At 58.5% G+C, this 57319-nt stretch carries 54 protein-coding genes and 7 tRNA genes (2 of these 61 cut by a window edge); 26 read left to right on the top strand and 35 right to left on the bottom strand.

Going from position 1 to position 57319, the window contains the following annotated elements:
* The 5 genes from ruvB to MHY22_RS01095 all read right to left on the bottom strand — a co-directional run.
* A protein-coding gene (gene ruvB / locus MHY22_RS01115) for a Holliday junction branch migration DNA helicase RuvB (RefSeq protein ID WP_239277612.1) crosses the window boundary here: on the bottom strand, positions 1-127 show its 5' end (the start). It extends 953 nt beyond the left edge of the window; 127 of the gene's 1080 nt are visible here — the first part of the coding sequence; the start codon lies at positions 125-127; its stop codon lies beyond the left edge, outside the window.
* Positions 128-149: 22 nt separating this feature from the next.
* The gene (ruvA, locus tag MHY22_RS01110) at positions 150-767 is read right to left on the bottom strand and encodes a Holliday junction branch migration protein RuvA (protein WP_239277610.1); all 618 of its coding nucleotides are present in this window, start codon (positions 765-767) and stop codon (positions 150-152) included.
* Between the two features lie 34 nt (positions 768-801).
* Positions 802-1368: a crossover junction endodeoxyribonuclease RuvC gene (ruvC, locus tag MHY22_RS01105; protein ID WP_239277608.1), complete on the bottom strand. Its 567-nt coding sequence runs from the start codon at positions 1366-1368 to the stop codon at positions 802-804.
* A gap of 179 nt (positions 1369-1547) precedes the next feature.
* Complete coding sequence (locus MHY22_RS01100) at positions 1548-2303, bottom strand: YebC/PmpR family DNA-binding transcriptional regulator (protein WP_005324988.1); 756 nt, start codon at positions 2301-2303, stop codon at positions 1548-1550.
* A gap of 93 nt (positions 2304-2396) precedes the next feature.
* Positions 2397-3269, bottom strand: coding sequence for an acyl-CoA thioesterase II (locus tag MHY22_RS01095; RefSeq protein WP_239277607.1), 873 nt, complete (start codon positions 3267-3269; stop codon positions 2397-2399).
* 181 nt (positions 3270-3450) lie between these two features.
* On the opposite strand from MHY22_RS01095, the gene MHY22_RS01090 reads away from it, so the two are divergent.
* Entirely contained in the window at positions 3451-4788 is a 1338-nt protein-coding gene (locus MHY22_RS01090; RefSeq protein ID WP_239277605.1) for a DUF2029 domain-containing protein, read from the top strand.
* A gap of 21 nt (positions 4789-4809) precedes the next feature.
* On the opposite strand, the gene MHY22_RS01085 is transcribed toward MHY22_RS01090, so the two are convergent.
* The 15 genes from MHY22_RS01085 to MHY22_RS01015 all read right to left on the bottom strand — a co-directional run bounded on the left by MHY22_RS01085 (position 4810) and on the right by MHY22_RS01015 (position 13997).
* On the bottom strand, positions 4810-5271 hold the full coding sequence (locus tag MHY22_RS01085; protein ID WP_239277604.1) for a hypothetical protein: 462 nt from the start codon (positions 5269-5271) through the stop codon (positions 4810-4812).
* A complete protein-coding gene (locus MHY22_RS01080; RefSeq protein WP_239277603.1) occupies positions 5271-6374 on the bottom strand; it encodes a glycosyltransferase family 4 protein in 1104 nt (367 codons plus the stop codon). The genes MHY22_RS01085 and MHY22_RS01080 overlap by 1 nt, the downstream gene beginning before the upstream one ends.
* The gene (locus tag MHY22_RS01075; RefSeq protein ID WP_239277601.1) at positions 6374-7318 is read right to left on the bottom strand and encodes a phosphatidylinositol mannoside acyltransferase; all 945 of its coding nucleotides are present in this window, start codon (positions 7316-7318) and stop codon (positions 6374-6376) included. Before MHY22_RS01075 ends, MHY22_RS01080 begins: the two co-directional genes overlap by 1 nt.
* A gap of 39 nt (positions 7319-7357) precedes the next feature.
* Positions 7358-7963, bottom strand: a complete 606-nt coding sequence (gene pgsA / locus MHY22_RS01070; protein ID WP_239277599.1) for a phosphatidylinositol phosphate synthase — start codon at positions 7961-7963, stop codon at positions 7358-7360.
* Positions 7956-8555, bottom strand: a complete 600-nt coding sequence (locus MHY22_RS01065; protein WP_370658820.1) for an HIT domain-containing protein — start codon at positions 8553-8555, stop codon at positions 7956-7958. Before MHY22_RS01065 ends, pgsA begins: the two co-directional genes overlap by 8 nt.
* Positions 8542-10605 carry a threonine--tRNA ligase gene (thrS, locus tag MHY22_RS01060; RefSeq protein ID WP_049378271.1) on the bottom strand — a complete coding sequence of 688 codons (2064 nt, stop codon included), beginning with the start codon at positions 10603-10605 and terminating at the stop codon, positions 8542-8544. The genes MHY22_RS01065 and thrS overlap by 14 nt, the downstream gene beginning before the upstream one ends.
* A 77-nt stretch (positions 10606-10682) precedes the next feature.
* Positions 10683-11909: a Dyp-type peroxidase gene (locus MHY22_RS01055; protein ID WP_239277597.1), complete on the bottom strand. Its 1227-nt coding sequence runs from the start codon at positions 11907-11909 to the stop codon at positions 10683-10685.
* Between the two features lie 2 nt (positions 11910-11911).
* On the bottom strand, positions 11912-12508 hold the full coding sequence (locus MHY22_RS01050) for a copper chaperone PCu(A)C (RefSeq protein ID WP_239277587.1): 597 nt from the start codon (positions 12506-12508) through the stop codon (positions 11912-11914).
* Entirely contained in the window at positions 12508-13074 is a 567-nt protein-coding gene (locus MHY22_RS01045; RefSeq protein WP_239277585.1) for a copper resistance protein CopC, read from the bottom strand. The genes MHY22_RS01050 and MHY22_RS01045 overlap by 1 nt, the downstream gene beginning before the upstream one ends.
* Before the next feature lie 294 nt (positions 13075-13368).
* A tRNA-Gly gene (locus tag MHY22_RS01040) sits at positions 13369-13444 on the bottom strand.
* A gap of 44 nt (positions 13445-13488) precedes the next feature.
* A tRNA-Val gene (locus MHY22_RS01035) sits at positions 13489-13560 on the bottom strand.
* 27 nt (positions 13561-13587) lie between these two features.
* Positions 13588-13658: transfer RNA gene (locus MHY22_RS01030), tRNA-Cys, on the bottom strand.
* 30 nt (positions 13659-13688) lie between these two features.
* A tRNA-Gly gene (locus tag MHY22_RS01025) sits at positions 13689-13764 on the bottom strand.
* 38 nt (positions 13765-13802) lie between these two features.
* Positions 13803-13874: transfer RNA gene (locus tag MHY22_RS01020), tRNA-Val, on the bottom strand.
* A gap of 47 nt (positions 13875-13921) precedes the next feature.
* Positions 13922-13997 (bottom strand) — tRNA-Gly (locus MHY22_RS01015).
* Between the two features lie 245 nt (positions 13998-14242).
* Here MHY22_RS01015 and MHY22_RS01010 point away from each other — a divergent pair.
* The 5 genes from MHY22_RS01010 to msrB all read left to right on the top strand — a co-directional run bounded on the left by MHY22_RS01010 (position 14243) and on the right by msrB (position 17651).
* Positions 14243-14314, top strand: a tRNA-Val gene (locus MHY22_RS01010).
* A gap of 73 nt (positions 14315-14387) precedes the next feature.
* Positions 14388-15290, top strand: a complete 903-nt coding sequence (locus MHY22_RS01005) for a DMT family transporter (RefSeq protein WP_239277759.1) — start codon at positions 14388-14390, stop codon at positions 15288-15290.
* Positions 15291-15362: 72 nt separating this feature from the next.
* Positions 15363-16049: a pyrimidine reductase family protein gene (locus MHY22_RS01000; RefSeq protein ID WP_239277582.1), complete on the top strand. Its 687-nt coding sequence runs from the start codon at positions 15363-15365 to the stop codon at positions 16047-16049.
* A gap of 18 nt (positions 16050-16067) precedes the next feature.
* Positions 16068-17219, top strand: a complete 1152-nt coding sequence (locus tag MHY22_RS00995) for a glycosyltransferase family 87 protein (protein ID WP_239277580.1) — start codon at positions 16068-16070, stop codon at positions 17217-17219.
* Between the two features lie 9 nt (positions 17220-17228).
* Positions 17229-17651: a peptide-methionine (R)-S-oxide reductase MsrB gene (gene msrB, locus MHY22_RS00990; RefSeq protein ID WP_005328550.1), complete on the top strand. Its 423-nt coding sequence runs from the start codon at positions 17229-17231 to the stop codon at positions 17649-17651.
* A gap of 110 nt (positions 17652-17761) precedes the next feature.
* On the opposite strand, the gene hemQ is transcribed toward msrB, so the two are convergent.
* Positions 17762-18463, bottom strand: a complete 702-nt coding sequence (gene hemQ, locus MHY22_RS00985) for a hydrogen peroxide-dependent heme synthase (RefSeq protein WP_239277578.1) — start codon at positions 18461-18463, stop codon at positions 17762-17764.
* Positions 18464-18609: 146 nt separating this feature from the next.
* On the opposite strand from hemQ, the gene MHY22_RS00980 reads away from it, so the two are divergent.
* Both MHY22_RS00980 and MHY22_RS00975 read left to right on the top strand, forming a co-directional pair.
* Positions 18610-19269, top strand: coding sequence for a DUF3000 domain-containing protein (locus MHY22_RS00980; protein WP_370658819.1), 660 nt, complete (start codon positions 18610-18612; stop codon positions 19267-19269).
* A gap of 1 nt (position 19270) precedes the next feature.
* Positions 19271-20533: an HRDC domain-containing protein gene (locus MHY22_RS00975; protein WP_239277577.1), complete on the top strand. Its 1263-nt coding sequence runs from the start codon at positions 19271-19273 to the stop codon at positions 20531-20533.
* Positions 20534-20541: 8 nt separating this feature from the next.
* Here MHY22_RS00975 and dxs read toward each other — a convergent pair whose 3' ends face one another.
* From dxs to dut, 5 genes are all read right to left on the bottom strand, one after another.
* Positions 20542-22467, bottom strand: coding sequence for a 1-deoxy-D-xylulose-5-phosphate synthase (gene dxs, locus MHY22_RS00970; RefSeq protein ID WP_239277575.1), 1926 nt, complete (start codon positions 22465-22467; stop codon positions 20542-20544).
* 138 nt (positions 22468-22605) lie between these two features.
* A complete protein-coding gene (locus tag MHY22_RS00965; RefSeq protein ID WP_239277573.1) occupies positions 22606-23829 on the bottom strand; it encodes a class I SAM-dependent RNA methyltransferase in 1224 nt (407 codons plus the stop codon).
* Positions 23822-24544, bottom strand: coding sequence for a DUF3159 domain-containing protein (locus MHY22_RS00960; protein ID WP_239277572.1), 723 nt, complete (start codon positions 24542-24544; stop codon positions 23822-23824). Before MHY22_RS00960 ends, MHY22_RS00965 begins: the two co-directional genes overlap by 8 nt.
* A gap of 17 nt (positions 24545-24561) precedes the next feature.
* Complete coding sequence (locus tag MHY22_RS00955; RefSeq protein ID WP_239277571.1) at positions 24562-25509, bottom strand: DUF3710 domain-containing protein; 948 nt, start codon at positions 25507-25509, stop codon at positions 24562-24564.
* A 48-nt stretch (positions 25510-25557) separates the two neighbouring features.
* Positions 25558-26031: a dUTP diphosphatase gene (dut, locus tag MHY22_RS00950; protein WP_239277569.1), complete on the bottom strand. Its 474-nt coding sequence runs from the start codon at positions 26029-26031 to the stop codon at positions 25558-25560.
* Between the two features lie 64 nt (positions 26032-26095).
* Between dut and MHY22_RS00945 the strand changes: the two genes are divergently transcribed.
* Positions 26096-26632, top strand: coding sequence for a DUF3093 domain-containing protein (locus MHY22_RS00945; protein ID WP_370658818.1), 537 nt, complete (start codon positions 26096-26098; stop codon positions 26630-26632).
* Between the two features lie 112 nt (positions 26633-26744).
* Here MHY22_RS00945 and MHY22_RS00940 read toward each other — a convergent pair whose 3' ends face one another.
* Positions 26745-27035 carry a DUF4193 domain-containing protein gene (locus MHY22_RS00940; RefSeq protein WP_005325023.1) on the bottom strand — a complete coding sequence of 97 codons (291 nt, stop codon included), beginning with the start codon at positions 27033-27035 and terminating at the stop codon, positions 26745-26747.
* A 112-nt stretch (positions 27036-27147) separates the two neighbouring features.
* On the bottom strand, positions 27148-28035 hold the full coding sequence (locus tag MHY22_RS00935) for an inositol monophosphatase family protein (RefSeq protein ID WP_239277567.1): 888 nt from the start codon (positions 28033-28035) through the stop codon (positions 27148-27150).
* On the opposite strand from MHY22_RS00935, the gene ppgK reads away from it, so the two are divergent.
* Both ppgK and MHY22_RS00925 read left to right on the top strand, forming a co-directional pair.
* Positions 28034-28792: a polyphosphate--glucose phosphotransferase gene (ppgK, locus tag MHY22_RS00930; RefSeq protein WP_239277565.1), complete on the top strand. Its 759-nt coding sequence runs from the start codon at positions 28034-28036 to the stop codon at positions 28790-28792. The two genes, MHY22_RS00935 and ppgK, sit on opposite strands and share 2 nt — an antisense overlap.
* Before the next feature lie 200 nt (positions 28793-28992).
* Complete coding sequence (locus MHY22_RS00925; protein WP_239277563.1) at positions 28993-30465, top strand: RNA polymerase sigma factor; 1473 nt, start codon at positions 28993-28995, stop codon at positions 30463-30465.
* 90 nt (positions 30466-30555) lie between these two features.
* Here the strand turns inward: MHY22_RS00925 and MHY22_RS00920 are convergent, their stop codons facing one another.
* Positions 30556-32322 carry a DEAD/DEAH box helicase gene (locus tag MHY22_RS00920; RefSeq protein ID WP_225746858.1) on the bottom strand — a complete coding sequence of 589 codons (1767 nt, stop codon included), beginning with the start codon at positions 32320-32322 and terminating at the stop codon, positions 30556-30558.
* Positions 32319-32570, bottom strand: coding sequence for a DUF3039 domain-containing protein (locus tag MHY22_RS00915; protein ID WP_005325062.1), 252 nt, complete (start codon positions 32568-32570; stop codon positions 32319-32321). Before MHY22_RS00915 ends, MHY22_RS00920 begins: the two co-directional genes overlap by 4 nt.
* Positions 32571-32707: 137 nt before the next feature.
* On the opposite strand from MHY22_RS00915, the gene MHY22_RS00910 reads away from it, so the two are divergent.
* The 9 genes from MHY22_RS00910 (at position 32708) to galE (ending at position 42372) form a co-directional block, all read left to right on the top strand.
* On the top strand, positions 32708-33082 hold the full coding sequence (locus MHY22_RS00910; RefSeq protein ID WP_239277562.1) for a DUF3099 domain-containing protein: 375 nt from the start codon (positions 32708-32710) through the stop codon (positions 33080-33082).
* A 15-nt stretch (positions 33083-33097) separates the two neighbouring features.
* The gene (locus MHY22_RS00905) at positions 33098-34669 is read left to right on the top strand and encodes a class I SAM-dependent methyltransferase (RefSeq protein ID WP_239277561.1); all 1572 of its coding nucleotides are present in this window, start codon (positions 33098-33100) and stop codon (positions 34667-34669) included.
* A 42-nt stretch (positions 34670-34711) separates the two neighbouring features.
* Positions 34712-35155: a D-aminoacyl-tRNA deacylase gene (gene dtd, locus MHY22_RS00900; protein WP_239277560.1), complete on the top strand. Its 444-nt coding sequence runs from the start codon at positions 34712-34714 to the stop codon at positions 35153-35155.
* 358 nt (positions 35156-35513) lie between these two features.
* The gene (locus MHY22_RS00895; protein ID WP_239277558.1) at positions 35514-36929 is read left to right on the top strand and encodes an HAAAP family serine/threonine permease; all 1416 of its coding nucleotides are present in this window, start codon (positions 35514-35516) and stop codon (positions 36927-36929) included.
* 46 nt (positions 36930-36975) lie between these two features.
* The gene (locus tag MHY22_RS00890; RefSeq protein WP_239277557.1) at positions 36976-38349 is read left to right on the top strand and encodes an L-serine ammonia-lyase; all 1374 of its coding nucleotides are present in this window, start codon (positions 36976-36978) and stop codon (positions 38347-38349) included.
* Positions 38350-38494: 145 nt separating this feature from the next.
* Positions 38495-39286, top strand: coding sequence for a transcriptional regulator (locus MHY22_RS00885; RefSeq protein WP_370658817.1), 792 nt, complete (start codon positions 38495-38497; stop codon positions 39284-39286).
* 182 nt (positions 39287-39468) lie between these two features.
* Positions 39469-40482 carry a sigma-70 family RNA polymerase sigma factor gene (locus tag MHY22_RS00880; protein WP_005325073.1) on the top strand — a complete coding sequence of 338 codons (1014 nt, stop codon included), beginning with the start codon at positions 39469-39471 and terminating at the stop codon, positions 40480-40482.
* 222 nt (positions 40483-40704) lie between these two features.
* A complete protein-coding gene (locus MHY22_RS00875) occupies positions 40705-41382 on the top strand; it encodes a metal-dependent transcriptional regulator (protein WP_239277554.1) in 678 nt (225 codons plus the stop codon).
* Between the two features lie 3 nt (positions 41383-41385).
* A complete protein-coding gene (gene galE, locus MHY22_RS00870) occupies positions 41386-42372 on the top strand; it encodes a UDP-glucose 4-epimerase GalE (protein WP_239277553.1) in 987 nt (328 codons plus the stop codon).
* Positions 42373-42384: 12 nt separating this feature from the next.
* Here galE and MHY22_RS00865 read toward each other — a convergent pair whose 3' ends face one another.
* On the bottom strand, positions 42385-43470 hold the full coding sequence (locus tag MHY22_RS00865; RefSeq protein WP_239277552.1) for a DUF4192 domain-containing protein: 1086 nt from the start codon (positions 43468-43470) through the stop codon (positions 42385-42387).
* A 242-nt stretch (positions 43471-43712) separates the two neighbouring features.
* On the opposite strand from MHY22_RS00865, the gene MHY22_RS00860 reads away from it, so the two are divergent.
* Complete coding sequence (locus tag MHY22_RS00860; protein ID WP_150850344.1) at positions 43713-44777, top strand: PAC2 family protein; 1065 nt, start codon at positions 43713-43715, stop codon at positions 44775-44777.
* A gap of 34 nt (positions 44778-44811) precedes the next feature.
* Positions 44812-47355 (top strand): DUF3516 domain-containing protein, encoded by a 2544-nt coding sequence (locus tag MHY22_RS00855; protein ID WP_239277551.1) that lies wholly within the window; start codon positions 44812-44814, stop codon positions 47353-47355.
* Positions 47356-47443: 88 nt separating this feature from the next.
* Here the strand turns inward: MHY22_RS00855 and MHY22_RS00850 are convergent, their stop codons facing one another.
* Together MHY22_RS00850 and MHY22_RS00845 are read right to left on the bottom strand one after the other, a co-directional pair.
* Positions 47444-47968 carry a carboxymuconolactone decarboxylase family protein gene (locus MHY22_RS00850; RefSeq protein ID WP_049377405.1) on the bottom strand — a complete coding sequence of 175 codons (525 nt, stop codon included), beginning with the start codon at positions 47966-47968 and terminating at the stop codon, positions 47444-47446.
* A 97-nt stretch (positions 47969-48065) separates the two neighbouring features.
* Complete coding sequence (locus MHY22_RS00845; protein WP_023021385.1) at positions 48066-48659, bottom strand: peroxiredoxin; 594 nt, start codon at positions 48657-48659, stop codon at positions 48066-48068.
* 160 nt (positions 48660-48819) lie between these two features.
* On the opposite strand from MHY22_RS00845, the gene MHY22_RS00840 reads away from it, so the two are divergent.
* Positions 48820-49764, top strand: a complete 945-nt coding sequence (locus tag MHY22_RS00840) for a hydrogen peroxide-inducible genes activator (RefSeq protein ID WP_239277550.1) — start codon at positions 48820-48822, stop codon at positions 49762-49764.
* 86 nt (positions 49765-49850) lie between these two features.
* Here the strand turns inward: MHY22_RS00840 and MHY22_RS00835 are convergent, their stop codons facing one another.
* Positions 49851-50759, bottom strand: a complete 909-nt coding sequence (locus MHY22_RS00835) for a hypothetical protein (protein ID WP_239277547.1) — start codon at positions 50757-50759, stop codon at positions 49851-49853.
* 106 nt (positions 50760-50865) lie between these two features.
* Here MHY22_RS00835 and hrpA point away from each other — a divergent pair, with 106 nt between their 5' ends.
* On the top strand, positions 50866-54753 hold the full coding sequence (gene hrpA / locus MHY22_RS00830) for an ATP-dependent RNA helicase HrpA (protein WP_239277546.1): 3888 nt from the start codon (positions 50866-50868) through the stop codon (positions 54751-54753).
* On the opposite strand, the gene nrdR is transcribed toward hrpA, so the two are convergent.
* A complete protein-coding gene (nrdR, locus tag MHY22_RS00825) occupies positions 54750-55208 on the bottom strand; it encodes a transcriptional regulator NrdR (protein ID WP_005328590.1) in 459 nt (152 codons plus the stop codon). The two genes, hrpA and nrdR, sit on opposite strands and share 4 nt — an antisense overlap.
* Positions 55209-55938: 730 nt before the next feature.
* Here nrdR and lexA point away from each other — a divergent pair.
* Positions 55939-56643 carry a transcriptional repressor LexA gene (gene lexA / locus MHY22_RS00820; RefSeq protein ID WP_239277543.1) on the top strand — a complete coding sequence of 235 codons (705 nt, stop codon included), beginning with the start codon at positions 55939-55941 and terminating at the stop codon, positions 56641-56643.
* Between the two features lie 351 nt (positions 56644-56994).
* Positions 56995-57319, top strand: the 5' portion of a protein-coding gene (locus tag MHY22_RS00815; RefSeq protein WP_239277540.1) for a DeoR/GlpR family DNA-binding transcription regulator. It continues 458 nt past the right edge of the window; the window shows 325 of its 783 coding nt (coding positions 1-325); its start codon is at positions 56995-56997; the stop codon falls past the right edge of the window.

Genomic DNA, 57319 nt, shown 5'->3' with positions numbered 1-57319 from the left:
GCAAGGAGCGTTCAATATCATGCTCCTCGGAGTGTGCGGTGGCATCCACATCGCTATTGCGCTGGGTGGCGTGCGCCGCGTCGAGGCCCTCAGGGAGATTGAACTCGGTGCGCTCAATATCGGACATGATTTTTCAGCCTTCCTGCCGGTTATTTCTTCTTGCCCAGCTGCGCCAGCGCCGCACGCAAGAGAGAGGACGTATCGGCATCGGGATTGTCCGCGTAGGCGGATTCCACCACGGGGCGCGCCCCCTTATCGGTAAACCCAAGGCCAACAAGTGCCTCAGTCACGCTTTCTACCACGGCACCACCGGTCGGCGCGACGGCGGTATCAACGGAGCCTGCGGCCGCGGGCGCGCTTGGCGCAAAGGCCGCTACCTTCTCCTTGAGCTCCAGCGCCAAGCGTTGGGCCATACGCTTGCCGACGCCCGGAATAGACTGCAGCGCCTTTACATCTTCCCCACCAATTGCCGCCGCGAGCTCCCCTGCCCCCATAACCGACAGCGCGGCCAAGGCCAGCTTGGGGCCTAGTCCGGACACGGACTGCAGCACATGGAACATCTCGCGATCCTCATCAGCGCTAAAGCCATAGAGAGTCAGAGAATCTTCCTTGACCACCAAGTTAGTAAGAACCGTGGCTTGTTCCCCGCGGCGCAAGGTACCCAGCGTTTTTGGGGTGGCTAAAAACTTGTACCCCACGCCTGCACAGTCGATAACCCCATGGTCGAGTCCAATATGGAGTACCTCTCCACGCAGTGCAGCAATCATTGGCTTCCTATCCTTCCACTCTCAGTAAAATTCCCTAGCGCTTCTTGCCCTGGCCGCGCACGCCGCTGGTCTTAGCGCCAAGCCCGAGACCGGTATGGTCCATCCGCACAATGGCCGGGGCACGCCAGCAGTGGCAGACTGCCAACGCAAGAGCGTCGGCGGCGTCGGCAGGCTTGGGCGGTTCAGACAACCCCAGAATACGGGTAATCATGGTGGTCATCTGCTTCTTATCTGCGCGTCCGTTCCCAGAGATGGCCTTTTTCACTTCGGACGGGGTGTACATGTACACCGGAATATCGCGTTCGGCGGCAGCTAGCACCAGCACACCAACTACATGGGCCGTTTGCATGACTGTGGACACCTGGCCGCGTTCGAAGACGCGCTCGATCGCAACCACATCTGGCGAATAGTCATCCATCCACTCTTTCGCCGCCACCGAAAGGCGCAGGAGGCGCTCCGTCAAATCCTTATCGCTAGGGGTGCGCACCACGCCGACAGAAACAGGAAGGATTGCTCGGCCACGACCAGCCTGAACCACGGAAAGTCCGCAGCGCGTCAAGCCTGGGTCAATTCCCATCACGCGCATTCCTTCTAGGTTCATCTCTCCCCCATTGTCATGTTGGCACCACTGAGCACCGCCTACTGCCCTATTATGGACTACACACAGGTGTTCTACAAGCGTAGCATCCAGCCAGCACATGGAAAAGCGCCGGCAACGCCTCCAGGGGCTATACCCACGGAGCGCTACCGGCGCTAAGAGCCGTCCTTGCGGCGAGGTGGTTAGTCCTCGTTCAGCTCGGCTAGAACCTCATCGGAGAGATCCATATTGGTGTAGACGTTTTGCACATCGTCGGAGTCTTCCAAGGCGTCGATGAGGCGGAAAATCTTCTTGGCGTCATTGGCTTCCAGCGGTACCTCGACAGACGCACGGAAGTCATTGTCGGAGTCATCGACCTCAATATCGGCGTCCTTGAGCGCGTCCTTGACTGCCTGCACGTCCGTCGGCGCGCAAACAATCTCAAACTTCTCGCCCTGGTCCTTGACCTCTTCCGCGCCTGCTTCCAGCACGGCCATCAAGACGTCATCCTCCGTCAGCTCGCCCTTTTCTACCAAGACGTAGCCGGTACGGGTGAACATGTAGGCCACAGAGCCGGACTCCCCCAGGTTGCCGCCGTTCTTGGACATCGCGGTACGCACGTCGGTCGCCGCACGGTTGCGGTTATCCGTCAGGCACTCAATAAGCATGGCTACGCCGTTGGGACCGTAGCCTTCGTACATGATGGTTTCCCAATCGGCGCCGCCGGCTTCTTCACCGGAACCGCGCTTGCGAGCACGCTCAATATTGTCATTGGGGACGGAGGCCTTCTTGGCCTTCTTGATCATGTCATCAAGGGTTGGGTTAGCCGCTGGGTCACCACCGCCGGTACGAGCCGCCACTTCGATGTTCTTGATCAGCTTGGCAAATTCCTTGCCACGCTTGGCATCGTTGGCAGCCTTCTTATGCTTGGTAGTTGCCCATTTCGAGTGGCCTGACATGTAGTCCCTTTCTAATCGGGTGCTGAAACTGGTGGCAATTATACGTGTGCTGCACGAATGCGTGAAAGCGACCCCCTTATAAGCGGGACATTCTTATACGTTGTGCCAATTGCCATGGGCAGAGCCGCTGCCCAAATTTTCATCTAAATAACGTGTAAGCCCCTCTTGATTCACCAAGGCCACCAGTTCACCCTGCTCGGTAAAAATCTTGCCACGCGCAACCGCCGTTGCATTCGACGCCGTGGGTGATATCTGCTCATACAGCAACCACTCATCCACGCGGAATGGGCGCAGGAACCATATCGCATGGTCGAGGCTAGCCAATTGCACCTTTTCTCCCTGATGCGGAATGAGGGCCGAGCGAATCAGCGTCATATCAGACATATAGGTCAGCGCAGCACGGTGAAAGGCTGAATCCGCTGAGAGATGACCTGTGTTGCGGAACCAGATATGCCGATAACCTGCGCCGGTGCGCTCTGCAGCCACAGGATCGCGGCCCTCTTCAGACACGAGACGAATATCCCACTCCTCCCACTCTTTGAGGATGATCCGGGTCGAGTACGGGGCACCACCACCCATCCGAGCTGTCTCCTCGGGCCCTGGCACCTTCGGCGCCGCGTCCTGATGCTGCGGACCATAGTCGCCGTCGCGGTGAAAACTAGCCATGAGAGTAAAAAGGAGCACTTCCCCCTGGTAGACACGCACCTGCCGGTTGGCAAATGATCTCCCCTCCCGAATGCGTTCGACACGGATCTCAATTGGCTGGCTCGCATTGCCAGGGCCTACAAAGTAGCCATGCAGGGAGTGGATGTCTTTGCCGGACACAGTGCGCTGGGCTGCGGCCACTGCTTGAGCAGCAATCTGCCCGCCGAAGGTACGTTCAATTCGCGACTCCACAGCAGGGCCTTTAAAGACATCGGCCATTGTCGTTTCCTCGACGGCCAAGACCTCGCGAATAGATGCCATCTGCACGCTCCTTATGCCCTATATCATTTTCCTAGCAATTGCCGTCCACACTACTCACTGGACGAGCCGTCAGTTTGTTTTTCCAATCCGTCCCCCACATCTGGGCGCAAAAGTGGAGGAATTTTCTAGAAGAAACTATGTCCGCTACCGAAGTAGGCGCGCATTGAATAAAGTCTTTCGAGTGAAACGCATCGCTTCTGTTCCAGCAGTATGGATTGGGTGGGTCATCGCCCGCCTTGTCCTTATTTACTTACTCAAGATTAACCACAATCCCAGGGGCGATGTCGCATATTATTTTGCCGGGATCTTTGGCGATGACCCGACAATGATGACCGAATACCCTCACGCGGGCACGTGGCCCACGGTGCTTTTGGGGTGGCTCACCGGCGAGAATATCAACGCATTCTATATCGGCTTCACCATTATGACCCTGCTTGTTGACGCCGCCTTTTTAGCCCTCCTCCTGCGCCACCACTCGGCTCAACCGCGCAGTTTCCAGGCCGCCTGGTTCTGGGTGCTCTTCGGCACCGCAGCTGGCCACACCTTTGTGTGGCGTCTCGATATATTCCCCGCCCTAGCCGTAGCCGGGGCAGCCGCCCTTCTAGCTACCCGCCCGCTCATCGCCTCGGCGGTACTGGGCTTTGCCACCACGATGAAGCTATGGCCAGGAGTCCTCGCTGCCGGCTTGGTGGGCCGCTTCAACAGATCCGCAACCTGGCAGCGCCTACTCGCGTTTTTCTGCACCATCGTCGCGGTCTGCACCGTCACGATAGCTGCCTCTGGCACCGAGCGCCTGCTTTCACCGCTGAGTTATCAGGGCGTGCGCGGTCTCCAGTTGGAGTCCATCCCGGCGACGTTCCTGTTGCTGCAGGCACATCGCGCTCCGGGGCGGTGGCATCTGGGCTACGCGCCGTCCAAGAGCTTTGAAATTTCCGGGCCTGGCGTAGATACCGCAATGACGTGGAGCACAATTGCCACCATTGCCATGCTCGTCTTCGCAGTGGGATGGGCGCTGTACCGGCTGTGCGCCGGCGGATGGACCACCCGCACGACCATGGCGTTTTTTACCGTTACGGTCCTGCTTCTTATCGCGACGAATAAGGTTTTCTCCCCGCAATACATCGTCTGGCTGGGCCCCTTGCTTGCCGTGGTGATCCGCCAGCGCCTGCCGGAAGGATTCGCTCCCTTGCGGGTATTCCAAGCCTTGTTAGCGTCCTGCACCATTATCGCTGCCGTGCTGGGCACCTTGGTCTACCCATTCAACTATGACTACATCTGGAACCACGTGGGCGAGAACATGTTCGCCGTCTACCTATTGGTAGCCCGCAATATCCTCATCGTTGTCATGGCCATCATCGGACTTGTCTGGTTTGCAGTCGAGGTGGCCCTGGCGTCGAAGCTCGAGCGGGCGCAGGTGCAGCAGCAAGCGCCTAACGCCCCGGAGCAAGACACGGCCGCCAGCACCGAGGCGAAGCCGGTATTCCGCCGCCGACGCGGCCGGCACGCACTTGCGTCCTAAATCTTGAGGTAGAACTGCTGGCTACTCAGCCAGCATATAATCAAAATACTCCGGCAGTTTTGCGGTGCCACCCAGATGAAAGAGGCGTACCGCAGGTCGCAGGCGTAGCGCGCGCGTGTCGCTGACCGCCTCGTTGTAGAAGCGGTGGGCAAGTTGGATGCGGCCCTCGGCGTCGGCAAGCGCGGCAGGGCGACGGTCCGCGGGAAACTCCCTCACGATGGCGGCAGATAGTTCCCGCTCGGCCATCGTGCGCGGTTCGAAATGGCCCTGATAGAGCTCGGTAGACTCTGCTCGCTGGGCTAGGGCCGCGAGCTCTGGTGCGACCGCCGCTGTCACCGCTGCCCTGCGATCGAGAGCCGCCTGTAGCTGGGCCAGCGAGGCATCAGTGCGGATGTGCAGCGAGTTAAGCCGCTGGGCGGTAAAAAGCGCCCACAAACCTACGATGATAAGTAGGAAGAGGACTAGGGTAATTTCAATGGCCATCAACGCTTTACCCTCACCTTGGTACCGTCTTGGACAGTCTCGTAGACCTGCATCACGGCCGCCGCTACATGATCCCAGTCATAGGTGCTGGCGCGTTGGACGCCATTGCGCACCAACTGGGCCCGATACTCGGCATCATCAAGCACCTCGTTGAGGACGCGAGCCAGATCCTCGCTGTCTTCATTGCGAAAGAGTGCGCCGGCAACCTCGTCGGAATCGGCATTGCACACAGCACGGAAGGCTTCAAGATCGGAAGCAACGACTGCCGCGCCGGCCGCCATGGCTTCTACGAGCACGATACCGAAGCTTTCGCCACCAGTATTTGGGGCCACGTAGACATCGGCACGGCCCAGGATTTCTGCCTTTTCGGCGTCGCTGACCCGGCCTACAAAATCCACGCCCTCGACCTCGCGGGCGCGGCCACCGCCCATGATGGTCACGCGAATATCATGGCGTACTTGGCGGAGCGCGCTCAGCAGGATATCGAGGCCTTTGCGAGGTTCGTCCAACCGTCCCAAGAAGACAACTTCCAGGGGATCGCCGGGGGCCTTGGCCGGGCTGCGGCGCCGAGCCTGCGCGTAGACCGACGTATCCACGCCGTTGGGAATAAGGACCGGGTCGCCACCCAGTTGCTCCACCTGCCACCGCCGCGCCATATCGGATACCGCGATGCCACCCCGGATCTTTTCCAAGAAGGGAACAAGGAAAGGTTTGGCCAGGGTCAGCACCAGGGAGCTCGATGCGGAGGCGTGGTAGGTCGCCACCAGTGGACCTTGGGCCACGGCCAACGCGGTCATGGAAAAGCTCGGGGAGTTCGGCTCATGGATGTGCAAGACATCGAAGTCGCCCTCCTTGATGAATTGCTTAACCTTGCGCGTGACGTGGGGTCCCACGGACAGGCGGGCCACCGAACCGTTATACGCGATGGGGAAAGCCGGCCCTCCCTTGACTACGAAATCCGGCAGCTGGGTGGATTCCGCAGCGGGGCCAATGACTTGTACATGGTGCCCTTGCTCAATGAAAACTGTGGCTAGATCAAGGATATGGGCTTGAACTCCGCCTGGTTCATCGAAGGAGTAGGGGCATACGATTCCTATGCGCACTAGCTCTCCCCTTCCTGTGATGGCCCGGTGTGGCGGGCATTGCGGGTATTTTTGGCTGCCCGCGCTTGCCGACGCCTCTCTATGTCCACATTCCACTGCGGCTGCAGCATATGCCAATCCTCCGGGTGGCGGCGGATATTGGCGGCGAAGCCATCGGCCATGCGCTGAGTTGTCTCCTGCAGGTCCGTTACCTCAAGCTCAGGGGAGACCGATAGTCCCCAGCCTTCGCCTGCAAACCACGAGTGCACCACGTGCAGGGCGGCGCCAGTCTCTAGGGCCAGCTGTGCGGGACCGGCGGCCATATTGGCCTTTTCCCCCATGAAATCCACGGTAACGCCGCTTCGGGTCAGGTCGCGCTCAGCCAGCAGGCAGACCACGCCACCGGCTTCCAGCACCTTTTTGAGGCGGGCGAAAGGCGAGGCTTCGCCGCCGGTGAGGGGAAGAACCTCAAAGCCGAGGGTTTCGCGGTAGTCCACAAAGGCGTCAAAAAGCACTGCGGGCTTAAGGCGCTCCGCAACGGTGGTGAACTGGCCATAATGACCGACGAGGAAGACACCCGCCATATCCCAATTACCGGAATGCGGCAGAGCCAAAATAGTACCGCGGCCGGATTGAGCCGAAGCATCAAAATGCTCGAGGCCTTCTAAGCCGCTGAGCAAGCGCTGATGCAACCCGGCATCACCGTGGATAGCTGGCAGGCGGAACGCCTCCATCCAGTAGCGCATATAGGAGCGCACGGAATCGCGCACCAAGGCGCGGGTAACGTTTTCTGGGCCCACCACTCGCGCTAGGTTGCGGTGCAAGCCCTCCATTCCGCGACCGTTGCCACTTGCGTAGTCCGCACCCCAGCGAAAAAGCGTGCGCGCAATGGGCTCGGGCAGACGGCGCACCACCTTCCATCCCGCGAGGTAACCCGCCGCGGAGAGGTCTTCTCTATCCCACATGGTGTCACAACCTCCTGGTATTAGGTGGTGCAGTACGAGCTACTGCTGCTCCTGGCGGGCAGCAATAACCATACGCTGGCACACGGTAAAAACGGAGCCAACGGCCAAGATCCACAGCGCTACCTCAATGGCATGCGGTACGCCTAGGCCTTCGAGGCCGATGCCGCCCAAGCCCAAAATGAGCCGCTCGGGGCGCTCGATCAGGCCGCCAACCATCGTGAATCCGGACGCTTCTCCCCTAGCCTTGATATAGGAAATGACCTGGGAACATACCAAGGTGACAAAGCAGGCAATAACCGTGATGCGGGAAGAATCCGCAGAATAAATCAGCCACCATGCAATAGCACTGAACAATGCGCCATCGGTGATGCGATCACAGGAGGCATCCAAGGTCGCACCAAAGGCAGTAGCCTTGCCGGTCAAGCGCGCCATGGTGCCATCGAGCATGTCGAAAGCGGCGAAGAGGCCGGACAAAACGGCAGCGGAAAAAAGATGGCCGGTAGGAATGAGGATCACCGAAATCGCAATGGTGACTATGGTACCCACAACCGTGACCACATTCGGGGTCAGACCTAGCTTCAAAAAGGCCTTGGCTATAGGTTCCACCACCACGGCAGCGGGCTTTCGCCCATGCACGCTAAGCACGCGAATCCTCCTCTTCCATCTCGCGCCATCCTTCTGCCAGTACGCGGCGCGTATCCTGCAGAAGCTGCGGTAATACCTTAGTCCCATCGAGGACAGTCATAAAGTTACTATCCCCGGGCCACCTTGGCACCACATGTAGGTGCAGGTGATCTCCCACCGAGCCGCCCGAAGCGCGCCCCAGGTTCAGGCCCACGTTGATGGCTTCTGGGTGCGAAACTCTCTTGAGTACCCGGACTGCTTTTTGCGCGAAGGCCATCAGCTCCTGAGATTCCTCTTGCGTGAGGTTCTCGAGCTGCGATTCCTTGCGATACGGCACCACCATGAGGTGCCCGGCGTTGTACGGAAACAGGTTCAGCAATGCATAGACCGTCTTGCCGCGAGCAATGATGAGCCCGTCTTCATCGCTGCCCTGTGGGGCTTCGACGAAGGGATCCTTTGATCGCTTGGCAATATAGGCCATGCGATAAGGCGCCCATAACCGCTCTAGGCGGTCCGGCTCGCCAGCACCTGAGTCAACGAAGGTCTCCACCGAAGCTTGGTTTTCAGCGACGGCGGAGCTGTCGGTTTCGTGTGTCTCTTTAGCGTCGGGCACTGATGAGCTCTTCGGTCGGTTGCTCGTTGTTGCGCTCTGCTACCCATGCGGCGATGAGCTCCACGGCTTCCTTTACCGGCACACCATTGACCTGGGTACCGTCGAGGAAGCGGAAGGATACGGCATCAGCTTCTACGTCGCGTGCGCCAGCCACCAGCATGAACGGAACCTTGCCGGTGGTGTGGTTGCGAATCTTCTTCTGCATGCGGTCATCAGAGGTATCCACATCGGCGCGGATACCCTTCTGACGCAGCTGGGCGGCAACCTCTTCGAGGTGCGGGGAGAATTCATCAGCCACCGGAATGCCCACCACCTGGTGCGGTGCCAGCCATGCTGGGAAGGCGCCGGCGTAGTGCTCCAGCAGGACGCCAAAGAATCGCTCGATGGAGCCGAAGAGCGCACGGTGAATCATGATTGGGCGCTTCTTCGTGCCGTCCGACGCAGTGTATTCCAGCTCGAAGCGCTCCGGCAGGTTGAAGTCCAACTGCACGGTAGACATCTGCCAGGTACGGCCGATGGCGTCGCGAGCCTGCACCGAAATCTTCGGGCCGTAGAAGGCTGCACCTGCGGGATCCGGAACCAGCTCCAAGCCGGATTTTTCTGCAACCGACTGCAGGATAGACGTAGAGCGATCCCAGATCTCATCAGAACCGACGAACTTATTCGGGTCCTTGGTAGAAAGCTCCAGGTAGAAGTCAGACAGTCCGTAGTCCTTCAGCAAGGAAATGATGAAGTCGAGGACCTTGGTCAGCTCCTCTTCCAGCTGCTCTTCGGTGCAGTAGATGTGAGCATCATCCTGGGTAAAGCCGCGGGCACGGGTCAGGCCGTGGACCACGCCAGACTTTTCGTAACGGTAGACGGTACCGAACTCAAACAGACGCAGCGGAAGCTCGCGGTAGGAACGGCCACGGGATGCAAAAATTAGGTTGTGCATCGGGCAGTTCATGGGCTTGGCGTAGTAGTCCTGCGGTTCCTTGACGGTATTGCCCTCTTCGTCATATTCGCCGTCGAGCTGCATCGGCGGGAACATGCCGTCGGCGTAGAAGTCCAGGTGGCCAGACTTCTTGAATAGGTCGCCCTTGGTGATATGCGGGGTATTAACAAAGGAGTACCCAGCCTGTACGTGGCGGTTGCGGGAGTGGTTTTCCATCTCCATGCGCACGGTCGCGCCATTCGGGTGGAATACCGGGAAGCCGGAGCCAATCTCATCTGGGAAGGAGAAGAGATCTAGTTCCTGTCCCAGGCGGCGGTGGTCGCGCTTTTCAGCCTCTTCCACCATGGTTTGGTAGGCCTCCAGCGCCTCCTTGGACTCAAAAGCGGTGCCGTAAATGCGCTGCAGGCCAGCCTTGGACTGGTCACCGCGCCAGTAGGCAGCTGAAGAACGGGTCAACGTGAAAGCCGGGATGTACTTGGTGGTCGGCACGTGCGGTCCGCGGCAGAGATCGAACCACTCTACCTCCCCGGTGCGCGGGTTGATGTTGTCATAGTGGGTGAGATCGCCGGAACCGACCTCTGCGGCCTCGTCGGAGTCAGGGTCAACGTTGCCCTTGTCTTGGACCAGCTCGAGCTTGAAAGGCTCCTCGGCGAGGGCCTTTTCCGCTTCCTCCGCGGATTCATAGACGTGGCGCTCGAAGCGCTGGCCGCCCTTGATGATCTTCTTCATGCGCTTTTCAATCGCCTTGAGATCTTCCGGTGTGAAAGGCTCGGCGGTCTGAAAATCGAAGTAGAAGCCATTTTCAATGGCAGGGCCGATACCCAGCTTGGTGCCAGGGAACTCGGCCTGCACGGCTTGGGCCATAACGTGGCCGCAGGAGTGGCGGATGACGGCACGGCCGTCTTCCTCGCTGGCGGCTACCGGGGTGAAGGTGGATTCCGTGTCTGGGGTGTGCGACAAATCAAAGAGAGTGCCGTCCTCACCGCGAACGACTACGACAGCCTCCGGGCCCTTATTGGGAAGGTTGAGCTCTCGCATTGCTGCGCCCACGGCCTGGCCGGCGGGCACGGTGAAGGAATCGTAATTGACCGGTACTGCGGGGATGAGTTCCGCCATAATCGCGCTCCTTTTTGCGCTCGTGCGTCGGCGGCATACCTGGCCGCGTCCGCTATTTAAATTTACGGATAGCTATTCTACAACCCTGCATGCTCGCAGAGCGATTTTGCCCACCATGACTCACGCCCATCGGCAGCAAGGGTGCCCGGCGGACAGAAATACATAGCGGAGCCAATATGGGTCAGCCATTCATTCATTAGGTCAGATTCATCCAATCGGGCCTGGATAGGCTCAAATTGTTTGGTGGGATCCTGCTGGTAGCAGATAAAAACCTGCCCAATATTGGATAGCTGCCCGTCCTTGCCATCGGGAGCTAACTCATAGTTATACGGGCGGCGTAGGATGCGCTGCTCTGGGTGGTCAGCGGGCGGGGCGGCCACGGCCATGTGTGAGTTCTTATCGATAACCGGCAGTCCATAGTCATCTACCGCATCGAAGTCCGCAGCGTCGAATTCATCCTTACCGGTAAGTGGGGCACCGGTATCGAGCTTGCGGCCGACAGCGTTCTCGCGGGAAGAGCGATCCAGCTTTTCCCATGTATCCACGTTCATGCGGATGCGGCGTACCACCATCGCCGTTCCCCCATTGGCCCACTGCGGGCCCTTATCAATCCACACCTGGGCCGCGAAGTCCTCCTCGCTGCGCGGGTTAACAGTGCCGTCCTTTTGTCCGAACATATTGCGCGCGGTGGCGCCCTTTTCCTGGCTGCCGTAGGCGTTAATAAAGCCCTGCTGCAACCACTTCACGCTGGCATAGTGCTCGCCTGCGCGCACCATGTGCCGCAGGGCGTAGGTATTCATCAGTGGATCATCGCAGCAGATCTGCAAGACGATATCGCTTTGTCCCCACTTGGGCTCCAGCGCATCGCGTTGAAAAGAACGGACATCTCCCAGCCACTGGGGCTTGTCCATTCCGAGCAGGTTAAAAACCTCTTCGCCTAAACCGCACGTGATAGTCAGGTTCGCGGGTTGCTGCACCATTTCTGGCTCCAGCGTGCCCAGTGGTGCCTCCCCCGTACACAGCGCGCGGGCGTCCTCAGTCCACAGCTTCATGAGGCTGGCGAACCCCCGCTTGTCGACGCCCCTTTTAAGATCAAACCCCACCAAATTCAGGTGGGCCTGCGCTGCGGTAGCGATACCCGCTTGATGTTTACCGTCGAATGCCACGAGGGCGTCGGCAAGCGCAGGTCCATCCTGCGCCCGAGCATCCGGGGAAGAGCCCTGATCAGCGCAGCCAGCCAACGCGAAGGCGCTGGTCGATACCGCAGCGCCAGTGAGAAACCCCCTTCTGCTGAATCCAGACATAGCTAGTGATTGTGGCCTTCCATACCGTGGCCTGCCATACCGTGGCCTTCCATACCGTGGCCTGCCATATCGCCGTAGTCCTCATCGCCGGCGGGCATGCTGCGCGTTTGAATCTCGCCCAGATCGAGCTCTTCGCCGCCCTCTAGTTCCACTTTGAGGTCAAGGGATTCGCCGGGAGCGATGTGGTTTTCCATCTCCATGAGCATGAAGTGGTCACCACCAGGTGCCAGCTCGTGGGATTCGCCAGCTTTAACTACCAATGGGCTCGACATTTCCTGCATCTTGCCATCGACAGTCTCATGCATCTGGTTCACCTTGGCATTGAGACTGGTGGAAAATCCAGTGATGGTGATGTCCTTATCGGAATGGTTGACCAAGGTGCCAAAGATGGCGGTCATGTCCTTGTCCTCATTGGCGCGCACGACAGCATCCTCAAAGGTCAGTTCTTTAGATTCCGCAGCGGAGGGTGTTTTCCCGACACTAGTGGAAGCATCTGCCTTCGACTCGGTGGAATCATTTTGGTTTTGTGGTGAGCAACCCGCCAGGGCGAGGCCGGCCACAGTCAAGCCCACAAGGGCGATGCTAGAAATCTTGGACATTATTTTTCACCTTTCGAATCAATGCGACGAGACTTGGCAATAAATAGGGCAACTACTGCGGCAATTGCCAAAACGCCGCCCACACCCAGGATGATTTTTAGCGCGGTCGGCAAGCCCTCATCCCCATCCTGGGACGCCGAATCAGCTTCAGCCGCCTCGGTACTCTCGGCCGCGTCACCCTTGACGGAGAATTCCACTCCCCCGCGGGTAGCGTGTCCGTCCGAAGAAGTGATCTGGAAGCCCACCTGGTAGTTACCCGGCCCAGGTTGGACATCCGCAGGAGTTTCAATGGTGAGATCCCGCTCATGGAGCTTTGGTTCCTGGCTAAAGATTTTTTCACCAGTATCCACGTTGGTCACGGCAAAGGTGTTGAAGTCTTCTTTGGGAATGCCAGAGAACTCGAGGGTGATTTCCTTAGGAAACTCGTCGAGTTGGTCGCCGTCTTTGACAGAACCGCCAATAACGGAGTCGTGCGCGAAGGCGGCAGGCATCGACCCGGCCAGAACCAGTGCTGCAGTGCCGACTGCTGCCGCCGTGCGGCGCAGCCAAGGTACGCGGTAGCCCATAGATAGCTCCTTTTGTGTTGAAAATGCACAAGTTGAATTGTCAGACATACTAGCCGCGCGGTTTGCCGGAGCGGCAATCGCGATAAGCAGCGCGTCGAGTCATATGTCGGCGCGAACTGGGAATGAGTTCCTTTTCAGAAATAAAAAGAGGCATTTATCACTATTTAAGGCATGGCAACTCAATTGCGAGAGTTCTTACCCCTGGATGCCTCGAAGTGGGGTCGCGGAAAAGCGGGCCTGAGAACGAGCACATGTAGACATAGAAAAAGCCGCTCCATTTCTGGAGCGGCTATGTGGAGCGGATGACGAGACTCGAACTCGCGACCCTCACCTTGGCAAGGTGATGCGCTACCAACTGCGCTACATCCGCACAACAAACCGGAGTTTGTTGCAGAGCCCCAAAAGGGACTCTCGTGCGCGATACTGGGATTGAACCAGTGACCTCTTCCGTGTCAGGGAAGCGCTCTCCCACTGAGCTAATCGCGCTTAATGCCCGAAGGCATTAAGAAGTTGAGGTGGAAACGGGAATCGAACCCGTGTGCACGGTTTTGCAGACCGTTGCCTCACCACTCGGCCATTCCACCGTGGCGATACCGCCTCACACAATACAGTGCTGGAGCGGATGACGAGACTCGAACTCGCGACCCTCACCTTGGCAAGGTGATGCGCTACCAACTGCGCTACATCCGCATGCGAAACCAGGCCCGGTTTCTAGGACAATGTCCTTGTGCGCGATACTGGGATTGAACCAGTGACCTCTTCCGTGTCAGGGAAGCGCTCTCCCACTGAGCTAATCGCGCGTTATTCATTTAGAATCACTCTTCACGGGAGAACCCTTAGAAAAGCGTGGAGCGGATGACGAGACTCGAACTCGCGACCCTCACCTTGGCAAGGTGATGCGCTACCAACTGCGCTACATCCGCATTGCCCCGCAAACTTTGTACCGTTGCGGTGCGAGAAGAAACATTATCGTGCTCCGCGCCAGTTTCCAAATCCCCAGCCCAGCGGCATTCTTTCCGGCACCCGTTTTTCACATTCGGGCCATCCCAAAACACACTGGTGTGATTCTCCGAAGGCAGTGGACCACAGGCCGGCCCCCTCTGATGTGCACTCCTGCCCAGCCAATTAGGTGTTTGAATTTGGTGCGGTGTAGATTTAGCCACCGCAAGGTCCTATAGCTCAGTGGGAGAGCGTTCCGTTCACACCGGAAAGGTCACTGGTTCAATCCCAGTTAGGACCACTATTTCCCGCCCATCGCTCCACCCCATAGGAGCTTGGGCGGGTTTCTTTATATGTCTGTAAAGTGTCCCGACGTGTTGTGGATTCTCTTAGGCATTATCGCCGGACTCGTTCTGCCCGTTCAGACCCTGGTTAATACGCGCCTTCGCGCGTCTACTGGCACGCCGTTTTCCTCATCGCTCATTTCGTTTGCCGTGGGCACGATGACTTTGCTTGTCATTGCGACAGCCGTCACCGGCGGCGAATTCGGCATTTCCCGTGCCTTTGGGGAACCGCTGTGGATTTGGTTCGGTGGTCTGCTCGGCGTGGTTGCGCTTACTGGAAATATCCTGCTGTTTCCTCATCTGGGCGCAGTTCAGACCGTAGTTCTTCCCATCGCGGGTCAAATCATGATGGGCCTTGTCATCGACCACTTTGGGTTGTTTGACTCCCCCACTTCCCCACTTTCCCTGATTCGCGCCCTTGGGGCACTAGTTGTTCTCGGTGGAGTGATTTCTATCGTCGCCAGCCCCGGCGCGCCGACGAAGCAAGAAGACAGCGCTATGGCGTTGTGGCTTTGGCGCCTCGCCGGCTTTGTCTTTGGTTGCTTTACCGCATGCCAATCCGCCATCAACGGCCACCTGGGTCAGATCACCGGATCGCCCATTAGTGCAGCTTTGGTGTCTTTTAGTATTGGCGTTTCCGCGCTCGTAATGCTCAATATTGTTTTGCGCTGGCGCCCTCGCATTGAGCGTCCCGAGGGTAAGGCTAATCCGTGGTGGATGTGGGCAGGCGGCGCCTTGGGAGCCATGTTTGTCTTTGGCAACGCGGCCTTAGTACCACAAATTGGCACTGGGCTTACTGTGGTGGCAACCCTTCTCGGTTCCATGGTGGGCTCCGTGCTCATTGATCGCCTGCGGGGCGCCCGCGTAGCAATGCGCCAGGTAGCCGGCATTGCAGTGATCTTGGTTGGCGTAATACTCATCCGCCTGGTGTAAGCCCCACTCCTGTGGCTATGCCCGGTACTTTGCCGTGCTGGGTATCTGGTGCCTTGACTAGGCTGGGAAGATATGGATATCTCTTCGCTATTGGGCCCCGATTCCGGTGAAGTATTCACCGTCCGCACAAATATGGTCAGCACACTAACTGGATCGGCAACCATGAACCACGTTTCCGAAGCCATGGGAAATGACACTGATGGGCAGCTTTTTGCTGCGCTACGTAACTGGGCAGACGTCGTGCTGGTGGGTGCGCAAACGGTGCGCGCGGAGGACTACTCCGGAGTAAAACCTAACGGGGATGGTTCGCGGCCGGCTCCGATTGCGGTGCCTTCCCGCAGCCTTGAGTTTGATGTCACCTCGGACTTCTTCACGGATTTTACTACCCCTCCCATCATCCTGGTCCCCCATAGCAGCAGGGACGATCAAGAGCTCGCAAAGCGCATCGCGACCATCGAATCCACAGGCGCGGAAATCTGCGATGCTGGCGAAGGAACCGTGCAGGACTACATTTCCGTCTTGCAGGACCGCGGGTTTAAGCGCGTGCTGTGCGAGGGCGGGCCAGGAATGATAGGGCAGCTGGTAGACATCGATGCCATCGACCAGATGTATTTGACCCTGGACCCACATCTATCTACCGGCGTGGAAACTCCCATGGCGACCTTTAAGGGCGAGCATTCCCATCGCCGCATGCAGTTAGAAAATGTCGCGGCTGATCAGGATGGCACGGTGTTTCTGCGGTATTCCCGCGCCCGCTAGGCCGTAGACTAAGGGGCCGTGAATTCCCGAATCAATGCCGCCGCCTGGCCCGTGGCCATCCTGCTTGTTGTGCATCGCGTTTTCATCATCGCGCGCAATGGCACGCCGACGGATGATTTCACCACCGTGTATAACGCTGTGATACGCATGGCCACTGGCCAGCCGGTCTATGAGCAGGCTTATAACCACGTTGACCCGCTGTACCTGTATACCCCGGGAGCCACGTTGCTGCTCGCACCACTAGCGCACATGGATTTTTCGTTGGCACGGGGACTATTCATCGTCGCCAACGCGGCTGCAATCGTGGCAGCGCTAGCGGTGCTCACCCTTACGGTGGGCCGCACACTTACTTCGGCAGTGTGGCCAGTATCTATCGCTTTGGCCTTTGTCACGGAATCGGTGACCAATACGCTCGCATTTACCAATATCAACGGCATTCTCTTGCTATGCATGGCCGTGTTCTTGTGGTCTTTCTTGCGCGCCGAGCGCACCCCATGGCTGGGCTGGGTGGCAGGCGTGGTCATTGGCTTGGCCATCGTCATTAAACCGCAATTTGCGCCGTTGCTCTTCCTGCCCTTGGTCAAGCTGCAATGGCGCAGTCTCGCGACTGGCATTGGCGTACCGGTAATTCTCAACCTCCTAGCGTGGCCGCTGGTGCCGGGCGCTAGCGGCTTTGTGGATAACCTCCTGCCCTACCTCTCAGAAACCCGTGACTATGCCAATTCTTCCTGGGCAGGCTTCCGCGCCTACGTTGACTTTGGCGCGGGACTGTATTGGACCGTGTGGTTGATTTTTGCCGCGCTTTCGGCCGCAGCGATTCTCGGACTTTTGCGCTGGCGCAACTCCGACCCGACCTTGTGGGCACTGACGACTAGCGGGGCGATCATGGTGGGTATCTTCTTCCTGTCTTCCCTTGGCCAGCAGTATTACTCCATGTGGCTATTCCCATTGATGTTTACCGTTGTGCTCAAGCGTTCGGTTTTCCATTCCGCGGGCGCGTGGTTTGCGGCCTTCCTCTATTTGGCTCCCGTTTCCTGGGCGTCTACAGCGCACCCGGATGCTGGTCGCTGGATGAATTTTTTCACGGCAACGGTGGGATGGGCGCTGCTTATCGTCGCAATTTTCGCTACGGTCGCCGGCTGGTGGCGTGCCGCGCGCAGCACGGTTTAGACTCGGCCCATGACCGATTTCAAGCTCATTGCCGATACCGAATGGCGCCAGCGCTTAAGCCCCGAGGAATACTACGTCCTGCGCGAGGCCGGCACCGAGCCGCCCCACGTAGGCGAGTACACCAATACCACCACCGAGGGGGTCTATTCTTGCCGCGCGTGTGGAACCGAGCTTTTCCGCTCTACGGAAAAGTTTGAGTCCCACTGCGGCTGGCCATCCTTCTTCTCCCCACTCGCAGGGGACAAAATCATTGAGCGCGAAGACAATTCGCTAGGCATGCGCCGCGTAGAAGTTCTGTGCGCCAACTGCGAGTCTCACCTGGGGCACGTCTTTGAAGGCGAGGGCTACGATACCCCCACCGACTTGCGCTATTGCATCAACTCCATCTGCCTGGACTTGGAGGAAAAGCCGGTAGAAGGTGGCACCGCCTAAGGTGGCATGCACAAGAAAGAGCGCCCCGTCGGCAGCCTAACTTGCAGGCTAGTGACAGGGCGCAACAAAGGGACGTCGCCAAGCAGGGTTACTGCTAGGCGGCGTTTCTTTTAGGGCAGTACTGCAATGAGCTCTGCTACGTCCTTGACGCGGCGGCCGGTGTGGAAGGGAATCTCCTCGCGCACGTGGTGGCGGGCCTCGGTGTAGCGCATCAGGTACATCAGGTCGACGATGCGGTGGAGCTCGTCCGCCTCGAAGGCCAAAATCCACTCATAGTCACCCAGGGCAAAGGCTGGGACGGTATTTGCGCGCACATCGGGGTAGTCGCGCGCCTGCATACCGTGCTCCATGAGGATGCGGCGGCGCCTTTCATCGTCCATGGTGTACCAGTCATAAGAGCGCACGAAGGGGTATACCGAGATCCACTCCTTGGGCTCCTCGCCCATGATGAAGGAGGGTAGGTGGGACTTATTGAACTCTGCTGGACGGTGCAAGGCATTGCCTACCCAGGTCACTTCGCTTACCTGGCCCAGAGTGGTCTCGCGGCGGAAGTCCCCGAAGACCTTTTGCAGGTCAGAGAATTCCTCGGCGTGCCACCAGATCATGAAGTCGGCGGAATCGCGCATAGCCGTGAGGTCGTAAATGCCGCGCACGGTTACCTTTCCGGCTTTTTCCACGCCGGCAAAGAACTCCTGCGCTTGGGCGATGATCTCCGCTCGCTCGGTGCCGAGCGCGCCCGGGATCACTTTAAAAACTGCGTGCTGGGAATATTGCTGAACCGCGTTGAGTTCCTTGTAATCAAGCTTCGCCATTGCGTTCTCCTTTGCAGAAGCCTTTGGGTTAACGAACACATCCATCATAAGTTGGATATGAAACCTTGTCACTTCTCGGCCGCGAGGAGGACGACACGCCCACGCATCGGCGCGCCTCCCCCAGCTAGAGGACGCGAAACTATAGCTTGAACGTCGTGAGCAATTCCGAATCGACCACCCCACGCAGCGCCGAGGCCTCCGCCCCCACCCCTTTGCACGGGCAGGCGGAAAGCCACGAGCCAGCTACCCCCGCCGCTTTCACCCAAGCAGTGGAGTCCATGCATGCGGCCGAACTGCGCCCTGAGATAACGCTAGGCTCCATTCGCCCACCGCAACGCCTTGCGCCCTTTAGCCACGCAATCGGCCTCGAAGTGGGAAACGAAGACAACCCAGATATCGTGCCCACCGATGCAGAGGGCGACGCCTTTGGTCGCCTCATCCTGCTCCACGATCCGGGCGCTGAGGAGGCTTGGGAGGGCGCCATGCGCCTTGTGGCCTATATTCAGGCCGATATGGACGACGCCGTAGCCGGCGATCCGCTCTTGCCCGATGTGGCGTGGCAATGGCTCAACGAAGGCTTAGAACAGGAGGGTGCCGGCCACACCAATTTGGGCGGCACCGTCACGTCCACCGCGTCCGTGCGTTTTGGCGAGATTGGCGGGCCACCGCGCGCCTACCAGATTGAAATGCGTGCTTCGTGGACTGCCGAAGGCCTCGATCTGGCACCCCACGTGCAGGCCTTTGCCCAGGTATTGGCCAACGTTGCCGGACTACCCCCTGAGGGCGTCACTGAGCTCGGCCGCTAATATGCCAGAATTGCGCAGCCGGCCGCTCGAAGGCGTCCCGCCGGTTCTTGCTACCCCGGAGGAGTTCACCGCTGCCGCAGCCCGCCTCGCCGCGGGTACGGGCCCCTTTGCCATCGATACCGAGCGCGCCTCCGGCTATCGCTACGATGATCGCGCCTTCCTAGTGCAAATTCGCCGCCGCGGCGCGGGCACGATGCTTTTTGCCCCTGAAGGACACCGCGAGGAGCTCACGGCCGCCCTTGCCCCAGTGCTCAACAGCGCGGAGTGGATTATTCACGCTGCCCATTCGGATTTGCCTTGTCTCGGGTGGCTCGGTCTCTTCCCTGGCTCCATCTTTGACACGGAACTGGCGGCACGGCTCGCGGGATTTGAACGGCCCAATCTGGGAACTATGGTCGCAGAGCTTTTTGACGTCGAATTGGAAAAGGGCTACGGCGACGCCGACTGGTCCACCCCGCAGCTCAGCGAGGAACTCAAGGCTTACGCCGCGCTCGATGTGGAACTACTCCTCGAGCTAGCCGACGCCCTGCGCGACATTTTGGCCGAACAGGACAAGATGGACTGGGCTTTAGAAGAATTTTCCGCCATAATCCAGGAACATTCCGGAGACTCTGCTCCCCAGCCACACACGTGGCGTGATCTGAAGGGCATCTCCAGTTTGCGCAGCGGCAGTCAGCTCGCTGCTGCTCGAGCACTGTGGGCCAAGCGCGACGCTATCGCTCGGCGCACGGACACTGCGCCCGGCCGGGTATTAGCGAATAAGACGCTGGTAGAAATTGCGCGCACCCTTCCCACCACCGCGGGCGATCTTGCCCGAGTCAAGGGATTTCCCCGCCGGCGCAAAGGCGCCACCGCCCAGTGGATGACTGTACTTAACCAAGCGCGCACCGTTCCCCCGCAGCAGCGGCCTCGCGTCCATCGCGCCCCACAACCGGTTCCTTCCAAAACCATCTGGGCCGAGGACTACCCAGACCTATGGGAGATTTACCAGACTATCCGCGCGGATATCGCCGATCTCGCTGCTGAACTCGGTATGCCTTCCGAGATCCTTATCCGCCCTGCCGCTGTGCGTGCAGCGGTATGGGCGAAGGTAGGTGTGCGCGCCGATAAGCGCCACCGCGGACCTGATTCTGTCGCCGGCGCCATCCGGCAGCCTGGCGACGTCGCTGCCTTCCTCCGCGCGGAGGGCGCGCGCGAATGGCAAATAGAAATGACCGCCCCGATTATCGTGGACGGTCTTTTCTACGAATATTTAGCAGGCTAAGGCTAGGATTAGTCCTTTTCTCCTCGCGCGTTGGCATCAGCAGTGAGGTTTTTTAGCCACTCGCTTATCGACGCCGCCATAAGCTCAGGCGTCAACCCGAACTCTTCCAAAACCTCGCCGCGAGAGCCGTGCTTAGGGAAGTATCCCGGAACGCCGAGTCGGCGCACAGGAGTATCGACCTCGGCTGCGCTGAGGGCCTCCGAAATCATGGAGCCAATACCGCCGCGGACAAGGCCGTCTTCTGCCGTAACCACCAAGTCGTGGTCAGCGGCGAGAGCCACCACAGAGCTTGCCACCGGCGCCACCCAACGCGGGTCAACAACGGTAACGTTTACGCCCTGTTCGCCCAGCTGCTTCGCAGCCTCGATGCTGCGAGCGGACATGGCCCCGATGGAAACGATGAGTACCTCGGGGGTGTCCTCGCCCGCATCGGCTTCGCCATAGTGCAGGATGTCTACGCCATCGCCCAAGGTATCCACCGCTTCCATATCCGGCAGCAGATTGCCCTTAGGGAAGCGGACCACGGACGGGCCAGATTCAATCTCTAGCGACTTCCGGAAGAGCTCCCGCAGGCGCGCGCCATCGCGCGGGGCGGCAATATGCATTCCTGGCACAATGCTCATGAGCGCCATATCCCACACGCCATTGTGCGAAGCGCCATCGGAACCGGTAACCCCAGAGCGGTCAAGCACGATGGTTACCGGCAGCTTTAGCAGCGCAATATCCATAATGACTTGGTCCACGGCGCGGTTTAAGAAGGTGGAATATACCGCCACGACGGGGTGCATCCCGCCAAGCGCCAAACCAGAGGCAGAGGTCATTGCGTGCTGCTCGGCAATTCCCACATCAAAGAACCGCTCTGGGAAGCGCTCTTGGAAGGGGGCGAGCCCAGTAGGACCGGCCATAGCAGCGGTAATGGCAACGATGTCATCGCGCTTTTCGGCAGCGGCTAACAGCTCCTCTGAAAAGGCAGCCGTCCACCCAGGTTGCTTGGTGCCCTTAGCCACACCGGTAACCGGATCAATAGCACCGGTGGAGTGCATCTGGTCCTTCGGCTCATTGACGGCCGGGGCAAATCCGTGGCCCTTTTCGGTAACCACGTGCACGATGATGGGCCCGTCATAATCGCGGGCATAAGTCAGGGCATGTACCAAGCTATCGATATTGTGCCCGTTGATGGGGCCGATGTACTTCATGCCCAGTTCCGGGAACATCTCGGTAGGCAAGACGGTGGACTTGACGCCTTCCTTCATGGCGTGCAAGGCATCAAAGGCACGCTCGCCTACCCATCCCATTTGCTTCAGGCGGCGCTTGCCCTGTTCCATGAGCTCGTCGTAACCGTGCTGGGAGCGGATGCGGCCGAGGTTTTCGGAAATGCCACCGATAGTGGGCGAATAGCTACGGCCGTTGTCATTGACCACGATAACCGCATTGCGGCCCTTGTCCTCCGAGATATTATTTAACGCCTCCCAGCACATGCCGCCGGTGAGGGCGCCATCACCGACAACACCGATGACATTGCGGTGACCGTCGCCGCGAATCTTGAAGGCCTTAGACAAGCCATCAACCGTAGACAACGACGCCGAAGCGTGGGAGGACTCGGTCCAGTCATGCTCGGACTCGCCGCGGTCCGTATACCCCGAAAGGCCGTCCTTTTGCCGCAAGGTATCGAATTGATCCGTGCGCCCAGTCAGCATCTTATGCACATAGGACTGGTGCGAAGTGTCAAAAATAATGGGCTCACGCGGAGAATCAAATACACGGTGCAACGCAATGGTCAATTCCACCACGCCCAAGTTAGGCCCCAGATGTCCGCCCGTGACGGAGACCTTGTCAATGAGGCGCTGCCTAATCTCTGCCGCCAGCTCCTCAAGCTTGTCTGCAGACAGCGCCTTGAGGTCCTGCGGCGAGTTAATGGTATCCAAGATAGTCATGGAGCGGCCTTCAACTCCTTCTGTGCTTAGTTCTTCTTTTCTACCGTACCCGCGGCGGGCGGTGAATATTATATCGGTCAATGTTCCGAGAACGGCGCGGCAACGTGCAACACCCCGCCTCGGAACCATAAAGGTTCATTAGTCAGGGGTAATGAGCGCAATCGTTTCAAAGTGGTGCGTTCCGGGGAACGCGTTAATGAGTGCCATCTTTTCTATTCCATATCCGTGCTGGTTCCAATATCCCAAGTCGCGCGCGAAGGTGGCGGGGTCACATCCCACGTGAACGACCGCCTGGGGTGCAGCGGCCGCCACGGAACGAATCACGTCCTCCCCTGCACCGGTGCGCGGCGGATCAAGGACTACAGCGCCAGGCTTGGGAAGCTGTGCGGCGACTTGCTCGACCTTCGCGGACTTTACTTCCACATCGCAGTCTGCAAGGGCGGCCTGTTCCCCGGCCGTAGCCGCCGGTGAATAGTCCACGGAGATAACCTTGCCCTGCACGGCATGGGCCAATGCGGGAACGAATAGGCCAACGCCACCGTAGAGATCCCAGGCGGTGTGCTCTTGGTACTCGCGACCCCCGAGCCACTCCGCTATCAGATCGGTATACGCGGCCGGTGCGTGGCTGTGGGCCTGCCAGAAGGCGGTAGCAGGAAAGCTAAACGTCCGCCCGTCGACATGCTCGTGTACCTTGCCGCTGCCTTCTACCACCTCACGGATGGTCTCCACGCGGCGCCCGCGCGGGGCTTTGCGGGTTTCTACCACGTGGCGGTTGCCATCGCCATCGAGAACGGCGATGACCTCGGCGCCTGGGGTAAACCGGCGCGCGCCCTCTCCAACGAGCCCCTCTGCCAATCCCGGAGCCAGCTGCGTACAAGCAGCGCCCGTAACAAGCTCATTGGACCGACGCTGACGGGTTCCGGCGCGCCCTTGCTTGTCGACGCCCCACCTCACCCGCGTGCGCCATCCCCGAACCGGCTCTAGGGTGTGCTGCTCAATGTTTAGTTCCTCGCCGGTGACAACGCCGGTGCGGCGCAGCTGCTCCGATAAGATCTCTGCCTTGATTCCGGTTTCGGCCGCGGGATCCAGCTCGGCGAAATCACAGCAGCCAGCTCCTTGCGCGGCAGCGGGACAAGACGATGGCACGCGTAGTGGCCCAGGGCTTAGCACGCTTTCCAGTTCCGCTTTAATGAACGACTTCTTTACACGGCCGGCCGTAGCCTTTACGACGTCACCAGGAAAAGCGCGAGGAACGAATACCACTCGCCCATCCGGCGCTTGGCCAATTCCTTCCCCGCCGTGCGCCATGCGGTCAATGGTGACCTCAAGACTATCGCCGCGGCTCATCGTTGATTCAGTCATTTTCTGCCTCAGACTTTGGTTCTCGTTCTGCGTTAGTGTGCTCACCTGCGCCCGCCGCTGCGTCAACGGCTGCATCCGCGCGGCGCACCATCCACACGGTCAGCGCCGTAACTAGAAGCGTCAATGGCCACCCCATCAAGATTCGGGTCACCCCTAAGGCCGTGGTTGCATCCGCATCATAAATGGCGCGCTGAACAACAAAACGGGCCAGGAAGATAACCGCCCACCCACCAGTAGCGATGGCATAGGCCCGGCGCGCCTGGGCAACCTTTTGCCACTGCATTTCCTCGCCATTAATCCCCTTCCAGATGACACCCACAGCGGGCCACCGAAAGAGGATTGATAGTACCGCGGCAATACACAGCGCCAACGACATCCAAATGCCGTACAAGAAATACCCTTTGGCATCACCGGTAAACCAGGCGATGGCTGCGCAAAGGGCCACTCCCAGCAGACCCGATATGGCTGGCTGCAGGGTCTCTTTACGGATTACCCTCCAGAGTGCAATAACAACGGCCACGCCGAGCGCCGCCGTCAAGGCTGGCCCCAGCCCAAAGAAGTTATTGATGGGAATCAGCACAATGACTGGCAAGGTGGCCGAGATGAGCCCTGATAAGCCTCCCATTTGCTCCAGCAGGGTGGGTTCGGCAGCAGACTCCTCAGAGTCCAGGTTCTTAGCGTCCGGGGAAGGTTGCGGCGAGGAATAATGTGTCACGTGGTTTACTGCTTTGCCTAGTTCTTGGAATTAGGTGCAGAGCCCTCATCGGGATTCTGCGGGGACGATCCATTCTCGCCCTGTTGTGGGGCGCCGCCCAAATCGCGCAGGTGTTGCTCCGCCTCTGCTTCTGCCGCAGGGTCGGGGCCGCCCACGCCGTTTTCTGGGTGGTCTTGAGCATTAGCGGCTGCCTGCTGTTCTTGCTGGCGCTGGTCCATGGCCTGCTTGACCTGTTCTACGAGCTGCTCGGGCATGATGACCGGCAAAGCATTTCCTGCCAGGATGGGGTCTTCCCCGCGGTAGACGAAGGTACGGGCGGCTACTTCGCGAGCCATGTCTGCGAGGTCGGCTTCCATGCCGGCCGGCGCGGCCAGGGTCATGCGCAGCATCCAGCGCGGACCATCTGCACCGATGACGCGGACCTGGCCGTTGTCGTTCTTGCCTACGACCTCGGCACCCCAAGGCCCTGGCTCGGTAGTTACGGTAAGACCATCGCGGCTCATGCCCTCCTTAATTTCCTCCACGGATTCTGCCCACTGGCCTGGCTTACGTGGGGCGGCAAAGGCTACGGGAGTAATTCGGCCTACCTTGGTCACGATGTGCAGCATTCGTGGGCCTTGTTCGCCCATTTCCACCTGTACCTGGGATTCCTTTGGCAGTGGGATGCGCAGGGACCCCAGGTCTAATACGCCAATGGAAAAGTCGCTGAAATCAAAGGTCTCGATATCGACGGAGTCACCATCAAAGGGGCCGGTCTGGCCATTGATGGCATCATGAGCGAATTCGCGAGGTTCATTGCCAGAAGCCGCCGCGGCATCTGCCGCGGTGTCGCCTACTGGAGCATAGGTCTCCTGCGCCTCCGCATCCGCGGGCGTGGGGTCCGCCGGCTTTTCGCTTTGGGCTGCAGCCTTTTCCTGAGCCTTCTTTTCTTCGTCGTTCTTCTTGCCAAAGGGCCAGATTCCCATGGGTGCTACTTCCTTTCTAAAAGTTTCGTTGAGTCTCTACTGCTTTAACTACACACCGGTAGAGCCATAACCACCGGCTCCGCGGACGGTGTCATCCAATTCTTCAACCTCAGCAAACCCCACCAGCTCTACGCGCTGGACCACGAGCTGAGCGATGCGCATTCCGCGTTCGATCTCAATGGGAGTGTGCCGGTCGTGGTTGATGAGGCAGACCTTGATCTCCCCGCGGTAATCGGCATCTACCGTGCCCGGGGTATTGACAACAGAAAGTCCTTGCTTGGCGGCTAGTCCGGAGCGCGGGTGAATTAAGCCGACCGTTCCTAGTGGCAGCGCAATGGCAATCCCGGTGCCGACGAGGGCGCGCTCGCCGGGTTGCAGGGTAAGAGCTTCGGCTGCGTAAAGGTCTGCACCGGCGTCACCACGGTGGGCACGGTGCGGTAATGGAAGCCCCTTATCCAGGCGCTTGACTTTAACGTCCCCAAAGGGGCTTTCTGGCTGAGAATGCGGAATCGAGTCAGTCACCTGGCCAATCCTACCTGCCTTGGGAGGTTCATTCTGCGGCACGTGTGGTCTAGACTGACTAGACGTGTCTGATACATCTGCTACTTCCGCAACTCCGGCACCGTCAAGCGCCGCTTCGGCACAGGGCACGGTGACCCCTCAGGTGCTCTACCGCGAACGCCAATGGGTCCCTTGGTACTTTTGGCTTTTTGCAGCCGCCATCGTGGGGCTTACTTCCGCTACCGCCGGCCTTAACCGCTCCATGTGGTGGACCATTATTCCCGCGATCCTCCTTGGTGCTATCGCCGTGTGGGTACTTATTACCTGGTCCAATACAGTCATCAAGGTAGAGCGTGACCCGGATGGAACGCGTTGGCTCACGGTCAAAGATGCCCAATTGCCTAACGACGTCGTCTCGCGGTCTATCACAGTTCCCAAATCTGCGCGGCGCAATGCCCTGGGCCCGCAGTTCGATCCCGCGGCGTTTTTGGTTTCCCACGCTTGGGTGGATGAGCACGCCATGATGGTGCTCGATGATCCAGAAGATGATACTCCTTATTGGCTCATCGCCTCGAAGGATCCGGAGGCTTTGCTCCACGCTTTCGTTCCGGAACAGCACTAATCTTTAATAGCTTTGCACACCACCGAAAGTTTGGTGGCTGCAATAGCAAACCCCGCATTCGGCAGGTGAAAAGTTGCCGAGTGCGGGGTTTCGTTTCTGGTGCGTATTCCTTTTAGGCGCAATCCTTGCAGATTGGCTGGCCGTCCTCTTCGTGGGAGTAGCGCTTATTGGACTGCACTAGGAAACACGAACCGCAGGTAAACTCATTTTCCTGACGTGGAACTACCTCAACATTAAGCTCCTCGCCCGTGAGGTCTACTGATGGCGGCTGGAAGGCTTCGACGATTTCTCCGTCATCGTCCATGCCGTTGTTATCGCTCTCAGCGGCTTTGAGTCCTTCTAGGGAGTCAGTTTCGAGTTCATCTTCCGCGCGCCGGCGCGGTGCGTCATAATCGGTGGCCATAATGCACGCCCCTAATGGTCAAGTTGCTTTAAGGAATGGGTATTTATCGATCGCGCATAGTAAAGCACAAATGGCTAGATGTCATCTCACCGCTCGCCGGCGTGGAAAACTATTACCCCCGCAGCGCGTCCGTGGCCCCGTGCGCTGCTAAAAGCTTTTCGAATGCGGGGGCCAAATCTGCCCCCGCGGCCCAGGTAAGTTCACCGTCAGCGGAGCCTTTATCAAAACCTGGATGGCGCACCACCGCACCCGCTTCGCGGGCAATGATTGCCCCTGCGGCGAAGTCCCAGGCATTGATACCGTGCTCAAAGTAGGCATCAACGGTTCCCTCTGCCACACGGCACAGGTCGAGCGCAGCAGCGCCGATGCGGCGAATATCACGCACATTAGGCAGGAGCTTGGTAAGAAGCTCGGCTTGGGCTGCTCGCCGGTCAGCTTCGTATCCAAAGCCGGTAGCTACCAAGGCCAACGCAGGATCTTGTGTCTGGTTGCACCGCAGTGCGTGCTCAATTCCGTCTGATCCGGTGACCGTGGCGCCCTGCCCGGCTGCGGCCGCATAGGTGCGCCCGCGCGCCACGTTGAGCACCGAGCCAGCGACGAGGTGACCTTGGTATTCCGCACCAATGGATACGGCGTAGTCCGGCACCCCGTAGAGGAAATTCACGGTGCCATCAATCGGATCCACAATCCAGGTAACGCCACTGGTCGATTCCTCATTGGCGCCTTCTTCGCCGAAAATTCCGTCCCCGGGGCGCTGGGTGCGAATGGTGGTGGCAATGAACTCCTCTGTCGCGGTATCGACCTCCGTTACGGGATCTACGTCGCTGGACTTGGTGTGGGTATGCGCCGCAATGCCGTCACCGGCTACGAGTTCTGCACGCCGCGTAGTAATTAATTCCGCAGCGCGCGTGGCGGTGGAAACGGCAAAATCCCGCAATTGGAGAAAATCGATCTGCTCAGTCATGCCAACTATTGTGCCTTCTTCTAGACTGTCGGGCATGACTACTCTTTCTGGCCATTCCTTTGGCATCGATATCGGCGGCTCCGGCATTAAAGGCGCTGAGGTGGACCTCGCCACCGGCGAATTCGTGGGTGAACGCATGAAGATCGCCACCCCACAGCCGTCTACGCCGCATGATGTTGCCAAGGTGGTAGCTCACATCGTGCAGGAAAAGCAGTGGGACGGCCCCGTTGGCATCACCCTGCCGTCCGTGGTTCGCAACCAGGAAGTCGAGACTGCGGCAAATATTTCCAAGGACTGGATTGGGGTCAACGCCACAGAACTCTTTGCGGACTACCTGGATTCGGATTTTGCTGTGCTTAACGACGCCGACGCGGCGGGACTAGCCGAGGTTGCCTACGGAGAGGACATCGCCAAGCAAGGATCCGTAATCTTCCTAACCCTGGGCACCGGTATCGGTTCGGCCTTCTTCCTAGACGGCCAGTTGTTCCCGAATACCGAACTGGGGCACCTCACGGTGGGCGATGACGAGGCTGAGAAAATTGCGTCCTCGGCCGTAAAGGACCGCGAGGGACTCAAGTACAAGCAGTGGACTAAACGACTCAACAAGGTCCTCGCGGAATATGAAAAGCTCTTTAACCCGCAGGCCTTCCTCATTGGGGGTGGGATTTCCCGCAAGTTTGAAAAGTGGGGCCCACACCTTGATATTGAAACCCCCGTCATGCCTGCACAACTGCGCAATCGCGCGGGAATTGTCGGAGCTGCGATGGCGGCGGTAGACGGTTTGAAACCGTAGTATTTACGCACTGCAGGTGACCCTATCCACCGGCAGATTGGAAAGATCCTCTATACTGGGCGGTCGATCCTAAGTTAAATAGCTCTAGGGCGTGTCTGGCCTGCATAAGGCCACAACGCGTTAACATCACACTGATGCACGAGCGCCCGATTAGGGCGCTCTGAGCTGTTTCAATCAAGAAGTTAGTCGAAAGGGCGTACGTGGCAGCCACTGAATCTTCAGACCAGGCACTCGGCGAGGGCGAAAACGCCGCTGAGGCATCTACTCCTGCAAAGAAGACCGCCAAGAAGACGGCAAAGAAAACCGCGAAAAAGACGGCTAAGAAGACGGCCAAAAAGACCGCTAAGAAAACAGCCAAGAAGACTGCGAAGAAGACCGCAAAAAAGTCGGCCAAGAAGACCACTAAGAAGTCAGCCAAAAAGGCCACTAAGAAGACGGTCCGCAAATCCGCGGCAAAGAAGCAGGAATCCCCAGCCGAGTCCGAAAAGCAGGCACAGCCGGAAGCAGAAGATGAGCTCGAGGAGGACGAGCACGACGAAGACGTCGACTTCGATCCCACCAATGCGGACATCGAAGACGATGATGACTTCGACGCCGGCGAAGACCTCGAGGACGATGACCTCGAAGAGGACTTGGACGACGACGATGAGGAAGAAGAGGAAGACACCTCTTCCGTCTGGGACGAGGAAGAGTCCGCTGCGCTGCGCCAAGCACGCAAGGATGCGCAGTTAACCGCCTCTGCTGACTCCGTCCGCGCCTACCTCAAGCAGATTGGTAAGGTCGCCCTGCTCAACGCCGAGCAAGAGGTTTCCCTAGCTAAGCGCATCGAGGCTGGCCTGTACGCACAGCACCGCATGGATGAGATGGAAAAGGCCCGCGCCGAAGGCGATAAGGCCGCCAAGCTCTCCCCCATGGAAAAGCGCGACCTGCGCAGCATCGCCCGCGATGGCCGCAAGGCCAAGAACCACCTACTGGAGGCCAACCTGCGTCTGGTGGTTTCCTTGGCCAAACGCTACACCGGCCGTGGCATGGCTTTCTTGGACCTCATTCAGGAAGGAAACTTGGGTCTTATCCGCGCGGTGGAGAAGTTCGACTACACCAAGGGCTATAAGTTCTCCACTTACGCCACCTGGTGGATCCGCCAGGCCATTACCCGCGCCATGGCTGACCAGGCTCGTACCATCCGCATCCCAGTGCACATGGTGGAGGTCATCAACAAGCTGGGCCGCATCCAGCGCGAACTCTTGCAGGACTTGGGCCGCGAGCCTACCCCGCAGGAGCTGGCGAAAGAGATGGATATCACCGAGGAAAAGGTGCTCGAAATCCAGCAATATGCCCGCGAGCCCATTTCCTTGGATCAGACCATCGGTGACGAAGGCGATTCCCAGTTGGGTGACTTCATCGAGGACTCCGAGGCCGTCATTGCGGTCGATGCCGTATCCTTCACCTTGCTACAGGATCAGCTCCAAGACGTGCTGACTACGCTGTCCGAGCGTGAAGCCGGCGTGGTTCGCCTCCGCTTTGGCTTGACCGACGGTATGCCGCGCACTTTAGACGAGATTGGCCAGGTCTACGGAGTTACCCGCGAGCGCATTCGCCAGATCGAGTCCAAGACGATGTCGAAGCTGCGCCACCCCTCTCGTTCGCAGGTTCTGCGCGATTACCTCGACTAATCGCTGCAGCTGCAGGAGCGCAGAAAGCCCGCACCAATTTTTTCGGTGCGGGCTTTCTGCGTAACTACTCTCTAGCTACCGTGGGCTGTTCTACCACTTGCGCAGGTATTCGATGCGCTCGCGCAGCTGCTCGGCATTGCACAGCGCGGTGGGCGGGCCGCCACAGGCCTTGCGCACCTCAGTATGGATAGCACCGTGCGGGCGGCCCGAGCGCTGGGCAGCGATGGAGACTACCGTGTTGAGTTCTTTGCGCAGCTGGCCTAGCTCATCGACGACTCCGGTGTCGCTGGACTCAGACTCCATAGACTTCTTCCGTGAGGCCGGCGCATAGTCCATGCCGTAGAGCTTGCGGCGGTGGGCTTCCTCCGCCTCAGCCGCGCGTCGCGCTTTTTCCTCCGCTTCGCGGCGATCCATTTCCTCGGATTGCTTCTTGCGCAGCAAATCTTTTACCTGGTCCGCATCAAGTAGCCCGGGAATGCCAAGGAAGTCCGCTTCCTCATCAGTGGTCATATCCCCAGTATTGAACTGAGAACCGTTGTAGAGCAGTCCCGAAAACTCTGCTTCGGCACCAAGCGACTCATATGACTTCTCCAGCATGTCTGGTTCGGTCTTCTTCTGATTCGCCTGCTCTAGCAGGTCGTCATCCCAACCTTCCTTGTCGGGCTTTTCTTCACCCAAGACGTGGTCGCGGGACTTTTCCATATTTTCGGCCAAGCCCAGCAGGACAGGAACCGATGGAAGGAAAACCGATGCCGTCTCGCCCGGCATGCGCGAGCGCACGAAGCGGCCGATGGCCTGGGCGAAAAAGAGCGGGGTCGATGCCGAGGTAGCATAGACGCCCACCGCAAGGCGCGGGACGTCGACGCCCTCAGATACCATGCGGACCGCCACCATCCACTCATCGGTGGACTCAGAAAATTCCTGAATGCGGTCCGAAGAACCGGGATCATCAGACAAAATCACCGACACTGGCGTATTAGAAAGCTGTTTGAGGATCTTGGCATACGCGCGTGCGGTCGTCGTATCCGAAGCCAGCACGAGGCCGCCGGCATCCGGCATATTGCGTCGCATTTGCATCAGGCGGGTATGCGCCGCCTGCAGCACCGCAGGAATCCACTCGCCCTTGGGGTCCAAAGCGGTGCGCCACGCTCGGGCGGTTTGCTCCGCATTCATAATGTCGCCCAAACGGGCTGCATGTTCCTCACCGGCCGAATCGCGCCAGCGGGCTTCGCCAGAGTAAGAAAGAAAGACAACGGGGCGCACGACGCCGTCGGCAAGCGCATCGCCATAGCCATAGGTATGGTCCGAGCGGGATACCTTGTGCCCCTCCCCATCGTCCACGTACTGGACGAATGGAATGGGCGAGTCGTCGGAGCGGAAAGGCGTACCGGTCAAAGCCAAGCGGTGATTGACATCGTCATAAGCTTCCTTGACGCCATCGCCCCAGCTCTTAGCGTCGCCGGCATGGTGGATCTCATCCAAAATCACCAACGTGCGCCGAGCAGAGGCAACCGCGCGGTGCTTAAAGGGATGCATGCCCACCTGCGCATAGGTCACCACAATGCCGTCCATAGAAGGATTGACGGCGGAGGAATTGCTAAACGCCGGATCTAGAGCCAGACCTACGCGTGCGGCAGCGCTAGACCACTGGGTCTTGAGGTGTTCGGTAGGCACCACCACGATTACGCGCTCGACAGTACGGTCTTCCATAAGTTCCGTCGCGATACGCAGCGCGAAGGTAGTTTTACCGGCGCCTGGGGTCGCCACCGCCATGAAGTCTTGCGGCTTAGTGGCGAGGAATTTATCGAGGGCGGATTGCTGCCAGGCGCGAAGGTTAGTCTTCTTAAAAGTCCTCACTTGCGGCGCAGACCCTTATACACACGCTCACAATCGGGGCACACCGGAGAACCCGGCTTTGCCTGCTTGGTCACCGGGAATGTTTCGCCGCACAGCGCAACGACATACTTGCCGTTCACCGCGGAATCGAGGATGTGATCCTTTTTGACGTAGTGGAAGAACTTCGGCGTGTCATTATCCGTCGTCGAAGTGTCTTCACGAATATCTGGCCGTTCAATTGTCTTCGTAGTCGTAGTCACGCACTCCATTTTGCCGCATCGGCATCGAACTTTGCGAGTCAGGCGGCTACCCTTGGAGAACATGTACACGTCATGCACGCCAGCCGCTGCGCCCCTCTCCCCTTATCGAGGGAACGCCGACGCGCACGAGGGGAGCCGAGTCTAGGTTGTTTGGCAAAAAAGAGCGCTATCTCATCACAGATGCCAAGCTCACGCCTGGCCAGGACCGCAAGCGCCGCGAAATTCAGTACGGAATCTTCCAGTTTTTGCGCGTTCCTTCCCTGCTCATCGCCGGATTTTTCCTCTATATGCATTGGTGGCTTCTAGCCGCCATCATTGTGGGCGTGACGTTTCCCCTCCCCTGGATAGCAGTGGTGATTGGCAACGGCCGAGGTGAAAAGAAGGATAAGCGCGAGAAAAACGTGTACAAGCCAGCCATGAACCGGCAGCTTTATAACCAAGCCCGCGCCCCACAGGTATCCGGCGGCACCGCCCGACCTATTGAGGCACACCACGACATCATCGATCACGAAGAAGAGTAAAGGATTCCTGCTTTCATGACGACCGCTTTTGGCCCCGACTTTGATGCCACCGCGCTAGCCAAGCTGGCCGAAGAGCTTTCCGATGTCTTTACCGCCGCCGGTTTTACTACCGATGGCATAGCCGGGCACCTAGGTCCGGAAGTTACCGAGGCCCTCTTCCGCGGCGAACCCGCACCAGTTGCGCTCGCCGCGCACAGCGAATCTCAATTGGATCTATTGATCCGCTTCTTCCTCCTGCATGAACACCTACCGGCGACGCTTTTAGGCGAGGCGGTAGGTGCGCGCCTGGCTACCCAGTTGCTGGATGCCAATGTTGCGCTTGCCGACGCCCATGGCAAGGCCTACATTGCCCTCGATATCCGCCCCCACATCATCGTTGGCGCCAACCGTCTCATCTTCTCCGACGTCGACGCCTCCTTGGTCGACCACGTACCCGGCCCAGACCATGTGCTTGGCGTTGGTGCGGCAAGCCTTTCGCTGCTGCAATCCACGCCAGTAAGCCCAGTGGGCAGCGTCTTAGACCTAGGCACTGGCTCGGGCGTCCAATTGCTGGGGCAGCTCGATTGCGCTGAAAAGATTACCGCCACCGACGTGCATGAGCGTGCGTTGGAGTTGGCCGAGGCTACCATCGCCGCTACTGGCGAAAGCAAGAAAGTGGAATTGCTGCAAGGTTCGTGGTTCGACCCCGTAGCCGGCCGCCGCTTTGACCGCCTCGTAGCTAACCCACCTTTTGTTGTTGGCCTTCCTGAAGTTGGCCACGTCTACCGCGATTCCGGGTTAAATCTGGACGGTGCTAGCGAGCTGGTTGTCTCTCGGGCCACCGATCACCTAACCCCTGGCGGAACGGCTCACCTTCTGGCCGCTTGGGTACACACCAGCGGCGAAACCTGGCAGCAACGCGTTGCCTCCTGGCTGCCGGACAAGGGAATTGCCGCCTGGATCATCCAGCGCGACGTAGCCGATCCCGCACTCTATGTGTCTACCTGGCTCGAGGACGAGTCTCTGGATGTACGCTCCCCTGAAGGCCAAGAGCGCTCTCGCGCCTGGCTGGAACATTTCCAGCAGCATGAGGTCAATGGCATTGGCTTTGGCTTTGTCGCTATCCAACGCATCGGCGACGATGAACCTGCCGATATCTTGGCCGAAGAAATGCCCCAGGCCTTTAGCGACCCACTTGGCCCTGAAGTAGAAGAATACTTTGCCCGTGTGGCGTGGTTGCGCGACCTAGTACCCGGGGAACTACAGGGAAAGCATTTCCACGTACGCCCGGGGCTGGCACGCGAAGATATCAGCACCCCAGACGGGGAATTGGGCCAGGGCTTTACACGGGCCGCTCAACGTCTTACTCGCACCGACGGTCCGCGCTGGAGCCACGAAGTAGATGAACACATCGCTGCCATTGTCGCCGGACTCAACCCACAGGGCTTGAACCTGGAAGAAACCATCGGCTTGTATGCGGCGGCGCACGGATTCGACGAAGAAGAACTCACCGCAGCCGCTCTACCTGCCGTCATCGATATGGTCCGACATGGACTGCTTATCCCAGCCGACCTCCTCTTGGATACCGATTCGCCGGACCTCAGCTAGATCCACACTGTCCCCCACTCGTTATATAAGGAGAAGTAAACCATGCGCGCAGTTTTGACTCGGGTATCAGAGGCCACAGTAACCGTCGATGGAGAAACCGTAGGAGCCATCGATTGCCCCGAAACCGGTGGTCTTCTCGCTCTAGTTGGGGTCTCGCGCGAGGATATGGATGATTGGCAGCCCCGCGCCGAGAAAATGGCACGCAAGATTGCCGAACTGCGCATTCTTGATGGCGAAGTGTCAGTCATTGATGCCGGAGCGCCCGTGCTTGTGGTGAGCCAATTTACTTTGTACGGCCGCACTGCCAAGGGACGGCGCCCTTCGTGGGCGGATGCTGCCCCAGGACCCGAGGCCGAACCGGTCATCGAGGAGATTATTGCGAACCTTAGGGAACGCGGCGTGTCAGTAGAAACAGGCCAATTCGGGGCTAAAATGCGCGTTTCCTCTGTGAACGAAGGACCTTTCACCGTCTTAGTAGAGACCTAGCCCGCACCCTCTATTTCCGCCCCGCGAGATCTGAAAATCGTGTTAAGCAGGCCCTTTTACAAACGTTTCCGTGACTCACACCACTTTTCCGGATTCCGTGTAGAGCAAGCCATAAAGCCCTGCGGAATGCAAATTCTCAGAGAGTGATAAATGCCCTACCTGAAGTGCAATAATTTATTATCACCCTGCAAGATTTTGTTCTATACTGAGGGCACAGCGAAGCAAAAGGGCTGGATATGCAGGATGAGAGACAGTTTCTCAAAGTCCTACAAACGCAAAATTGAGTGAGAAAGATTTTCTCAATCATGGTTGCAGAAGCCCAAACGCTTCGGCCGACCAACTAGATGTAGGAAAGAAAATGTCCCACTCAATCAAGCGGCGTAACAAAGCCCAGCACCCAGAAAACCAGGCTGAGATGCCTGAGGACCTCAAGACCTCCAAGGCAGCTCCCTCCTCCAAAGAATCCGCACCAGCCCCTGGCATTGACACTCCGTTTGATGGCCAGAAGGGTGCACCGAAGTGGAATAAGGAAGACACCGTATGGATGCTCTCCTTGTTCGGAACCGCAATCGGCGCCGGCGTCCTCTTCCTCCCCATCAACGCCGGTATCGGCGGCATCATCCCACTGATCATCATGACGGTGGTAGCACTGCCCATGACCTACTGGGCCCACCGCGGAATGACTCGCTTGGTCCTGTCCAGCTCCAAGCCAGACGGTGACCTCACGGACGTCGTCGAGGAGCACTTTGGCATGAAGGCCGGCGTTCTGATGAACATCCTGTACTTCCTGTCGGTCTACCCCATCCTGCTGGTCTACTCGGTAACCATCACCAACACGGTCAACTCCTTCTTGGAGCACCAGCTCGGAATCACCCCGCCGGACCGCTGGCTTACCTCGCTACTGCTGGTAGGCGGCCTTATCCTAATTGTCCGCATGGGCAAGGACGTCGTAGTTCACGTCATGTCCTATTTGGTATACCCATTCATCGGCATCCTGGTTCTACTTTCCCTCTACCTCATCCCGAAGTGGAATACCGCACTCTTTGATTCCTTCGACCTCAACGTTGCTCGCGAGGCTTCTGGCCACAGCATGGGCGTTACCCTGATGCTGCTGGTTCCGGTTATGGTCTTCTCCTTCAACCACTCCCCGATGATTTCCTCCTTCGCCGTTGACCGCCGCCAGACCTACGGCAAGTTCGCCGAGGCCAAGTCCCGTAAGACCTTGCTCCGCGCAGAAATCCTCATGGTCGTCGTGGTCATGTTCTTCGTCTTCTCCTGCGCTCTGAGCCTCTCCCCGGCTGACATGGCAGACGCTAAGGCACAAAACATCACCATCCTGTCCTACCTGGCCAACCACTTCGATAACCCACTTATCCAGTGGATTGCCCCAATCATCGCCATGATTGCAGTTGCTAAGTCCTTCCTCGGCCACTACCTCGGCGCAGCCGAAGGCTTCGAAGGTCTCGTCATCAAGGGCAGCAAGAACGCAAGCAAGGACGACGCAGAGTCCGCCCACAAGCTCGATACCATCACCCTCATCTTCATGCTGGTCACCGCTTGGCTCGTCGCCTGGGCTGACCCATCCATCCTGGGCATGATTGAAACCCTGTGTGGCCCGACGATTGCCATCATGCTCTTCATCATCCCAATGGTCGCCATCCACAAGGTTCCAGCACTGAAGCGCTACAAGGGCAAGGCTTCCAACTACTTCGTCTTCTTCATGGGCCTCGTCGCCCTAGCAACCATCATCTACTCCATCGTCCAGGCCTTCTAGGCACCGCCGCAGACGAGAAAATCGCAGAGGATTCAAGGAAAGAACAATGTTCATCAGCATCTTCGATATGTTCAAGATTGGCATCGGCCCCTCAAGCTCACACACCCTTGGCCCAATGAAAGCCGGCAAAGCTTTCGTGGACGAACTCAAGGAAAAAGACCTCTTTGACAAGGTCACTCGAGTTCAGGCAAATGTCTACGGCTCCCTCTCCCTCACGGGCATCGGCCACTCCACCGACAAGGCCATCCTCCTTGGCCTCGCTGGTGAAGAGCCAGAGACGGTTGATATCGACGGCATCTCCGAATTCATGAAGAATGTCCGCAGCAGCGAGAAGCTCATGCTGGGCGGCTCCCACGAGGTGGAGTTCCCTAAGGACGGCGGCTTCTTCTTCCACGACGAGTACCTCCCGATGCACGAGAACGGCATGTGTCTTATCGCCTTCGCCGGCGAGGAAGACATCCTGCACAAGACTTACTACTCGGTCGGCGGCGGTTTCATCGTCAAGCAGGAAGACTTTGCCACGCGCACAGACGCCAAGGTTGATATCCCCTTCCCGTACGCCAGCGCCGCAGAGATGCTCGAGCTATGCGAGAAGAACAACATGACCCTCCCGGAGCTAGGCCTTGCCAATGAGTTGGCACTTCGTTCCGAAGAAGAGGTCAACGAGCACCTGCGCAAGGTTCGCGATGTCATGTACACCGGCATCAAGCGCGGCTCCGCTACTGATGGCCCACTCCCAGGCTCCCTGCTTGTCCCCCGCCGCGCCGCTGCCCTCAGGCGCCGCCTGGAGCAGTCTGAACCGCACGATGGTCTGAACATCCTCAGCTGGGTCAATATGTTCGCACTGGCTATCTCTGAAGAGAATGCATCCTGCGGCCGCGTTGTCACCGCACCTACGAACGGCGCCTGCGGCGTTGTCCCGGCAGTACTGGCTTACTACGACAAGTTCGTTGAGCCCGTTACCACCGAGATGTTTGCTGATTACATCTTCGCCTGCAACCAGATTGCTTCCCTGTACAAGATGAACGCTTCCATCTCTGGCGCTGAGGTCGGCTGCCAGGGTGAGGTTGGTGTAGCGTGCTCCATGGCTGCTGGCGGTCTCGCCCAGCTCATGGGCGCTACCCCAGAGCAGGTTTGCATTGCAGCCGAGATTGGCATGGAGCACAAGCTAGGCCTGACCTGTGACCCAGTCCTTGGACAGGTTCAGGTACCCTGCATTGAGCGCAACGCTGTCGCTGCCGTTGACTCCATCACCAGCGCTCGCATGGCGCTGGAGCGCGAGAGCAAGCCATGCGTTTCTTTGGACGAAGTCATCTGGACCATGTATAAGACTGGTAAGGATATGAACGCCAAGTACAGGGAAACCTCACAAGGTGGCCTGGCCCTAGCAGTTCACCCGCCAGTTCCGGTGTGTGGATAGAGACCACCCTGTAAAGAAGCGATGAGCCGGGTGAGCACAGCGCTAAGCCGCTTGTGTTCATCCGGCTTTCTTGGCGCTACTCCCCCCTTCCGCCTATTCGCTTCCGTGTGATATCTTCTCTATAACCTGACAGGAATTAAAGGACATGCTTCAGCTAATGAACTTCCCTAGCGGCAGTGCCTCCGAAGAAAATTTCCTCGAGCAGTACATTCCCCTCGTCGAATTCCTCGGTAAGGCAATGGGCCCAAACACCGAAATCGTACTCCACGATCTCGACGTTCCCGATAAATCCATCATGGCCATCGCCAACGGCCACATCTCCGGCCGGCAGCTAGGCGGCCCCGTGACCGACTTCGCACTGTGGTTTATGAAACAAGGCGATGCCGCAGCAATCCCCATGATGACCGGCTACCGCGCCGTCAATGCGGAAGGCAAGATTTGCCGCTCTTCAAGCTACTTCATCCGCGACGACTCCGGCCATATGCGCGGCATGCTGTGCATCAATGTTGATGTCTCCGAGTTGGTACACATTCGCGATGCTGCCGCCGCACTTATCGGCAACGCAGATGATCCCGCATTTGATAAGTCCAAGGCTTTCGGCGGCTACCCCGGCACGGAGGAGCAACCGCAGCGCCCCGTAGCGGTACCAGACCCAGTTCCAGAAGACGAGGCTGCAGAAGAGGAACCAAAGAAGGAAGAAGTCAGCGAGTCTTTGCGTTCTAACGTGGAGCACCTTCTCGATTCCATGTTGAACTCTGCGATTTCCAACCAGAGCACGCCAGTTCCTCGCATGCAGCGCGAAGAGCGCCTCGAGGTGGTTTCTGACCTTGAGGATGCAGGATTTTTCCTCCTTAAAGGAGGAATCGCCGCGGCAGCGACGCGCCTAGGCGTATCTGAACCGACTATCTACCGCTACCTCGTCCAGGTGCGTGGATAGTAGTTCCACATTCCTAGCTATTCGCAGCTCGTAACCGTTCCCCGTGGTACCTCTCCCCCGAAAAGGTGGAGTTGTACCACGGGGAACAACTGTTTTTAATATTTCTCTCCGCACCGGGAACTAAATCGCTTAAGACTCCGTTGTACTTTGTGAAACCGGCGACAAATTCAGGAGGCTTCACTATGACGAAGACATCTGCCACCACCGCCAAGGGCACTTCAAGTGCCACTACTGATGAAGAACAGGAAGTAGACCGCGGATCTCGCCGCAACCAAACCAACGATAATCCTTCAGCCGACCTCGTCCGCGTTTATCTCAACGGCATCGGCAAGACCGCACTGCTCAGCGCGGAAGATGAGGTAGAACTCGCTCAGGCCATCGAGGTTGGACTGTACGCGGAGTACAAGCTCAATAACGCAGAAAAGCTCACCCGCGCAGAAAAGCGCGACCTTAAGATCCTCGCCCGCGAAGGCAAGAAGGCACGCTCCCACCTGCTCGAAGCCAACCTGCGCCTCGTCGTCTCGCTGGCAAAGCGCTACACCGGCCGCGGTATGCCACTGCTGGATCTCATCCAAGAGGGCAACCTAGGCCTTATCCGCGCAATGGAGAAGTTCGATTACGCCAAGGGCTTCAAGTTCTCCACTTATGCCACTTGGTGGATCCGTCAGGCGATTACCCGCGGCATGGCTGACCAGTCCCGCACCATTCGCCTCCCAGTCCACTTGGTTGAGCAGGTTAACAAGCTTTCCCGCATTAAGCGCGAGATGTATCAATCCTTGGGCCGCGAAGCTACTAACGAGGAACTTTCGGAAGAATCCGGTATTGACGAGAACAAGATTGAAATGCTGCTGCGCCAGTCACGCGATCCGGTCTCTCTCGATATGCCGGTAGGCACCGATGAAGAAGCTCCTTTGGGCGATTTCATTGAAGATGCAGAAGCTACCGATGCTGAAACTGCGGTCGTCGCATCTATGCGCCACTCTGATATCCGCGGTGTGATTGACACCTTGGAAAAGCGCGAGCAGGATGTCATCCGCCTGCGTTATGGCCTCGATGATGGTGTTCCGCGCACCTTGGATCAGATTGGTCGCCGCTTCGGTCTTTCGCGCGAGCGTGTACGCCAGATTGAGCGCGAAGTTATGGCAAAGCTGCGCGATGGCAATCGCGCCGATCGCCTGCGCGAGTACGCTTTGTAATCCACGCCTACCGCATTCGGCAACACATCCTCTCCCCGGGCCCATTTGGCAACGTACCGCCATGGGCTCGGGGTTTGGCGTTGATAAGGCATCGGCTTGGTTCTTAGCGGCGAACCAAGCCTTGGGTAGGCTAATCTGGACTGCAGAGTCTAGAAAGCGCTTTCCCGTTCTTGGGCGGGACAATAGCCGCGTAACCGTATTCACACAGAAAGGTATGCCCACGTGAGGGACCTAGTTGATACAACGGAGATGTATCTGCGGACCATCTACGAGCTAGAGGAAGAAGGCATCACTCCCCTGCGCGCCCGCATTGCGGAGCGTTTGGAGCAGTCCGGGCCAACGGTTTCTCAGACCGTGGCTCGCATGGAGCGCGATGGCCTTTTGCACGTGCGCACCGACCGCAGTTTGGATCTCACGGACAAGGGCCGCGACTTAGCAACCGCAGTCATGCGCAAGCACCGTTTGGCAGAGCGTTTGCTTACCGACGTCCTGGGGCTCGACATTGCCAAGGTCCACGACGAGGCCTGCCGGTGGGAGCATGTGATGAGCGAAGAGGTGGAAAAGCGCATGGTCGCTGTTCTCGATGATCCGACGCGGTCGCCCTTTGGCAATCCTATTCCGGCGCTATCTGCACTTGGCTTCGATGTTCCACAGCCGGATCAGGGCACCCGCGCGGTCGATCTCCCCAATGGCGAGCAGGTCTCTGCGACCGTCATCCAGGTCAATGAAATCCTGCAGGTTGATGATGGCACCTTCCAAGAACTCACCGATGCTGGAATCCGAGTGGGCGCCAAGGTGTCTGTGGTCAATAACAGCGGCACGATTACACTGTCGACACCGGAAGGCAGAAGCGTCGTGCTTTCCGACGATTTGGCGCACGCAGTGCGCGTGGAGGTATAACCCATGAAGCTTCTCGTCACAGGTGGCGCGGGCTATGTAGGCAGCGTTTGCGCTGCTGTATTGGTCGAACAGGGCCATGACGTAACCATTATTGATAATTTCTCCACCGGCAATCGCGAGGCCGTTCCGGAAGCCGCCCGCGTCATCGAGGGCGACGTCGCGGACAAGGCTGCCGATGTCCTGAGCGAAGGTGGCTTCGAAGGCGTCATTCACTTCGCTGCGCGCTCCTTGGTGGGCGAATCCGTGGAAAAACCAGATGAGTACTGGCAGCACAACGTCGTTACTACCCTGACGCTGCTTAATGCCATGCGGGATAACGACGTCAAAAACCTCGTCTTTTCCTCCACCGCTGCAACCTACGGTGAGCCCGACCAGGTCCCGATTACGGAAGACATGCCAACCCAGCCCACCAATCCGTATGGTGCGACCAAGCTGGCCATCGACTACATGATCACGTCCTTTGCCCACGCCTACGGCCTAGGCGCTACCTCGCTGCGCTATTTCAATGTGGCTGGCGCCTACGGAAATATTGGCGAAAACCGCGAGGTAGAAACCCACCTCATCCCCATCGTGCTGCAAGTTGCTTTGGGCCACCGGGATAAGATTTTCATGTTCGGTGATGACTGGGATACCGCAGACGGCACCCCAGTGCGTGACTACATCCATATCCGCGATCTAGCCGACGCCCACGTGCTTGCTCTCGAGTCCAATGAATCTGGCAAGCACCACATTTACAACTTGGGTTCTGGCGATGGGTACTCCGTCAAGCAAGTCATCGAGATGTGTCGCAAGGTAACCGGCCACGACATTCCGGCTGAGGTGGCCCCGCGCCGCGCGGGCGACCCAGCTACGCTCATCGCTTCCTCTGAGAAGATTCAGCGGGAGCTCGGGTGGAATCCCACCCGCACGGACCTGGAAACCATAGTCACCGACGCGTGGAACTTCACCCGACAGCTAGGCGATAAAGCACATTCGGCAAAGCGGTCCTAGACACCGCGCGCGTTAGGCGGGGCTGTCAACGCGGAGCCCCGCCGCTTCGCGGGCTAGCTCGCAACCATGGCATAGACTGGAGACCAACCGCTTTCCCATGCCGCTGCGATAACCCTGCGCTATGAGGCGCCCCAGATTGTGATGGGGCGCCTCTTCTACTACTACGGAAAGCGCCGGACCGGCATAAATTCCGAATTCGTGAGACACCTGGCTAGCAGCATACAAAGCTAGGGCGTTATAGCGAATAGACCCCTGGAATGTACGCGCTACCGCCAATAACAGGTCTCCTGCTTCCTGCGGCGCGGAGACGAGCTCCGTAATGACTAGGTCGCGGGTCCAGGTGGTAGACATCCACATGGCTGCCACACACAACAATTCTTCATTTTCTAGGGTTTCCTCCAGCGATTCGACCTCGCTGAGCACATAGCGCACATCGGCAATGAGGTGCTTGACCACCTGCACTGGTTCTGTCGTGCCGTACCCGTGCCCGGCGCGCAACTGGCGGGCAATCTCTTCGGCGCATCGCTCCATGGCTCTAATCTCTTCTTCCCCAAAGTATGGGTTCGGGTCCTTAAAGCGCTGGACCAAGTCATGACGGCTAAGTTCCGGAAGCATGCCATTATTCACGCAGGCGCGCATCGTGTGGCTCGTCGAGATGGCGGGTATGGTTCCTTCCATCCAATTCTGGAGCGGGCCCTCGCCGCTTTCTGTGGCGTGGCCAAAGATGAGGTCATAGGCGGAATCGGTGGATAGTTCCTCGGCCAGCCAGCAGGCATCGATGCCCATGCCGGTGTGGTCTTGGAAGTGGTAAAGAGACTGCAGAATGTCCCAGAGCTCTCCTTCCTCGCGTTGAGAGAGCACGAAGCAGAAAATGATTTCGGGATTTCCGCAGTGAAACGCTTCCATCACTTCGTGCAGGGCACCAGGCACATCGTGCAAATCGAGGCGGGCTACTGGTCCGATGCTATATCCGCGTTGGCTGGGTTGGATGGAAATGAGGATGACTGATTCAGTGGGAAAGAATCCGAGGATTCCTGGGATATTGGCGAGGATATCGCCGGGCGTACGGATGGGCTGAGTTGGTGTTGTGATGTCCATGGCCCCAGCCTCAACCATCCGCGCAACTATGCATAGGCCACTAGGGGCTAGGTCGTGGGGATCTGTGGATAGGTGGGGTGAAGGGGGCGTCGGCAAGCGGCTTTCCACACCCCGCCCGCGATTGCGCTGGCAATGCGCAGCGGTTTGGGGCACAATTGTTTATTTAACCTCGCAGTGCGCGCGGGAATAGTAAGCACGCGCGCGGCGTTGGGGTAGGTAAGAAAGCAAGGAGGTAACACAACATGCACGAAGAAGATCGCCGCATGTATGAGCTGGAATATCCAGCTCCGGTGATTAGGGATGATTCCGGTGACGGACAAGGCCCCACCATGATTGTTGCCATGCACGGCTATGCTGACGCTGGCCAAGCCATCGAGGCAAGTGCTGACCATTTAAAGGCCGCCTTGGAAGGCCGTCAGCTGGCATCGTTTAACTCTGATGAGCTGATTGATTACCGCTCCCGCCGCCCGGCTGTCACGATTGATAAGGATCGGGCGCTGGAAATCGAGTCCATGGATCTTGGTATTAAGGTTCTGCGCGATAATTCCGGCAAGACTTTCCTTCTGCTGTCTGGCCCTGAACCAGACATGCGCTGGGAGGCGTTCACTACGGCCGTGGTGAAGCTGGTGGAAAAATTCAATATTGAAGACACCATCATGCTCTATGCCGCGCCGATGCCGGTGCCGCATACCCGCCCCACGGTGGTTACGGCCCATGGCACCTCCTCCCGCTTGACTGAGCACATGCTCTCGATGGATTCCACCATGATGGTGCCAGGCTCTGCCGCGCTGTACTTGGAAAAGGCTCTGGCGGATAAGCACCGCACGGTGGCTGGATATACCGTCCACGTGCCGCACTATTTGGCAGCTTCGCCCTATCCACAGGCCACGTTCCAGCTGCTGGATTCGGTGGCGCGGGCGGCGCGCCTCAACATTCCTTTGGGCAGCATCGAGGCCGATATATCCCGTGTGGAAAACCAACTGGAGGAGCAAGTTGGTGGCTCGGATGAGATTGAAGGCGTAGTCCAACAACTCGAGCAGCAGTATGACGCTTATATGGAGCGCTACCGCAAGGAGCATCCGCAGGCGATCATGCCTGGCGAGGAGCCCATGCCTACCGGTGAGGAAATCAGCGAGGAGTTCCAAGCATTTTTGGCTTCCTTGGATGAAGAAGAAAGCCAGCAGATCATCAATACCGAGATCGATGACCGCGAAGATTCCGCCGAGGAGGAAGGCCCGCAGTCCGATGATGGCAAGGATGGCCCTGATTCTGCTTCGGGCGAGGGCGACTTAGGTGACGATATCTAACTAACCCGCCCCCATCGCCGCTAAGGTGGTGGGGGTGAACTTATCTCAGCTGCTGCCAGATTTAACGGAAGTACCCGAGTCCCTCGTAGACGAGGCAATTTGGGATACCTTTACCTCGTGGACCACCGGCCGGGGTATCAATTTGTACCCGGCGCAGGAAGAAGCCTCGCTCGGAATTTTGGCCGGCGACAATGTCATCCTTGCTACCCCTACGGGCTCGGGAAAGTCCATGGTGGCTAATGCTGCACACTTCATCGCCCTAGCTCGTGGCCAGCGCAGTTTCTATACCGCGCCGATTAAGGCCCTTGTGAGCGAGAAGTTCTTTGCCCTCTGCGATATCTTCGGCGCCGAGAATGTGGGCATGATGACTGGCGACGCCACCGTTAACGGCAATGCCCCCATCATCGCCGCCACCGCCGAGATTGTGGCCAATATTGCGCTGCGCGATGGTGCCGAGGCCAATATCAACCAGGTAGTTATGGACGAGTTCCACTACTACTCCGAACCAGATCGCGGATGGGCCTGGCAGGTGCCGTTGCTAGAGTTGTCCAAGGCGCAGTTCCTGCTCATGTCCGCCACTTTGGGCGATACTCAGTGGCTAGAAGAAGATCTCACCCGCCGCACCGGCCGCGCCACCAACCTCGTCGCCGGCACTACGCGTCCCGTCCCACTGGACTTTTCCTATGTCTTTAGCGCGGTGCACGAGACCATCGAGGAGCTCTTGGCCGATAAGAAGGCTCCCATCTACGTGGTGCACTTCTCGCAGCGTGAAGCGGCCGAGCGCGCCCAGGCGCTCACCTCTCTATCGGGGATCATCACTAAAGAAGAAAAGGAAGCGATTGCCCAGGAAATAGGTGGTTTCCGCTTCACCACTGCCTTTGGCAAAGATTTGTCCAAGCTCTTGCGAAAGGGCATCGGCATTCACCACGCGGGAATGCTGCCCAAATACCGCCGTCTAGTAGAGCGCTTGGCACAAAAGGGCCTGCTTAAGGTCATTTGCGGCACCGATACCTTGGGTGTGGGCATTAACGTGCCCATCCGCACCGTGCTGATGACTGGGCTTGCCAAGTTCGACGGCCAGCGCCAACGCATCCTCAAGTCGCGCGAATTCCACCAGATTGCCGGCCGCGCCGGCCGCGCCGGCTATGACACCGAGGGCACTGTGGTGGTCGAGGCCCCCGAGCACGAGATTGAAAATGCCAAGGAGCGCCGCCGCATCGGCGACGACCCCAAGCGCTTGAAGAAGCTGAAGAAGAAGTCCGCTCGCGAAGGCGAGGTGTCCTGGTCCGAGAAGACCTTCGCGCGTCTTACTGAGGCGGAACCGGAACAGCTTACCTCTCAGTTCCGCGTTTCTAATTCCATGCTGCTCAACGTCTTGGCACGCCATGGCAATGGCTATGACCACATGCGCCACCTGCTGCGAGACAATCACGATAATCGCAGCAAACAGAATAAGGACATTCTCACCGCTATCGATCTCTTCCGCGGGCTAGTGGATTCCGGCGTGGTACAAAAATCCACCAAGGGATTGGATATCTACGGCCGCCCCTACCATTTGGTACGAGAGCTGCCGCGTGACTTTGCGCTCAACCAGCCACTGGGTCCATTCGCGCTGGCGGCGCTCTCGCTGCTGGATCCGGAGGCGGAGACTTATAACCTGGACGTCATTTCCGTGTTCGAGGCCATTCTGGATGACCCACGCCAGGTGCTCATCGCCCAGCAGAAGCAGCGCCGCGGCGAAGAAATTGCCGCGCTGAAAGCGGACGGGGTGGACTACACCGACCGCATGAATATCGTAGAAGACATTACCTGGCCGAAGCCGCTCGAAGAGCTATTGGAGCAGGCCTACGATACTTTCGCTGAGACCAATGCGTGGGTCAAGGAGTTTGAGCTGCGGCCCAAGTCCGTGGTGCGCGACATGCTCGAGAACGCGATGACCTTCTCCGATCTGGTCGCAACCTACGGCTTGGCCCGCTCCGAGGGCGTGATTTTGCGCTACCTGACCGACGCCTGGCGTACCCTGAAGCAATCCATTCCCGATGAGTACAACACTCCGGAGCTCGAGGACATCGTTGTCTGGCTGGGAGAGCTTATCCGCCAGGTAGACTCCTCGCTTGTCGACGAATGGGCGCAAATGGCCGGCGAAGACTCCCCCATCGATCAAGACACGGTGGACCGCGAGCTGGCCTTTGGCGTGGAGGACCCCACCGCGCTCACGGCCAATCGCCGCGCCTTTACCATTATGGTGCGCAATTACATGTTCCGCTTGGTGCAGCTCTTTGCTTTGGAAAAGGAAGACCGCTTGGCAGAGCTGCTTGATTACTTGGACGAGGTGCCAGACTTCGGCGCTATCCTGGATGACTATTTCGATGAATATGATGACATCGATTCCGGCCCCGAGGCCCGCGGCCCGGAGTATTTCCGCCTCGGCGATACTGACTCGCGTGCATGGTCCGTGCGCCAGATCATCAAGGACCCAGACGGCGACCACGCCTACCAGTTCGTCGCTACGGTAGATCTCGATGCCTCCGATGAGGCCGGCGAAGTCCGACTGTCGGACCTGCGCGTGGAATACTAGCCAGCGAAAACGACAAAGCCGCCCTGGCTGCCACGCCCCGAGTGAGGGGGACGTCGGCAAGCGCGAGGGCGGCTAAAGGCCGGCTATTTTAGCGTGCGGCCTCAATCTGGACAGCCTGTGCCACAGCCTGGACAACGGCCGCAACCTTGACGGCCTCCCAGACCTGCTCCTTGCTCAGACCAGCCTCGTTGAGCTCGTGAGCGTGAGCACCCAGGCAGTGCTCGCAGCCATTGATGGCGGAAACTGCGGTATTCCACAGCTCGAAGTTGGCCTTGTCCACGCCCGGCTTGGAGATGATGTTCATGCGCAGGCCGAACTTAACCTGTGCGTAGTCATCGCCCAACCAGCCCTTGGCGCGGTAGGCAACATTGTTCATAGCCATAACGGTGGCTGCGCCGTAGGCTGCCTCGATAGCTTCCTCAGACAGGTGCTCTTTTGCTTCCTCCGCAATCTCAGAAAGCACGGTGTCATTGCGGGTTGCGGCAGCCGATGCCAGTAGGCAGCCCCAGAGCTGCTCCTCGTCCAGGTCCTTGGAACGGGTCAGGGCGCCCAGGTTGAGCTTCTGGTCCTTGGCGTACTCCGGCAGGGAAGACTTCAGATTATCAATAGACATAGCTTTTCTCCTTTGAGGTTTTGATAGGAATTTACTGCGTCGGATTTAAAAGGAAACCCCGCCACGAAAGCGGGGTGAACCTGCATCTCAGTGAGATTTAGAGCGCGGACTGAACGACGTCCATCTTGTTGATGTTCTTGGTTGGGTCGTTCTTCTCCCAGTTGCAAGCGCAGACCTCTTCGGACTGCAGGGCGTCGAGCACGCGCAGAACCTCGTCTACGTTACGGCCGACAGCATCCGGGGTAACGGATACGAACTGGATAACGCCATCCGGGTCGATGATGAAGGTGGCGCGGTCAGCAACGCCATCAGCGTTTTCGACGCCCAGTGCACGAATGAGGTCGTGACGTACGTCAGAGAACATCGGGAAAGGAACTTCCTTCAGCTCTGGGTGGGTTGCACGCCAGTTGAAGTGAGCGAACTCGTTATCGGTGGAGCCGCCGAGAATCTGGGTATCACGGTCCTGGAATTCCTCGTCCAGCTTGCCGAAGGCAGCGATCTCGGTCGGGCAGACGAAGGTGAAGTCCTTCGGGTAGAAGAAGACGACCTTCCACTTGCCCTCGTACTTGTCCAGGGATACCTGCTCGAAGTAGTCCTCCGGCTGGTTAGCGTTGACGTCGTGCAGATCGCCACCGGTCAGGGCGGTGAGGTTGAACTCTGGGAACTTTTCGCCGACGGTCAAAATAGGCATAGTCTTCAACTCCTTTAGCAAAGGCTTTTCCTCTAAGTTTCCTGCCGCTTTGTGTACAAGCAGCGGGGCCGGACCGTGTCCGGCCCAACACGATCAGTTATACCATCTTTTCCGCTCGCGTCAATAGCAAATCCTATAGGTAAGTGTTAGAGTGATAGGCATGCATAATAAAGAGTATCGCCCTACACTTGCTCAGCTGCGTACCTTTGTCACCGTTGCGGAAAATAAGCACTTTGGCACCGCGGCCGCCAAACTCGAAATTTCCCAGCCCTCCCTCTCCCAAGGCCTCGTTGCGCTCGAGCAGGGCTTGGGCCTGCAGCTTATCGAACGCTCCACTCGCAAGGTCATCGTCACCTCGGCCGGTGAGACCCTCCTCCCCTACGCCAAAGCCACCCTCGAGGCCGCCGATACCTTCCTGGCCCACGCTCGCGGCGCCAACGGCACCCTTGCCGGCCCACTGACCATCGGCGTTATCCCCACCATTGCTCCCTACATCCTCCCCGATCTGCTCTCGATGCTTGTTGAGGCCTACCCGGATCTCGAGCCGCGCTTCGTAGAGGAGCAAACCCAGCACCTCATTACCCGCCTGCGCAACGGCAACTTGGACCTTGCCATCATGGCCCTTCCTTCTGAGGCCACCGGCATGGTCGATAGCCCGCTCTACACGGAGAAATTCTCCATCGTTTGCCCTCCTGATCACCCCATCGCCGGCCGCGAGGATGTCGAGCTTGCGGAGCTCAAGGACTTAGATTTGCTGCTGCTTGACGACGGCCACTGCTTGCGCGATCAGGTCGTCGATCTCTGCCGCCACGCCAATATCAACCCGGCCGAGGCCACCAATTCCGTCACCCGCGCCTCTTCCCTGACCACCATCATGCAGCTGGTCATGGGCGGCCTGGGCTGCACCCTCGTTCCCGAATCCGCACTGGCCACCGAGTGCCATGGCAAGGACGTCGCGATCGCCCACTTTGCCTCCGATGTCACCGCCGAACGCGAGGTCGGCCTCGTGTTCCGTTCCTCTGCCGCCCGCGCCGAGGAATTCCGCGAATTCGGCACGCTCATCACCTCCGCCTATAACAAGGCGATTGAGCGCTCCCGGCAGTAGTCTCACCCGGCGGCCCCACGGGGCGTCGCCAAGCATGCCAAAGGCCACCGCCCCTGAGAGGAACGGTGGCCTTTAACTATGGTGCGCTAGGCCTGTGGGAAGGTGTTGCGCCCCGCGCACTGGCGGAACATATGCGCCTGTGCCAGAAGCGTAACCGGATAAGCCACGATGAGGCCGATGCCCAAAAGCAAAAAGCCGGCAACAATGATGAAAAAGTTCAAAATTGCCAGCAGCAACATTTGGCCGTAGTTATTCTTACCTGCCTGAAAGCCTTTCTTCACGGCCTCACCAACGCTATCGCCATCGGCCGCGAACCATTGCATCAGCGAGAAGAATGGTTGGATAAAGAAGCTAATCAGCGAAATCACGGCCAAGACGCCGAGCATGCCCATGACGGCGGCGAACGCTTCTTCATCGGAAAGCTGCTCGGCATTGCCGGCCAGCCCCTCCGCAGAACCGCGCACAGCGACGAAAGAAATCAGTCCCGCCACAACACCGATGACGACCATAATGACTAGTGGCTGCCACCAGCGCACATTCTTAAACAGGTAGCCCCACCCGGTGCGAGAATCATCAATCTGGAAAAGCGCCAGGCGCATAAGCGCCAGAGTTAGCACGATGCCAATCACCCAGGAAATGATTTGCATGATCGTGGAACTAGCAGTGAGATCACCGTCGGCACTCGCCGTCGCAGCGCCTACTCCGCCAGAAATGGCGAAAAAGACCACGCCGAGGAAGCCTGCAAGCAACGTTCCCAAAATCCACAGCTTCCAGTTGCTAAAGATAGCCCGAAAAGCCCAAGAAACGGCATCTATGGCCGAAACCCTTCCGGTGTGCTGAGGTTGGCCCGCGTGGTAGCCGGCATAGCCTTGGGCGTTGCCTTCGTGGGCGCCACCATACGATGGAAGCTGGCCGTAGTCCGGCCGATCCTCGGGATGGTTGGTCGGCTCATAGCGAGGAAAATCGTCATTTCCACCCGAATACGGGTTCGTCATAGGCGGTGCTCCTCCTTCAGGAATGCACATAGAAAAATGGATAAGTATTTTAACTTTAACAACTTTTTCCTCATTTCAGGTGGACGGGTAAACTCGTTGCCTAGTCATGACTATGAATGAAACCTCTTCCCGCGATGAACTTTTCGCTGCACTCGACAATGTCACCCTCTCTGAAGCCCGCTCCTTCCGTCGCCGCCTCAAGAAGGCCCGAGCCCCTAAAGCGCTGCAAGAAATCGGCACTGAAATCCATGACGCGGCCGAGCGCGTCGCACTTACCGACGCCGCCGTTCCCACCATCTCCTACCCCGACGCCCTCCCTGTCACCGCCCGCAAGGACGATATCGCCGAGGCAATTCGGGACAACCAGGTAGTCATCATCGCCGGTGAGACCGGTTCTGGAAAGACCACTCAAATCCCAAAGATCTGCCTTGAACTGGGTCGCGGCCGCCGCGGGTTCATCGGTCATACCCAGCCGCGCCGTATTGCAGCGCGCACCGTGGCCGAACGCATCGCCTCGGAATTGGACCAGAAAATCGGCGAGTCCGTTGGCTACGCCATCCGCTTTGACGATCGCGTCTCTGAGACCACCGCCGTCAAGCTTATGACCGACGGCATTCTGCTCGCCGAGATGCAACGCGACCGCTTCCTCAATAAGTACGACACCATCATCATCGATGAGGCTCACGAGCGCTCGCTCAATATCGACTTCCTGTTGGGTTACTTGAAGCGCCTATTGCCCAAGCGCCCAGACCTCAAGGTGATCATCACCTCCGCCACCATCGACCCGGAAAGCTTCGCCGCCCACTTTGCCGACGCCGACGGCAACCCCGCCCCCATTATCGAGGTCTCCGGACGCACCTACCCCGTAGAAATCCGCTACCGGCCACTCGAGTTCGAGGCCGGCGGAAAAGTCGTGGACCAAGACCCACTCGACGGCTTGACCGAGGCCATCGAAGAGCTCATGCGCGAAGGCGACGGCGATATCCTCTGCTTCTTCCCCGGCGAGCGAGATATTCGCGATGCCATGGAAGCCATCGAAGGCAAGAAATGGAAAAACGTCGAGGTCACTCCTCTCTTTGGCCGCCTATCTAACCAAGAACAGCACCGCGTGTTTAGCGAGCACCGCGGCCGCCGCATCGTCTTGGCCACCAATATCGCCGAAACCTCGCTTACCGTGCCCGGTATCCGCTATGTTGTCGATACCGGCACCGCTCGCATCTCGCGATATTCCACGCGCACCAAGGTCCAGCGGCTGCCTATCGAGCCCATCTCGCAGGCCTCCGCCAACCAGCGCTCCGGCCGTTGCGGCCGCGTTGCCGACGGCATCGCCATCCGCCTCTACAGCGAACAGGATTTTGAAAGCCGTCCCGAGTTCACCGACCCGGAAATCCTGCGCACCAACCTAGCCAGCGTCATCCTGCAGATGGTTTCGCTCAAGCTCGGCGATATCGAACAATTCCCCTTCATCCAACCTCCCGAGCACAAGGCCATCCGCGATGGCCTCACGCTCCTCCACGAGCTCGGCGCCCTCCACGACAAGCAGGACAAGCCCTCACTCACCACCATCGGCCGCGATCTTGCCCGCATCCCACTGGATCCGCGCATGGCCCGCATGCTCATTGAGGCCAATACCAACGGATGCCTCGATGATGTCATGGTCATCGTTGCCGCCATGACCATCCAAGATGTGCGCGAGCGCCCCCTCGACTTCCAAGCCCAGGCCGACCAAGCCCACGCCCGCTTCAAGGACAAGACCTCGGATTTCTTGTCCATGCTCAAGCTGTGGGATTACATCAAGCAAACCCGCAATGAGCAATCCGGCAATAAGTTCCGCAAGCGCATGAAGCAGGAATTCCTCCACTACATGCGCATCCGCGAGTGGTTTGACTTGGTGCGCCAGCTCAAGGACGTCGCCAAGCAGCTGGGCTGGACCTACCAGGAAGGCACCGAGCGCCGCTCCGATGACATCCACATGTCCCTCCTTTCGGGCCTGCTATCCAATATCGGCGCCCGCGATGGCAATTCCAAGGAGTTCCAGGGCGCGCGCAACACCCGCTTCCTGGTATTCCCTGGCTCCGCTCTGGCTAAAAAGCCGCCCGAATTCCTCATGGCTGCCGAGCTAGTGGAAACTTCCCGCCTCTGGGCGCGCGATGTCGCCGCCATCGATCCTGCCTGGGTAGAAAAGCTCGGCGCGGACCTGCTCAAGCACAACTACTCCGAGCCCACCTGGTCTCGCAAGCGCGCCGCCGCCATCGCGCACCAAAAATCCACGCTCTACGGCGTGCCCATCGTGGCCGACCGCACCGTGCCCTACCACCGCGTCGATTCCGCCGCTGCCCGCGATATGTTCATCCGCAACGCCCTTATCGCCGGCGACTGGAACACCCACCACGCCTTCTTCAAGGCCAACGCCCAAGCGCTTGACGACGCCGCCGCATACGAAGAAAAGGCCCGCCGCCGCGGCCTCATCGTGGACGAAGATACACTCTTCGATTTCTACGACCAGCGCATTCCGGCAAAGGTAACCACCGGCCGCCACTTCGACTCATGGTGGAAAAAGGAGCGCCGCCGCACCCCGGATCTGCTGAATTTCGATCCCGCTAAGCTCATCGATGACTCCCACGAGGCCACCGAGGAATCCTTCCCCGACCACTGGCACAAGGGCTCTATCGATTACGAACTGACCTACAAGTTCGAGCCCGGCGATCCTCTCGACGGCGTCACCGTAATGGTTCCCATTCCTATGCTCGCCGGCTTGGATACCGAAGGATTCGATTGGCTTGTTCCAGGTCTTCGCCTTGAGCTCGTCACCGAGCTCATCCGCAGCCTGCCCAAGGCCCTGCGCCGCACCGTCGTACCCGCGCCCGAATTTGCCGAGTGCGCCATCGATCGCCTCATCCCTTATGAAGGCCCCATCACCCAGCAACTTGCCGACGTCCTCCGCGAACTCGGCGGTCAAGGAATCAACGCCACCGACTTCCAGGCCAGCAAGCTACCCGCCCACCTGCGGATGAACTACGGGGCCATCGATAAGCGCGGCAAGATCGTCGACTCCGACCGCGACCTCGCGGCACTCGTCCGACGTCAGGCCGGGCATATCAAGTCCTCCGTGTCCCGCGTCTCGCGCACCTCCGAGTCCACCGCCGTCAGCGAATGGACTGACGACACCCTCGGCACCATCGATGACACGGTCAAGACCACCGTGGACGGCCACGAAGTCACCGCCTACCCTGCCCTGGTCGCTACCGAGGACGGCGTCGAACTCAAGGTCCATCCCACCAAGGCCGCCGCAGATGCCGCCATGGTCACGACCACACTCACCCTCCTCATGCGTGAGATATCCGTTAATGCTCCACAAATGGTCAAGGGCCTGCCATTGCAACAGCGCGTCGCCGTCGATTCCTATCCGCACGGCGGCGCCGACGGCCTTGTCAATGACGCCCGCGTCGCCGCGATCCGCGACCTGATGCTCGAAGCCGGCGGCCCGGTCCGCACCCCCTCGGCGTTCCAGAAGCTCAAGGACACCGTCAAACCCCAGGTCCCAGGACGCGTACGCCAGGCAGTGGTAGCCATTGCCCCAGGACTCGCCGAATACTCCAATCTGCGAGCCGAACTCGCACATTGGGACGGTCCAGCAATCGATGACATGCGCGCACAATTGGACTTCCTCCTACCCCAAAACGCCATCACTGTCCATGGAATGTCCCATCTGCGTCATCTTCCGCGATATATCCAAGCCATGCGAATTCGTCTAGAGGACATGAACCTTGACCCGGACCGCGATGCGGACCGCCAAGCCGAGGTAGACAACGCCAAGGCTTACCTATCTAACCGCCTTCGCAACCTCCCGGCAGGCCGCGAAAAGACGCGCGAGGTCAAGGACGTACGCTGGATGATTGAAGAACTTCGAGTTTCTCTTTTCGCCCAGCGCCTTGGCACAGCCCACGCCGTTTCACTCCGCCGTATCCAAAAGGCGGTGGACAAACTGCGCTAAAAGTCCTCGCGATCGCGCCTTCGCATCAGTCGAATCTCGGATTCAAAGTCATCTGCGCTTTCAAAGGATTTATATACAGAGGCGAAGCGCAGATAGGCCACTTCATCAAGGTCCCGCAGTGGTTCTAGGATGGCCAAGCCAATCTCGTTCGCGTTGACCTGCGAGGAGCCATGACTACGCACCGTCTCCTCAACTTCTTGCGCAAGCTTCTTCAGGGCATCGTCGCTTACGTCTCGTCCCTGGCAGGCACGGCGCACACCGCGAATCAATTTATCTCTGCTGAAAGGCTCGGCCAGACCGTTTCTCTTCACCACAAGCAGCACGGCCTTCTCAACCGTGGTAAAGCGGCCCTTGCACGAAGCACACTCGCGCCGGCGACGAATCGACGCTCCAGCATCGACCACACGCGAGTCGATAACGCGGGATTGCTCATTGTGACAAAAAGGGCAATACACGGTGGTCCTTTCACTGAAGTTGTTACGCCAGTAGTTTACTCACCTTCGATTTCGTGTGACCACCGGCCTTCGCCCCACCGTTCCCCCTATCGTGTTACTGCAGCCTCTACTTGTTGCACATTAGAAGCCGGCGGTTGCGGTGCACTGTTTCCTTCAGCACCAGCTAGTCCGCCTAGCAAAGTGCCCACAAAGACCGCTACACCAAACACTGCACCCAATGCGTAGTTACCTGTGTTCGACTCACCCACGCTGTTTCGGCCCCTATTCGATCTGTTCCCAGAGTCTCCGAGCGACGTACGGTTCGAACGATAGGTCGTGCAATCTTCCACACGTAGAGTTCGAACATACCGAGAGTTTGCGGTACCGCGGACCACAGAACCGTAGTCGCGCTCCACATCCCACACGGATGCAGACGGCACCACTACGGGATCAGCAGCATTGCGTGTTACCAGGTTATTGCGAGAATTGATCAGCAGAGACATGACTTTCCTTTCGACGACTGAAGCCACCTTAGGCGCCTCATTCGACACGCCATGACACCCAGTCGCCATAATGTTCGATTTAGTTGGTACGTTCGATTTATAGCATCGCTTCGAATACTTGTCCACCCCAACGCGCAAATCTCGAACATCTGTACTTTTCGTGCTACAAATGACGTGTGGCATCTTTTCAGCGCCGCCAGCTAACAGACCACCGATAAATCCACCCGACCCCCTCCGAGGAGCCAGCAATGGGCCGCAAGCCAAAGAAGACTACCGAGAAGACCGACTACGCTTCCCTATCCGACCGCCAGCGACGCATTCTCAACGTCATTAGTGACGCCGTTATGTTGCGTGGCTACCCACCAAGCATTCGCGAAATTGGTGACGCAGCAGGCCTGCAGTCCACATCATCGGTTGCCTACCAGCTAAAACAATTGGAAGAAAAGGGGTTTTTGCGCCGGGACCCTAACAAGCCGCGTGCTGTAGATGTTCGTCACCTTAATACGGATGAAGGCGCCAAAAAGCCGGGCCGCAAGCCGGCTAAGTCTGAGCAGCAAGTTCCCGAGGATGCAGGTGCCGTTTCCTATATTCCTGTGGTCGGCCGTATCGCTGCGGGAGCACCCATTACCGCAGAGGAAAACGTGGACACATACTTCCCCATGCCTGACGAGGTGGTCGGTAGCGGCGACCTTTATATGCTGCAAGTAGTCGGCGACTCGATGCAGGATGCCGGCATCCTTGACGGCGACTGGGTAATCATTCGTTCCCAGTCAGTTGCAGAGGAGGGCGAGTTCGTCGCCGCCCTGCTCGAAGGTTCTGAAGCTACCGTCAAGGAGTTCCACCGTGATTCCTCCGGCGTGTGGCTGCTTCCCCACAATGATGCCTACGCTCCCATCAACGGCGATGATGCGGAAATCATGGGCAAGGTTGTATCGGTATTCCGTAAGCTTTAACCACTTACCTGACGCAGATTCCATTACCCCGCAAGGGCCGAGTGTGGCCCTCGCGGGGTCTATCTACGTACACCCTTCGTTGACGCAGCCCGTATCCTGCCACCCCCATTTTGGCTCTATTTCGGACCCGGACACCAAAAGAGACGAAAATCCCACTTTTCCTGATAACCAGGCATTTCAAGGTACCGGCTCTAAAATGCAGCTGTGCAAGTTTTTGCTTTAGTCCGTTTATTCCCGATTTTTGAGACAATAGACTAAGCAAAACAATATCGCCGGATTTTCACTTCCGCATAAAATGGCAATTTTTACCCCCGCGCCATGACGCGATGTCTCTAGATTCAAGGAGGAATCATGTACGCAGAAGAGCGGCGTCGCCAAATTGCTTCCCTCACCGCCGTTGAAGGCCGCGTCAACGTCACTGAGCTCTCAGAACGCTTCGAAGTTACGGCCGAGACCATTCGCCGCGACCTTGCGGTGCTTGACCGTGAGGGTGTCGTCCATCGCGTGCATGGCGGCGCAGTAGCCTCCCAAACCTTCCAGACCGCGGAGCTTACCCTGGATACCCGCCAGAGGTCCGCCTCCGGCGCAAAAGCGGCTATCGCCCGCGCGGCCCTTGATTTTCTCCCCCACGGCGGCGGCAGTGTTTTCTTGGACGCAGGCACCACCATCAATGCAT

The organism is Corynebacterium sp. ACRPO (assembly GCF_022347205.1).
Lineage (GTDB): Bacteria > Actinomycetota > Actinomycetes > Mycobacteriales > Mycobacteriaceae > Corynebacterium.
This window is presented reverse-complemented; position numbering and strand designations above follow the sequence as displayed.

Excerpts from the sequence above, each read along its gene's own strand:
- dtd (WP_239277560.1), top strand. The coding sequence starts at position 34,712 with ATGCGCGCAGTTTTGACTCGGGTATCAGAGGCCACAGTAACCGTCGAT.
- MHY22_RS00850 (WP_049377405.1), bottom strand. The coding sequence starts at position 47,968 with ATGTCTATTGATAATCTGAAGTCTTCCCTGCCGGAGTACGCCAAGGAC.
- MHY22_RS00965 (WP_239277573.1), bottom strand. The coding sequence starts at position 23,829 with ATGACTGAATCAACGATGAGCCGCGGCGATAGTCTTGAGGTCACCATT.
- MHY22_RS01055 (WP_239277597.1), bottom strand. The coding sequence starts at position 11,909 with ATGTCTGGATTCAGCAGAAGGGGGTTTCTCACTGGCGCTGCGGTATCG.
- thrS (WP_049378271.1), bottom strand. The coding sequence starts at position 10,605 with ATGGCGGAACTCATCCCCGCAGTACCGGTCAATTACGATTCCTTCACC.
- hrpA (WP_239277546.1), top strand. The coding sequence starts at position 50,866 with ATGACTATGAATGAAACCTCTTCCCGCGATGAACTTTTCGCTGCACTC.
- MHY22_RS00880 (WP_005325073.1), top strand. The coding sequence starts at position 39,469 with ATGACGAAGACATCTGCCACCACCGCCAAGGGCACTTCAAGTGCCACT.
- MHY22_RS01100 (WP_005324988.1), bottom strand. The coding sequence starts at position 2,303 with ATGTCAGGCCACTCGAAATGGGCAACTACCAAGCATAAGAAGGCTGCC.
- galE (WP_239277553.1), top strand. The coding sequence starts at position 41,386 with ATGAAGCTTCTCGTCACAGGTGGCGCGGGCTATGTAGGCAGCGTTTGC.
- MHY22_RS00845 (WP_023021385.1), bottom strand. The coding sequence starts at position 48,659 with ATGCCTATTTTGACCGTCGGCGAAAAGTTCCCAGAGTTCAACCTCACC.
- MHY22_RS01095 (WP_239277607.1), bottom strand. The coding sequence starts at position 3,269 with ATGGCATCTATTCGCGAGGTCTTGGCCGTCGAGGAAACGACAATGGCC.
- MHY22_RS00905 (WP_239277561.1), top strand. The coding sequence starts at position 33,098 with ATGACGACCGCTTTTGGCCCCGACTTTGATGCCACCGCGCTAGCCAAG.
- MHY22_RS00955 (WP_239277571.1), bottom strand. The coding sequence starts at position 25,509 with ATGGGAATCTGGCCCTTTGGCAAGAAGAACGACGAAGAAAAGAAGGCT.
- hemQ (WP_239277578.1), bottom strand. The coding sequence starts at position 18,463 with ATGGCGAAGCTTGATTACAAGGAACTCAACGCGGTTCAGCAATATTCC.
- MHY22_RS00840 (WP_239277550.1), top strand. The coding sequence starts at position 48,820 with ATGCATAATAAAGAGTATCGCCCTACACTTGCTCAGCTGCGTACCTTT.
- MHY22_RS00865 (WP_239277552.1), bottom strand. The coding sequence starts at position 43,470 with ATGGACATCACAACACCAACTCAGCCCATCCGTACGCCCGGCGATATC.
- MHY22_RS00940 (WP_005325023.1), bottom strand. The coding sequence starts at position 27,035 with ATGGCCACCGATTATGACGCACCGCGCCGGCGCGCGGAAGATGAACTC.
- MHY22_RS00935 (WP_239277567.1), bottom strand. The coding sequence starts at position 28,035 with ATGCCCGACAGTCTAGAAGAAGGCACAATAGTTGGCATGACTGAGCAG.
- MHY22_RS00975 (WP_239277577.1), top strand. The coding sequence starts at position 19,271 with ATGCCAGAATTGCGCAGCCGGCCGCTCGAAGGCGTCCCGCCGGTTCTT.
- dxs (WP_239277575.1), bottom strand. The coding sequence starts at position 22,467 with ATGACTATCTTGGATACCATTAACTCGCCGCAGGACCTCAAGGCGCTG.
- MHY22_RS01000 (WP_239277582.1), top strand. The coding sequence starts at position 15,363 with ATGGATATCTCTTCGCTATTGGGCCCCGATTCCGGTGAAGTATTCACC.
- MHY22_RS00835 (WP_239277547.1), bottom strand. The coding sequence starts at position 50,759 with ATGACGAACCCGTATTCGGGTGGAAATGACGATTTTCCTCGCTATGAG.
- MHY22_RS01075 (WP_239277601.1), bottom strand. The coding sequence starts at position 7,318 with ATGTGGGATAGAGAAGACCTCTCCGCGGCGGGTTACCTCGCGGGATGG.
- ruvA (WP_239277610.1), bottom strand. The coding sequence starts at position 767 with ATGATTGCTGCACTGCGTGGAGAGGTACTCCATATTGGACTCGACCAT.
- MHY22_RS00915 (WP_005325062.1), bottom strand. The coding sequence starts at position 32,570 with ATGGAGTGCGTGACTACGACTACGAAGACAATTGAACGGCCAGATATT.
- MHY22_RS00895 (WP_239277558.1), top strand. The coding sequence starts at position 35,514 with ATGTCCCACTCAATCAAGCGGCGTAACAAAGCCCAGCACCCAGAAAAC.
- lexA (WP_239277543.1), top strand. The coding sequence starts at position 55,939 with ATGGGCCGCAAGCCAAAGAAGACTACCGAGAAGACCGACTACGCTTCC.
- ppgK (WP_239277565.1), top strand. The coding sequence starts at position 28,034 with ATGACTACTCTTTCTGGCCATTCCTTTGGCATCGATATCGGCGGCTCC.
- msrB (WP_005328550.1), top strand. The coding sequence starts at position 17,229 with ATGACCGATTTCAAGCTCATTGCCGATACCGAATGGCGCCAGCGCTTA.
- MHY22_RS00885 (WP_370658817.1), top strand. The coding sequence starts at position 38,495 with ATGCTTCAGCTAATGAACTTCCCTAGCGGCAGTGCCTCCGAAGAAAAT.
- MHY22_RS00890 (WP_239277557.1), top strand. The coding sequence starts at position 36,976 with ATGTTCATCAGCATCTTCGATATGTTCAAGATTGGCATCGGCCCCTCA.
- MHY22_RS00860 (WP_150850344.1), top strand. The coding sequence starts at position 43,713 with ATGCACGAAGAAGATCGCCGCATGTATGAGCTGGAATATCCAGCTCCG.
- ruvC (WP_239277608.1), bottom strand. The coding sequence starts at position 1,368 with ATGAACCTAGAAGGAATGCGCGTGATGGGAATTGACCCAGGCTTGACG.
- MHY22_RS01050 (WP_239277587.1), bottom strand. The coding sequence starts at position 12,508 with ATGTCCAAGATTTCTAGCATCGCCCTTGTGGGCTTGACTGTGGCCGGC.
- MHY22_RS01045 (WP_239277585.1), bottom strand. The coding sequence starts at position 13,074 with ATGGGCTACCGCGTACCTTGGCTGCGCCGCACGGCGGCAGCAGTCGGC.
- MHY22_RS01085 (WP_239277604.1), bottom strand. The coding sequence starts at position 5,271 with ATGGCCATTGAAATTACCCTAGTCCTCTTCCTACTTATCATCGTAGGT.